The sequence below is a fragment of the Vibrio sp. 2130-1 genome (assembly GCF_033339515.1).
Window position 1 is genome coordinate 345,772 of record NZ_JAWOUT010000005.1, and the last position, 45,293, is coordinate 391,064.

The 45,293-nt window shown below is 43.2% G+C and carries 33 protein-coding genes (1 of these 33 running past the window's edge); 4 read left to right on the top strand and 29 right to left on the bottom strand.

Going from position 1 to position 45,293, the window contains the following annotated elements; translation table 11 throughout:
- From R7Q09_RS10120 to R7Q09_RS10155, 8 genes are all read right to left on the bottom strand, one after another.
- Positions 1 to 1,160 carry the 5' portion of a TonB-dependent siderophore receptor gene (locus R7Q09_RS10120; RefSeq protein WP_258639178.1) on the bottom strand. The gene continues 1,063 nt to the left of window position 1, outside the view, so only the first 1,160 of its 2,223 coding nucleotides appear in the window; the start codon lies at positions 1,158 to 1,160; its stop codon lies beyond the left edge, outside the window.
- Between the two features lie 200 nt (positions 1,161 to 1,360).
- Positions 1,361 to 3,337, bottom strand: a complete 1,977-nt coding sequence (gene fhuB / locus R7Q09_RS10125; RefSeq protein WP_318070725.1) for a Fe(3+)-hydroxamate ABC transporter permease FhuB — start codon at positions 3,335 to 3,337, stop codon at positions 1,361 to 1,363.
- Positions 3,334 to 4,218 carry an iron-siderophore ABC transporter substrate-binding protein gene (locus tag R7Q09_RS10130; RefSeq protein WP_318070724.1) on the bottom strand — a complete coding sequence of 295 codons (885 nt, stop codon included), beginning with the start codon at positions 4,216 to 4,218 and terminating at the stop codon, positions 3,334 to 3,336. Before R7Q09_RS10130 ends, fhuB begins: the two co-directional genes overlap by 4 nt.
- Positions 4,219 to 4,229: 11 nt before the next feature.
- A complete protein-coding gene (locus tag R7Q09_RS10135) occupies positions 4,230 to 4,994 on the bottom strand; it encodes an ABC transporter ATP-binding protein (protein WP_005377721.1) in 765 nt (254 codons plus the stop codon).
- Positions 4,995 to 5,318: 324 nt separating this feature from the next.
- Positions 5,319 to 5,537 (bottom strand): hypothetical protein, encoded by a 219-nt coding sequence (locus tag R7Q09_RS10140; RefSeq protein WP_005377723.1) that lies wholly within the window; start codon positions 5,535 to 5,537, stop codon positions 5,319 to 5,321.
- A gap of 87 nt (positions 5,538 to 5,624) precedes the next feature.
- A complete protein-coding gene (locus R7Q09_RS10145) occupies positions 5,625 to 6,749 on the bottom strand; it encodes an HD-GYP domain-containing protein (protein ID WP_262648564.1) in 1,125 nt (374 codons plus the stop codon).
- A 274-nt stretch (positions 6,750 to 7,023) separates the two neighbouring features.
- Entirely contained in the window at positions 7,024 to 8,229 is a 1,206-nt protein-coding gene (locus R7Q09_RS10150; protein ID WP_158156337.1) for an aromatic amino acid transport family protein, read from the bottom strand.
- Between the two features lie 161 nt (positions 8,230 to 8,390).
- The gene (locus tag R7Q09_RS10155; protein ID WP_318070723.1) at positions 8,391 to 9,584 is read right to left on the bottom strand and encodes an iron-containing alcohol dehydrogenase; all 1,194 of its coding nucleotides are present in this window, start codon (positions 9,582 to 9,584) and stop codon (positions 8,391 to 8,393) included.
- A 629-nt stretch (positions 9,585 to 10,213) separates the two neighbouring features.
- Here R7Q09_RS10155 and R7Q09_RS10160 point away from each other — a divergent pair.
- The gene (locus tag R7Q09_RS10160; RefSeq protein WP_318070722.1) at positions 10,214 to 11,479 is read left to right on the top strand and encodes an HD domain-containing phosphohydrolase; all 1,266 of its coding nucleotides are present in this window, start codon (positions 10,214 to 10,216) and stop codon (positions 11,477 to 11,479) included.
- A 54-nt stretch (positions 11,480 to 11,533) separates the two neighbouring features.
- On the opposite strand, the gene R7Q09_RS10165 is transcribed toward R7Q09_RS10160, so the two are convergent.
- Positions 11,534 to 12,136, bottom strand: a complete 603-nt coding sequence (locus R7Q09_RS10165; protein WP_005377733.1) for a 2OG-Fe(II) oxygenase — start codon at positions 12,134 to 12,136, stop codon at positions 11,534 to 11,536.
- A 160-nt stretch (positions 12,137 to 12,296) separates the two neighbouring features.
- The gene (locus R7Q09_RS10170) at positions 12,297 to 13,067 is read right to left on the bottom strand and encodes a TerC family protein (protein ID WP_017820626.1); all 771 of its coding nucleotides are present in this window, start codon (positions 13,065 to 13,067) and stop codon (positions 12,297 to 12,299) included.
- A gap of 411 nt (positions 13,068 to 13,478) precedes the next feature.
- On the opposite strand from R7Q09_RS10170, the gene R7Q09_RS10175 reads away from it, so the two are divergent.
- Positions 13,479 to 14,417, top strand: coding sequence for a LysR family transcriptional regulator (locus R7Q09_RS10175; protein WP_005377737.1), 939 nt, complete (start codon positions 13,479 to 13,481; stop codon positions 14,415 to 14,417).
- Positions 14,418 to 14,436: 19 nt separating this feature from the next.
- On the opposite strand, the gene R7Q09_RS10180 is transcribed toward R7Q09_RS10175, so the two are convergent.
- The 4 genes from R7Q09_RS10180 to R7Q09_RS10195 form a co-directional block, all read right to left on the bottom strand.
- Positions 14,437 to 15,318 carry a YjjW family glycine radical enzyme activase gene (locus R7Q09_RS10180; protein ID WP_021033867.1) on the bottom strand — a complete coding sequence of 294 codons (882 nt, stop codon included), beginning with the start codon at positions 15,316 to 15,318 and terminating at the stop codon, positions 14,437 to 14,439.
- A 22-nt stretch (positions 15,319 to 15,340) separates the two neighbouring features.
- The gene (locus tag R7Q09_RS10185; protein ID WP_318070721.1) at positions 15,341 to 16,885 is read right to left on the bottom strand and encodes a YjjI family glycine radical enzyme; all 1,545 of its coding nucleotides are present in this window, start codon (positions 16,883 to 16,885) and stop codon (positions 15,341 to 15,343) included.
- 212 nt (positions 16,886 to 17,097) lie between these two features.
- Complete coding sequence (locus tag R7Q09_RS10190; RefSeq protein WP_025766704.1) at positions 17,098 to 17,721, bottom strand: LysE family translocator; 624 nt, start codon at positions 17,719 to 17,721, stop codon at positions 17,098 to 17,100.
- Positions 17,722 to 17,923: 202 nt separating this feature from the next.
- On the bottom strand, positions 17,924 to 19,141 hold the full coding sequence (locus R7Q09_RS10195; protein WP_025766705.1) for an HD-GYP domain-containing protein: 1,218 nt from the start codon (positions 19,139 to 19,141) through the stop codon (positions 17,924 to 17,926).
- Positions 19,142 to 19,628: 487 nt separating this feature from the next.
- Here R7Q09_RS10195 and R7Q09_RS10200 point away from each other — a divergent pair, with 487 nt between their 5' ends.
- On the top strand, positions 19,629 to 21,332 hold the full coding sequence (locus R7Q09_RS10200) for a putative bifunctional diguanylate cyclase/phosphodiesterase (RefSeq protein WP_248525171.1): 1,704 nt from the start codon (positions 19,629 to 19,631) through the stop codon (positions 21,330 to 21,332).
- A 107-nt stretch (positions 21,333 to 21,439) separates the two neighbouring features.
- Here R7Q09_RS10200 and R7Q09_RS10205 read toward each other — a convergent pair whose 3' ends face one another.
- The 5 genes from R7Q09_RS10205 to R7Q09_RS10225 form a co-directional block, all read right to left on the bottom strand.
- On the bottom strand, positions 21,440 to 21,913 hold the full coding sequence (locus tag R7Q09_RS10205) for a response regulator (RefSeq protein ID WP_005377744.1): 474 nt from the start codon (positions 21,911 to 21,913) through the stop codon (positions 21,440 to 21,442).
- The gene (locus R7Q09_RS10210) at positions 21,900 to 23,237 is read right to left on the bottom strand and encodes an ATP-binding protein (RefSeq protein ID WP_005389108.1); all 1,338 of its coding nucleotides are present in this window, start codon (positions 23,235 to 23,237) and stop codon (positions 21,900 to 21,902) included. Before R7Q09_RS10210 ends, R7Q09_RS10205 begins: the two co-directional genes overlap by 14 nt.
- A gap of 3 nt (positions 23,238 to 23,240) precedes the next feature.
- The gene (locus R7Q09_RS10215; RefSeq protein ID WP_017634015.1) at positions 23,241 to 24,659 is read right to left on the bottom strand and encodes an SLC13 family permease; all 1,419 of its coding nucleotides are present in this window, start codon (positions 24,657 to 24,659) and stop codon (positions 23,241 to 23,243) included.
- Positions 24,660 to 24,907: 248 nt separating this feature from the next.
- Positions 24,908 to 25,372, bottom strand: a complete 465-nt coding sequence (locus tag R7Q09_RS10220; RefSeq protein WP_005389117.1) for a GNAT family N-acetyltransferase — start codon at positions 25,370 to 25,372, stop codon at positions 24,908 to 24,910.
- A gap of 35 nt (positions 25,373 to 25,407) precedes the next feature.
- Positions 25,408 to 25,770 (bottom strand): hypothetical protein, encoded by a 363-nt coding sequence (locus tag R7Q09_RS10225; protein ID WP_025766707.1) that lies wholly within the window; start codon positions 25,768 to 25,770, stop codon positions 25,408 to 25,410.
- A 480-nt stretch (positions 25,771 to 26,250) separates the two neighbouring features.
- On the opposite strand from R7Q09_RS10225, the gene R7Q09_RS10230 reads away from it, so the two are divergent.
- Positions 26,251 to 26,808 carry a DUF3750 domain-containing protein gene (locus tag R7Q09_RS10230; RefSeq protein ID WP_031781286.1) on the top strand — a complete coding sequence of 186 codons (558 nt, stop codon included), beginning with the start codon at positions 26,251 to 26,253 and terminating at the stop codon, positions 26,806 to 26,808.
- A gap of 51 nt (positions 26,809 to 26,859) precedes the next feature.
- Here R7Q09_RS10230 and R7Q09_RS10235 read toward each other — a convergent pair whose 3' ends face one another.
- The 10 genes from R7Q09_RS10235 to R7Q09_RS10280 all read right to left on the bottom strand — a co-directional run bounded on the left by R7Q09_RS10235 (position 26,860) and on the right by R7Q09_RS10280 (position 45,249).
- Positions 26,860 to 28,437: a sensor domain-containing diguanylate cyclase gene (locus R7Q09_RS10235; RefSeq protein WP_005389121.1), complete on the bottom strand. Its 1,578-nt coding sequence runs from the start codon at positions 28,435 to 28,437 to the stop codon at positions 26,860 to 26,862.
- A 185-nt stretch (positions 28,438 to 28,622) separates the two neighbouring features.
- Entirely contained in the window at positions 28,623 to 29,093 is a 471-nt protein-coding gene (locus tag R7Q09_RS10240) for a heme-degrading domain-containing protein (protein ID WP_151514744.1), read from the bottom strand.
- Entirely contained in the window at positions 29,090 to 30,130 is a 1,041-nt protein-coding gene (locus R7Q09_RS10245) for an oxidoreductase (protein ID WP_213901118.1), read from the bottom strand. The genes R7Q09_RS10240 and R7Q09_RS10245 overlap by 4 nt, the downstream gene beginning before the upstream one ends.
- Before the next feature lie 11 nt (positions 30,131 to 30,141).
- Positions 30,142 to 30,915: a DeoR/GlpR family DNA-binding transcription regulator gene (locus tag R7Q09_RS10250; protein ID WP_053306490.1), complete on the bottom strand. Its 774-nt coding sequence runs from the start codon at positions 30,913 to 30,915 to the stop codon at positions 30,142 to 30,144.
- 177 nt (positions 30,916 to 31,092) lie between these two features.
- The gene (locus R7Q09_RS10255; RefSeq protein ID WP_172563285.1) at positions 31,093 to 31,935 is read right to left on the bottom strand and encodes a phosphate ABC transporter substrate-binding protein; all 843 of its coding nucleotides are present in this window, start codon (positions 31,933 to 31,935) and stop codon (positions 31,093 to 31,095) included.
- On the bottom strand, positions 31,925 to 32,545 hold the full coding sequence (locus R7Q09_RS10260) for an OmpA family protein (protein WP_172563286.1): 621 nt from the start codon (positions 32,543 to 32,545) through the stop codon (positions 31,925 to 31,927). The genes R7Q09_RS10255 and R7Q09_RS10260 overlap by 11 nt, the downstream gene beginning before the upstream one ends.
- Entirely contained in the window at positions 32,538 to 33,851 is a 1,314-nt protein-coding gene (locus tag R7Q09_RS10265; protein WP_172563287.1) for a TolC family outer membrane protein, read from the bottom strand. The genes R7Q09_RS10260 and R7Q09_RS10265 overlap by 8 nt, the downstream gene beginning before the upstream one ends.
- A 15-nt stretch (positions 33,852 to 33,866) precedes the next feature.
- Entirely contained in the window at positions 33,867 to 35,180 is a 1,314-nt protein-coding gene (locus R7Q09_RS10270) for an HlyD family type I secretion periplasmic adaptor subunit (RefSeq protein ID WP_318070720.1), read from the bottom strand.
- Positions 35,177 to 37,348 (bottom strand): type I secretion system permease/ATPase, encoded by a 2,172-nt coding sequence (locus R7Q09_RS10275; protein WP_318070719.1) that lies wholly within the window; start codon positions 37,346 to 37,348, stop codon positions 35,177 to 35,179. The genes R7Q09_RS10270 and R7Q09_RS10275 overlap by 4 nt, the downstream gene beginning before the upstream one ends.
- Positions 37,345 to 45,249 carry an Ig-like domain-containing protein gene (locus R7Q09_RS10280; protein ID WP_318070718.1) on the bottom strand — a complete coding sequence of 2,635 codons (7,905 nt, stop codon included), beginning with the start codon at positions 45,247 to 45,249 and terminating at the stop codon, positions 37,345 to 37,347. Before R7Q09_RS10280 ends, R7Q09_RS10275 begins: the two co-directional genes overlap by 4 nt.
- Between the last annotated feature and the right edge of the window lie 44 nt (positions 45,250 to 45,293).

Genomic DNA, 45,293 nt, shown 5'->3' on the forward strand with positions numbered 1-45,293 from the left:
AAGTTATGCTCAACACTTCCCCAATTTACTTGGTGCATCAAACGATTATCGATATTAAAAGCATCAGATGACCCATCTTCTGTTGAAGCACCCCGAAGTATGGTTTTGCGTTCATTTGATGGGTCCAAAGCCGGCCCCAACGCAGGCACGTCAGCCGAGTAAACGTACGAATACATTTGTCTTAGCTTAACATCCATTTCGCTGTAACGAGCTGCTTGAACAAATGAAGTGGTATCATTAAATGCATGAGAAAACTCATAGCCTAAAGACACCTGCTCACGCTCAAACGTCTCCCAGTTAGGATTGCCTATCGCTAAACTATCACTGATCTTTCCATTTTTGTTTGGCGTTAACGTTCCTTCAACTGGCAAAAATTGCAGATAAGGATCTGAGTCGTCTTTTTGATAGCTCGTTAGAAAGGTAATTTCAGACGTCTCATTAAATTTGTACGTCATCGATGGAGAGAGAAGAATGCGCTCTGCTTCTACCCCACTAATTCTCGTCCCATTTTTTCTCGCTAACCCTTGAAAGCGGAAAGCTAGCTGCTCACTCACCTCAGAGTTTACGTCAAGAGAAAGTTGTTTACGGTCTTCAGAACCGTACTCCAAAGATACAAGTCCTGACCCCCCATCAAATTGAGGTCGCTTACTGACAACATTGATAACCCCACCTGGAGGGTTTTGCCCATAAAGAACAGACGCTGCACCACGTAAAACCTCAACCCTCTCTAACGCAAACGGATCTATTTGCCAACTATAGAAGCCAGAAGAATATAAACGGGTACCATCTTGATACAACCCGCTGTTCGCCTGTTTAAAACCACGAATAATAAACCAATCTTGCTTGTTATCTTCGCCAAAATAGTTAGTTTGAATGCTTGGTGTGTACTGTAGCGCGTCAGAAATGCTAATAGAGGCACGATCATCCATTTGCTCTCGCGTAACAACAGACACCGCTCTTGGAGTCTCATTGATGGCAATATCAGTTTTCGTCGCTGCCCGACTCTTCGCTCCAAGATAACTAAAATCAGGACCAACTGCACTGTCTTGCTGCTGTCCAATCACAACTATATTTTCATCTTCCTGAGCCAAGACATTTGGCGTTGATAAAGCTAATACAACCGCCATCGACGTTGGTGTCAGCATAAACTGCCGAGTCATATTCTTCTCCTTTTTGTCGGCAGCCAAACCAACCCTTCATGACTTCAGCGACCGCTGAAAGAAAAGCGAGTTACGGCATCGCCAGTTGTTTCCGTAAAAGACAAACCAGAGGTTTTGCATAAAGCACTCGCATAGGTTACGAATGCCACTACGAGTGCTTATTTGTATAAGTACTTTCTTGGTTGAGGCTTAACTCATCTCTATAAGCGGCGTAAACCCCACATTAAATACAAACCGCCAATGAGAGACGCCATAAGCCCTGTTGGTATTTCTTGCGGGTAAAGGACCTGTCGTCCCAACCAATCAGCCAACAACATCACCCCTGCCCCCAGTATCGCGGCGCATAACATGTGTTGTGACGCTTTGTTAAAACCAAATAAGCGAGCTAAATGCGGAGCCAACAACCCAACAAAGCTAATCGGACCAACAACCAATGTCGCACTGACCGTGAGACAAGCAACTAAAAGAAGCAGTATTGCGCGTGAGCGATCAACTCGAACTCCAAGTGCTTTAGAGGAAGCGGCACCGACAGGAAGAATATCTAGCCATCTTACGCAGAGAAAACTCAACCCTATAAAGACAAGCGCAGATAAAGACAATGGGAGTAACGTTTCAACCGAGACATAGTAGGTAGACCCAGACAACCAAGCTAATGCTTGATAACTTCTTGGGTCACCAGTGGCTAGAATAAAGCTCTGTATTGCATTCATCAGTGCGGTAATCGCAATACCAGTCAACAAAATACGCTCCGGCTGAAAGCCTGACTTAAGGTTTAGCAGCACAATGACTGATACCGTCGCTAATGCGCCTACGAGCCCGCCTAGAGAAAGAGTGAAAATTGACGAACCAAACCCAGTAAACATCGCGATGATCAATCCCATCGCTGTCCCTGAACTGATACCGATCACTTCAGGACTTGCCATTGGGTTTCCACTTAGGCGTTGAATCATGGTTCCAGCAATCGCCAACATTGCCCCCGCAATTGCTGCTGCAAATAACCTAGGTGCGCGCCATTCCAAAAAAATCCAATTTTGGCTAGCAAATAAGTTTGTCCACCCTTCATTTTGCACAGCAACCGTGGCAAAAAGAACAACAGAGATTAACGTGCCGATCAACGCCAATGAGATCGCTTTAGGGTTTAGCTTGTAAACATGTTGACGGTGTCGAGTTAACACTGTTTGAGTATGGCCCTGCGTCTTTTGTGATAAACGAGGTAACAGCCATAACAGTAGCGGAGCGCCCAATGCAGCCGTTGCTGCTCCCGTTGGTATAAAACTCGCCATTAGCCCTGGCAGTTGCTGAATAACCAAATCGGTTAAAGTCAATAACATGGCACCAATCAGCATTGATACCCAAAGCTTATGCTGGACTTTATTGATACCTATCAATCGAGTAATCGCTGGCGCCGCTAACCCGATGAAACCGATGATTCCTACGGCAGAAACCACCCAAGAAGTGATTAACACCGCAAGCCCAAGACAGACAAAACGCAACTTAGCTAACGAGACACCTAAACTCTTGGCACCTTGCTCGGAGAGTTCCAACAGACTTAACGGCTTTGCAATCACAAATGCAATGATCGTAGCAAGTGCGATTCGAGGGGCAAGATACGAGAAATCTCCCCATCCACTCTGAACAAGCGAACCCGCTCCCCATATCATTAACCCATTCAGCTTTTCGGTATTCATCATCAGAATAACCGTACTTAATGATGCAAAGTACAGGTTTATCACTAACCCAGAAACGACGACAACCGTTGGAGATAACGCTCGTCGCCATGACAACAGCATCACCAACCCCATCGATATCACACCGCCGATGAGAGCAACCAAATTAGGCGCGATATCCAACATCCAAGGTGCGAATAGCGTAGCTAACATCAAAGCAAAACTTGAACCGCTCGCCACACCAAGTGTCGTGGGTGAAGCGAGAGGGTTACGCAGCACTTGCTGCATCAATACCCCAGCAACCGCTAATCCAGCACCAGATATAATCGTGGTGAAGACTCGAGGCCACCAGCTAAAGTGAAGTAAAACAGAATCGATAGATTGAAAGTTAGGCTCCCATAAACTGATTAGAGCCAACGAAAATGAGCTTACTTGGTACAATTGGAAAGCACCAATAGAAAAGGTAAATGCCGAAAGTAACACCACAAAGCTTAAAGGCATCGTTTTCATTGTGTTAACTCCTCGGCCTTACTCGCCGTAACTAACTCTGCGAAACGGAGAGCTGAAGGCATAGAACCAAAACTCCAAACGGGTGCGACTTGCATGACCTTTTCACCAGATTGTTGAACAACATATTGCCAAAATGGGTCTTGAGAGAGCTGCTCCGCTCCACCGTAAGGTAATGGCTCTACGATAACAATTTGAGCTTTTATGCCAGCTAACTTGTCGATGCCAACTAGGCTAAAGCCCCAGCTATTCGTCTTTTCATTCCATGCATTACTCAGCCCAATCTTTTCGATAGCCTGAGAGTAAAGACTATTTTGACCAAAAACACGAACGTGCTTCGTATCCATAAACTGAATAATTAAAAGCTGCGGCTGGTCTTTGTTTATGCGCTGTTTTAATAAAGAGAAACGTTTTTCATATTGTTGGATAAGCGCCTCTGCTTCCGCTTCTCTTCCCAGCTCTTCACCAAACCTCCGAGTGAAACGAGTAAGTACCGACCAATCTGTGATCCCGCTTTCATATAAGTCAATCGTGGTAACGGGGGCAATATCGACTAAACGATGCTTCATTGAGGAGAAGTACGGGGCAATAAAAATACGGTCAGGTCTGAGCTCGTAAATACGCTCTATATTGGGTTGAGTTCTTAACCCTACATCCTTAGTTTGAGGTGGTAACGGTGGCGATTTTACCCAAGCATCGTAATCTTGCCCTTGAGCGACGCCTACGGGCACAACCCCTAACGCCAACATCGTTTCAGTTTGTGTCCAATCAACCGACATCACCCGAGGTGATGCGTCAGCTAGTGCTTGAAAAGAACTGACCAAAAGCGCACTAAGTGAGAGAGCGAAAGAGAAATGTTTAAGTCGAGTGTTTGTACTGCTCATTATTCCAACCTTTAGCTTGGCATCGCCACCGGGTAACCCGCAGGGTGGTCAGAGATCATCATCTCTATCCCATATATGTCCCTCAACTTAGGTTCAGTAAACACCTGTTCAACATTGCCTTGTGCAATCAAATCACCTTGATGTAATGCAACGATGTAGTCGCAAAATCGTGCAGCCAAGTTGATGTCGTGTAATACGATAATAACGCCCAAGCCCAGTTCTTGACTGAGTTTAGAGATAAGCTTCAACATATCGACTTGATGGCTGATATCTAGCGCAGACAAAGGCTCATCAAGAAGCAAATACTCGGTTTTTTGGGCTAACAGCATAGCTAGCCACACACGTTGACGCTCTCCTCCAGATAACGTGTCCACTAAGCGATCTGCGTATTTTAGTGTGCCTGTCATCGCCATTGCTTCTTCAACAATGTCGTGATCTTTCTTACTCAAACGTCCAAGTAAACCATGCCATGGATAACGACCAAAACCGACTAAATCTCGACCTAAAATACTGTCGGTCACTGGAAGATGCTGAGGCAAGTAGGCAATGTGTTGGGCGAATTTTTTCGCTGAGAGATCGTTAATGCTCGTTCCATGCAGAACCACGTCACCAGCGGTGTATGGCTGTTGCTGTGCCAGCAACTTTAACAATGTGGATTTTCCTGAACCATTGTGTCCAACAAGAGCGTATGTTTTTCCGGGTTCAAATGTCACATCAAACGCTTTTAGCAATGACTTGCCTTCAATCTCAAACTGGAGTGCTTTAGCTTCCAACATCCCTACTTCACCTAATAGCCATTTACGAATAACAGTTATTCAGAGCTCTCATTCGTTGATCACGTTTGCCGTTCTTATTCAACAGAACGATTAATAAGGGAGGTTTTATATAACAACAAAGATACAAATGCAAACCGTTGTCATTATCATTACATCAACAAGATCATTGAGAGAATTGCTAAGTGTTAGTGATAATTTGCTCTGCTGAACTTCATTAGTAAATTATAGGCAGGTCAACGAGAGCAGCGGTCTCCCACTGCTCTCGCATAAATTTGAACGAATACTGCAGCGTATGAAGAAATGAAAAATGCCGCAGTGAATACATTAATGACGAGCGTCAGCGCCAAACTCTACTTCTTTATAGATATCGGCCAGCGACTTTTTACCTTGTTTGTCTTTGGCTGAACGCTTTTTCTTAGTTTGATAATGGTATTCTTGCTCCTGAAGTGCTTGTTCGTGCTCTTTTGCTGACTCAACAAACTCAGGATTTGCAAGTGCTTGTTGGCGTAAGCGGTTTACTCTTTCAAGGGTTTCCCACAACATACTTCACCTCCAAACTTATTACTGTATATAAAAACAGTATTGTTTAAATATTCCTCCTCGTCAACATTTCAACTTTGTTACTGCTCTTCACATTAACCCCAAGCCTGTATAGTGCTCGGGATATTTGTGGATGATTTGCTTTATATAACCTTGATGCTCTCGCAGAGCATCAACACATTCTCGAGATAACCATCCCTGATATACCCATTTTTCAAGTTCTAACAATGCGTATGGGATGGACCACGCTTGTCTATACGGATGGTGCGTTGTCATAAAATCAAAGGCATTTGCGGCAGCCGTAATTTGGGCGGCTATTGGTATATCATCACTGGTTAAACCATACGGATAACCAGTGCCATTTAAATTTTCGTACTGATAAATAATCATCTGCAAAAACAAAGTCACACTCGGGTGAACCGGATTTCCGATACGGGCAACTATGTCATCCGCTGAATCGATACAACGCTCAATATGTTGAATCAATATCGCCTCTTGTTCTTGAGAGTAATTTGTTCGGCGGCTAGCAATTTCAACTGGCAGCTGACTATCACCGAGCGCATGGAACTGAGCAAAAATACCAATATCTTCGACCATTTCGTCATTCAGGTGATAACGATCCGCTAACTGCGTTGCGATAATTTGACTGTAGTACTTCATGCGTTTGGTATGCGCGTAATACTCAGGTGAATAGCCTGGCATCATACATTGCATTCGGTTCGCTAGCGTTTCTATCGCATTGACTACTTGAGTTTCTGATTCAACCGCAAATCGAATCATTTCGAAATAAGGTTTAAGACCATTCAGCGCTTCTAAACTAAACGCATCACGTTGAGTGGAGTTCAAAAATACAAAACCAGTAAAAGCTTTATTGTCATAACAAGGAATAGCAGCCGACGACTGATATCCGTGTTTGAGTAAAATTTGAACCCGAGGACAGTGATTAATATCATGAAGGTCTTCGACGATACGAGGAACCGCGTTTTTAGAGGCAATATTGAGGTGGTGGAGTTTACGGAATGCTGATTCGTGATGGGCTAGACACCAAGTGTCGAACTCACTTTCTGCAAATGATTTGAGCACATCTTGGTCTGGGTGATATTTTGCAAATGACACCCTATCAATACATGGCAAGTGCGCCTGCATCCTGCCTTTTAGCGTTTGCAGTTGCTCGTTAAGCGGTTTTGCAAACGGGTAAAAACTCCGGTGCGCCATGCTTCACCTCCACACCAAAGCAGAGAAACAAGAAAAGCTCATTGTGTTGCAAATTCAATGGTATTTTGAGCGGTTTTCTCCACTTAAACTATCGATATACCACAACTTAAGTGTACGAAATAAAAGCACATTTCTACCAATTTTTTCACCGGATATCTTACGGTAATTTGATCCAGATTAAAAAAGCCAACGAGCAAAACTCGTTGGCTTAACAATACTGATTGATTACGATGGATTCAGTAACTAGAGGTTATTCAAAGAACGTTCTGAACAACTAGCCTAGAGCAGGAAGCACACCCAGCGTAATTAACACCTGAGCGAATACGATGCCAGTGCCAGCGATGCCCGTTATCACTAGCGCACCATGACCACCTGCGACGCGGTACTCCCCAGTAAAATCATCCGATTTACGAACCTTGATCACCATAACCAAAGGCAAAAAGATGGCTAAAATCGCTAAGGCAATCGCTGCATAGCCCAAAGCCATAATAAAGCCTTGAGGATAGAAAAGTGCGAAGCCTAGCGGTGGAGTAAACGTCACTAGTGCCGCAATCAAACGATTAGGCTTATCGTTACTTCCTTTGATGGTATCACCCAAAAATTCGAATAGACCCAAACTCACGCCAAGGAACGATGTCAACAATGCCAAGTCAGCAAACACACCAACAATGCTACCCAAATTTGATTGGTGTACTGTCTGAGATAGTTGACCAATCAGTGCGCTCAACCCTCCGTTCTCAACAAGCGTACTTTGGCTAACCACACCCAACGTCACGATTTGCCAAAAGATATAAATAACGAGTGGAATCGTCGAACCAATAATAACGGCTTTGCGTAAAGAAGAAGTGTCACCGTCTAAGTAATTCACAATTGCAGGTATACTTCCGTGGAAACCAAACGAAGTAAAGATCACCGGAATCGCCGCTACAACAAGGCCTTGTTCGATTGGCATACTTAACAAGTAAGATTCCGTAACGTTTGGAGCAAGAAAAGAAAGCACCGCAACCATCGCAATGAGCTTCATCGCGAACAGTACTCGGTTTACTTTATCGACCGTACCGGTACCCACTGTCACAACTAAAGTCACAATCAAGGTAAAGATTATCGTTGATGTAGGCCCTGAAATATCGAGGTCAAACCATTGTGCAAGGCGGTCTCCGAACTGAGCACCACCGCCAGCGATATACGCTGCACATAATGAGTAGAAAAGAAACAACATCGCAAAACTTGCCACCCACTTGCCTTTTTGACCTAGGATCTGTTTCGCCAAAGTATGAAGTGTAGCACTACTCTCCGCATGTTGATGAAGCTCAAGCATAAGCAAGGCAGTGAAAGCCATCAGAGCCCATAAGCCTAGCATGATGATAATAGAAGTTGAAAAACCAATGCCGGCAGAGGCAAGTGGAAGCGCTAGCATACCAGCGCCTATTGTAGTGCCCGCAATAATTAGCGTACTACCGAATACTTTAGAACGACTCATTGTATATTAATCTTTACACTTTATTAGAAATTATCAGTATTAGATCGGGCAACGGCGTACCGAAACCAACACCATATTTGTAATGCTGTCGATATTGTAGGATCTTCAGCAGAAGATCAAGCAAAGTGTAAGGATAAAAAACCATAAGTGTAAACAATAATTTACACACTACTAATTTCCAACAATAGCTGAGTACATTCTTCCCTGCTCATGAACTTAGGGACAGGGTAATTCCAGTGCGCCTCTTTCAGAATTAAATCTACAAGCGCATCAGCATCTTCGCGCTGAATGAGTGCACTTTTCTGCTTAATATCAATGCTTGCAAACAAAGACTCCACATGCGTCAAAAAGTGTTGAGCACTCGCCTCACCTGACTGCCCTTCGGCCGTCAACGCATCGAGTTTTCTTAGTTGAGGCTCTATCTCTGATAATGAAAAGCGCAGCACAGGTAACAAGGCTAATCCGTTTGCCATGCCATGAGGTATTCCATATTTCGCACCGAATGTGTGAGCAAAGGCATGAACATAACCCAAACTCGCTTTGGTAAATGCTAAACCCGCGTAATAGGATGCCATAGCCATTTTATGACGAGCTTCGACATCATCCCCTTGCATCACAGCCCTAGGAAGATATTTAAAAATGAGTTTAATAGCGGCAACCGAATAAGCCATCGTTTCTTGAGTAGCGTTTTTCGATACATAGGCCTCAATAGCGTGGGTTAATGCATCAACGCCAGTATCAGCCGTGATCTTAGGAGGTAAACCAATCATTAAATTCGCATCTAAAGCTGCCATTAGTGGCACCAACTTTGGATCCATTAAAGGGGTTTTAATGTGTGAGGAGGGATCTGACACGACCGCAGCGATAGTAACTTCACTTCCGGTTCCAGCCGTTGTTGGAATAGCAAAAAGCGGCGCTGGCATTCGCCATACCTTCAATAGTCCAGCTAATTTTTTTATTGGCCGTTTATTGGTAACTTTCGCAGCGATGACTTTTGCACAATCCATTGCAGAGCCGCCACCCAAAGCTAATATGCCCTCACAATGAAAACGATGATAAGCCTCTAGACCGCTCTCTACCTGATCATAGGTAGGATCGGGCTTAACTTGCGAGAAAACATCTAACTGTAAATCGAGTTGTGCTGCAGCCTCAAGCACCTTATCTACAATACCAACTTGGACTAACCCTTCGTCGGTAACTAACAAAACGCGTTTAAATCCCAGCTCGGTCATCGATTCTAATAGCTCATTCATCGAACCAGGGCCGGAAAACAAGGTTGGTCTCGGCATAGGAAGGATAAGGGCTGCTATTTTTAACCCAGCGGTGTAACTCCGATATAAACGATGCTTCAACATACGAAATCCTTTTCATTTAGAGCTATCATTCTAGCTACTTTTACTACCTATGCTTACTTTGCAATCACACATTTTCAATAAACTTATCTCACTAAAAGGGCTAGCATCGCTGGGAAACCGTACCATTTTATTATCTTCCCTCAACGACATGAGCTACAGAGAAAATGTTTTCAACGACGCTCTATTGTCATGTAGTTAACAAGCTGCTTTCCCTATTACTCTGTTAGTTACAGAGCAAGCCTCGAAGAAGTCTTCTTATTTTTTGCCTTCAAAAGCAACAATATGAATTCTGTTAATCAGACATCAATACCGTGTGTCTCTGGTTGAGCCCGAACACGATCTACAAAAATAAAAATAAGAATGCGTTACATCATGATTTATTGTCGTTTTCAAATAAGTCAACAAGAGCAACAATAATCTTTCAAAACTTATACTTAGTTCAAATATCTGACTCTTAACCATGAGCTTCAGGTGATATTATTATGCAACTAGGATTATTATCCCGCCCATAATCAAAACTATGTCTAAACGCCCACCTTTTTGGGGTCTATTCGCTGTCGTACCCAATTTTTCCTATCACCTTCTGATTTGGGTTTAGCGTGGGCTAATTAGCAATGTCGGTATAAACCATGAATCATTCTTGCCATTCCCATACGGACATGGGCTTTGAAGTCGATCTGAAACAAGCACTTATCTGGGTTGCTCGAGCACTCGACTATGTCGGTGTTGATGATACGCACCATAGCCATCGTGTCGCTTACATAGCTTACCAATGTGCTCGGGTCATGAACTGGGAACCAGAAAAAGCGGAGTTTTGCTACTTCGCAGGGATGATCCACGATTGTGGGGTCTCCGAAACACAAGAACATAAAATGTTACTTGAGGAGTTGGTGCCACAAGATGTAAAAACACATTGCTTAAGAGGATACCGAAGCCTCAAGCAGTGTCGTTTGTTACGTCAGTTTGCTACACCTGTTCTTTACCACCATACACATTGGAGTGAACTAAAATATCTTGATTTACCGCCTTTTGAAAAAGAGGTCGCTGCCCTACTCTATTTAGCCGATCGTCTCGATTTTATGCGTTCCAAATACGTCATGAACTGCCACTGTGACATTGTCACACTTCATGAAGAACTAATTGCAGAATGCATCATGGCAAACGCTGGAACTTTGTTTAATCCAGACATGGCTAAGGCAATGGTTAAGCTCGTTATGACCGACGCATTTTGGTTCGCGATGGAGTCTGAAAATATAGAAACCATCGGATTAAACTTTAAAAGCATTGATTGGCTTCAAAAACAGCTCACCATCCAAGATATGAATAGTTTGGGAATGTTTATCGCTCGAATTGTTGACGCAAAAAGCCCATTTACTTATCAACATTCGCAAAAAGTGGCGGAGTTATCTCGGTATCTAGCCATCAAGCTTGGGTTCTGTGAGCACGACCAAGAGATGTTATTTATTGCTGGGTTGGTGCATGATATCGGAAAGTTAAAAACACCAGATGAGATTCTTCATAAAGAAGGCTCTCTTAATAAACAAGAGTATACGCGTATGAAACGCCATACAATTGATACTCAGCTCGCATTACACAAAGTGTTTCCCAACGCTAAAATAGCGGAGTGGGCCTCTAATCATCACGAGCGTTTGGACGGTTCAGGCTATCCTTATCATAAAACAGGAGACGAACTCGATGTACCATCGCGTATTGTCGCGGTTGCCGATGTTTTTCAAGCTCTGTCTCAGGACCGTCCCTACCGCGGACGAATGGCTCAAGCACAAATCGCCGCGATTATGGGTGCGCAAGTCGCTAAACAAGAACTTTGTCCTGATGTCTATGCAGTACTAGAGCGAAACATGACCGAGTGTTACAAGCTATCAACTAATGTTTAATCGATAAAGGGCGTATCTACGCCCTTTGCTGATTTTATGCTGGTTGCAAACCAATCATTTTGCAATATCAAGTACATTGTCTCGCACACCATTGATTCTGAACCAACCTGCAATGCTGAACCGCTCTGCGTTGGTCGGTAAAACCTCATGCGGGAATTGCTCAGATAAGAATAAAAGTAAGCGTCCTGATTGAGGAGGGATGGTAGCTATCTTATTATCATTTAGATCGTAAACCACCAATTCACCTGCATCCTTTTCCGTCCAAGATTCGTTCATGTAAAAAACGGTTGTCAATCGACGGTTTTCATTGCCCTTAAAACAATCTAGATGCTTTTGGTAGAAATCCCCTTCCTCGTACTTGGCAAAGTGAGCTTCATACTCAAAAAGTCCCAGAAACAAGTGACGGTTCACTTCTTGGCGTATTTCTTCCATCTTATCTAAGTAAGAAGTAACCGCGTGCCCCATATTGGGCGATAACCATTGAATTTTGTCACTTCGAATTGACTCAATACGAGTCACATCGTCATTACGACCAATACGCGCTTTTTTCCAGTTACTTGGAATGCAGTCTCGTAATTGAGCCACTTCTTGTTCAGAAAGAAAATCATCCCAGATGTAGTAGCCATGGGTTGCTAACGCATCGATCATTTTATCCATTATTGCCGTTCACTCATATTAGTTGGGCGGTCTATATAAAAAATCTTCAACCCCACAACAAATGCGATTTTTTGTCGAAACGACAACAAAATAAAAAGAGAGTAAAAATAGGTGATGACGAATACAAAAATGCCGCTCATATGAGCGGCAATATCTTTTATTATTGACGAGCTTCTAATCTGGTTGGATGAACTCGCAACGGACTAAGACGTTTAATAGTCGGGCGTTGTTTGTTTTTTAACTGGATATGACAAAGTTCCAGAATTAAGCCGAATGCCATCGCAAAGTACACATAACCTTTGTTGATATGAATTTCGAAGCCTTCTGCCATCAATAAACCACCTAACAAAACAAGGAATAACAAAGCAAGTGTCTTAAAACCAGGGTAACACGACACCAGGTTATTGATTTTTTCGGCTGTCATGACCATCACGATAGCTGACGAAACTATCGCTGCGACCATAAGTGGGACATCACTTGTCAAACCAACGGCGGTTATCACCGAGTCCATCGAGAATACAGCATCCACGGCAACAATCTGCAACAGAACTACCGCTAAACCAGTGCGGGCGTGAGTTGAGTGAGCCGACTCGTTGTGATTTAACCAACTCCACAACTCTTTCAGGCTTTTAGCCAAGAGGAATGCACCACCCGCAATCATGATGACGTCTCTTCCGGTAAACGCATGGTTCGCCAAAGAAAATAGCGGTTGAGTCAGTTGCATGATCCAAGAGATTGAAAACACTAAACCAATACGAGCAATAACAGCAAGACCAATACCAAGGTTTCTTGCCAGCTTACGTTGGTGCAGCGGCAGTCTTTCACATAAGACAGAGATAAAAACGACGTTATCAACGCCTAAGACAACTTCAAGCGCAAACAAAGTGGCGAAAATAGCCCAAGCTTCTGGTTGCATAAAAAGTTCTAGCATGAGCATGTCTCCAATAATAAGAAGACATATGGTGAAGGGTTTTGTCGACTAAAGGGGTCGTCCATTAATTATTTATACCTTTGTTACTGAGGGATCATGAGTAAATCACCAAACAATCAACAAAACAATATCTATTTTAATTAACAAGGAACAAGTTTAATTCGTGTACAAATCAATCAACTCCTCCAAATTGATTAAAATTACATAGAAGCTTTAGAATTGAATAAATGAAAGCATTAAAGTCCAACAAAACTAAGATAAATTTCTAGACTTATAAGCACCATCAACCCTTATGCAACCCATTAAATGCATTGAGCTCAAAGAGAAACAGGCGTGTTTCCGAGATAAACAATAGTAAAAATTTGTTTCATGCTGATATACTGCCAAAAATCATAAGAAACCATGCTATTTATGGACTACATTGCTCTTTCGCGTATAAGCCTTAAACATCTAACTGTTTTACATATGTTGTTAACCACTCACAGCGTCACACTTGCGGCAGAACGCTTGTGTGTAACACCATCGAGCGTCAGTAAAACGCTCGGACAGTTGCGCGAAACGCTAAAGGATGACCTTTTTTACCGTGATGGCACTCGCTTAGTGCCGACAGCATTTGCGCTGCATATAGGCCCATCAATCCATGGCATACTCTCCAGTATGAATGGGTTATTACATCAAGGCTCTTTTAATCCGGCTTACTATCAAGGTAGTTTTTCATTAGCAATGCGTGAAAGTTCGTTTGAGCTCTTTGCGCCAGTTCTACAGCACTTGTCCCAACAACTGAGCAATCACGCGCACTTGAATGTCCATGCGAAAGAGGAAATGAGCTTCGATGCATTAGCAAGAGGTCAAGTGGATTTTTTGTTGCTTCCTCACGATCTCAGCCAACCACCCACACAAAATAAAGACTTGGTATGGAAAACCATTTTGAAAGACGAAATGGTTTGCTTAATGAGAGCATCGAACCCACTCGCTGAGCAACCCTTATCTGTTGAAAGTTACCTTTGTGCAAGACACATCGGTATTCATGATAAAGATCTGTCACAACCTTATTTTGAGCAAAATCTCACCCAAAGGCATTCAAAGCGAAACTTGGCCATGCGTGTAGCCGACTTTGGTTCAGCTGCGGTGATGTGTCAGCACTCGGATTACTTGTTCACATGCTCCAAGCTTTGGGCAAGAGCGGCAATGCAAGCAAAAGGTTTGGTTGAGCAAGCTCTTCCATTCGATTACGGGCAAGTAGCCTACAGCCTCGTTTGGAACAAAGCGAGCTTAAACGATCCCGCTTTAAAATGGTTACAGCAACAATTACTCGACGCTTGCGCCATGTTAGATGCCTGTGATGCGTAAGCATAGATAAACAACAGTACTACGTGAGTACTGTCGGCACGGTGATAGGGTTACTCACGTAGCATCGAAGCTCTGATTTTAAGCGTTCGATATCATGATGAGAGCACATATCCCAAGTTAACGCCTCCCCCACTACTCCATGATGCTGAAAGGCATTTAAACGGATAAGCACCGATTCAGGAAGAGTACTCAAGTAACGTCCAATTGCTACGATTTCTATATCTAAATCACTTTTTTGGGGAATATGCAGTAAGCGGACCTCGTACAATTTTTCGTGCTCAACAAGGTACTGAAGGGTTTTAAATACACGATGATTATCACGCCCAGTTAGCCACTGATGCGTCTCCGTCTGCCACGCTTTCAAATCGATCATTGCGCCATCCAGAAAAGGTAGAATACGCTGCCAACCAGCAACCGCTAAAGAACCGTTACTGTCGATGAAACAAGAGAGGTGCCGTAATTCAGGATCTTGTTTTATCCCTTTAAACAGCTCAATAATGAAAGGAAGTTGTAAGGTAGATTCCCCACCGGATACAGTAACACCACTGATGAAAAAGCGATGTTTGCGTATCAAATCGAGCATTGTTACTACAGAGTAGTCAGTAATTTTTGGATTAGATTGGTTCTGACATATCTCTATACAATGATCGCAGTGGGTGCACTCCTCTTTAAGCCAAACAACGTTGTTGTTTTCGTCGAACTTCAATGCGCCTGCTGAACATTCACTCACACACTCACCACAATGATTACAATGGTTTATCGTGTGAGGATTGTGGCAGTTCAAACACTGATAGTTACAACCCTGTAGAAAGATGACTAGACGATTTCCTGGCCCATCAACACAAGAGAAAGGAAGGATACGAGTGACTTTTGCCAAAAGGCTTCCACTTCGTCTAGACATCTTGTTCTTTCCTAAACCGAACTTATGCCTGCGTGTAAGTCGGTGTTACTTCATGACTCACCACACGTGGCGAGCGTTCTAAAATTTTGGTATTTTTTGCTGCTTCTGCACCTAGAAACGTCGTGTTGGTTCTCGAACCTTCTTTATCATATTTCGCGACATCTGAAAGTTTGATCATGTAGCCTGTCACGCGAATTAAGTCATTTGAAGTGACATTCGCGGTAAACTCACGATAACCAGCATTTAGTGCCCCTTTACATAAATTGAACATCGCTTCTGGGTTAGATTTCACCGTTTCATCAATCGTCAAAATATCGCTGATACCCGCACGATAATACTGATGATGCTTCGCCGTTGCTTGTACATAAGTGACAGGGTCTGGCTCTGCACCATAAGGCAGACGTACACCTGGCGTAACATCATGATCTAAGCTAATGCCGCCTTGTGCATGTAAGAGCGCTTTGCCATCTAAACCATATTTCACCGGGGTTGAGTCCACCAGTTTAGCCAGTGTTGCTGAAACATCATGAGCAAAAGTATTTGCTCGATCATTTTTTCCGTATCGCCCTATTTGCCCTTCTTTTTCAAATAGAAGGTTTACCGCTTCGGCCATGCCGTAAACGCCATACATTGGCGCGAAATAGGACTCTTTTATCAACCCTTCTTGCGTCAAAAAGCCTTGAAAGAAGTTCGATTTTTCATGCAAGTGCGTGCTTCTTGCGTTTATGAGCTCGACCATTAATCGATGGTAAGAAGGCAACGCACTGTTTAAGAAGTCGTTACAGTCTGATGCTCGTTTTGCAACTTCTTTTAAATTCATTCGCACCAATGTGTTCGAGCCACCTGCTAATGGAAGCGAGTTGTAGCAACTTACAATACCAAAGCGTGAGCCGTTGTAGGCTTTCGTGTGCATTGGGTAATTGGCGATATGCGGTTTACTGCATTCACAAATGTTCTGTGTCGCTTGACGAAGTAAATCATCAGGTGTAACTGTCTCGTCGTACATAAAGGTGAGATTCGGTGCGATCTGCTTGAGCTCCGCATCTACTTTTAAAACAGTGCGACAAATAATGTTGTCTGTCGGTCCGACATTCACATGCATAAACGCATCTGGCAAAGTGCGATCCAGCATGATCCAAAAATGTTTTAACTTTTTGTAAATCTGGCTCTCTGTTAGGTCGCCTATGTAAGGCAACAAGACATCATCTAACTGGCCTAAGTAAACCGGAATGTTCGTTACCGAAGGAACATGATGGTAAATGATGGTCAGCATGTTCAACGCATCATCGAAATCATCAGCCGGAGACAACTCTAAATAGTCTGAGCCTTGCGATAGAAATTTAGCGTAATCAGGCAACACATAGCGAGGTTTAAACTGTGCATGACCTTCAAACATATCGCAGATGATGCCTTCATCCATTGCTTGTCTCAGTGATGGAGATACGGTCATGTAAGGAATGCACGCTTCAGCCTCTAAAGCTAAAAAACTCGACTTCTGTTTTGGAGAAAGACGGACGTCGGTCGCGATATCTAGAAAACGTTGTTGTAGTTTAGAAAGGCTTGTCATCTAAGATATTCCTACAAAGTAACCACAAGTCCACAAGACAAAATACGAGCTCTACCCCTAAAGAGTAACGTGATTTTACTCCTGCTTGGCTGTTGCCACTAATGAAAATAAACAAAACGTCTATTTCCATTCTGGAAATAAGACAAAGCTAAATTAGCGCATTCCAACTTACTATATGGGAAAACCTAACTGCGTACCGAAGTCTGTCTTATTTATCGGTTTGCCGTCGACAACATCACGCCTGCACCAATAAATACTCCCCCAGTCAAACGATTAAACAACTTCGCTCTTCCAGCGACAAACAACCAATCGGAGGCTTTTACCCCTAACAATGCATAAAATGTTAGCCAGCTAAGCTCAAAAACCACAAATGTAGACGCGAAAATCGCGTATTGAGACAGTAGCGGTGCGGAAGGTTCTATGAATTGAGGAAACAAAGCGGTGAAAAAGACTATCGCTTTGGGATTACTAGCGCCAACAATGAAACCACTAGTGAACGCGCTAAACGCTGTCGCGGAACTTTGAGTCGTTGCCGTTTTATTAAAATCTGTCTGAGATGAGCGCAACGCTTGAATACCTAACCAGATTAAATAAGCGGCGCCACACCATTTGATAATATTAAAAACTAACTCAGATGAAGCAATGACAACTCCCAGCCCGGTAAATGAGAGCGTAAGGATGATCGTAATCGCAGACAAACTGCCAAGCGCAGTCATGAAAGCAATACGAAACCCACTACTCACTCCTTTACTTAAACACAACAGTGAGCTTGGTCCTGGTGAAGCTGTGAGCACGAGAATGGCAAGAGTGTAAAAAATCCATGTATCTATTTGCATTGGCATCCCTTCCAGCAAAATGAGGTTTATAGCCCATTGTGTATAGAACTATTTTATCGCCCGGTTTCTATCCATGAAGCCGAGGTCTTAATAACCATCTTGCATCTAAACAACTTAGAAAAAATTAATAGATAGTTATGCAAATAAAATACGATCTACATGCAAGGATGTAAAGCCTGTTGTATAAGCTTATCTATTTCTCTTAATCATAAAAAGGCTTAGGATCGATCTCTAACGATGAAGGCGCGATCGCTCTTTCAATTTTGTACGCACTCGTTTTTAAATCCACCATCGTGACATCAATGTATCGTTTATACTTGCGGGAGTAGAAACATTTCACTTCTGGCTTTAATGCTTGAGATTCATTTGAAGACCAAACAATACCAACACGCCCATCGTTCAACTCGACAATGGAGCCGACGGGGTACATCCCAATGCAATTAATGAATTTGTAAACTAAGTCGGCGTCTAAATGAAATGGCGTTAGACTCAACAAGATTTTAAACGCTTCCGCAGAACTCATGCCTTTTTTGTAACAGCGATCAGCCGTTAGCGCATCGTAGATATCTACAATACAGCTCATACGGCCGTGAATTGGAATCTCCTCCCCCTTCAAGCCTCTAGGATAACCATTGCCATCTAACTTCTCGTGGTGCATCAAACAAACATCACGGCTTACGTCACTAAGTCCTTTTACGTGAAGGATTATCTCACCTGCGAACACTTGATGTAGCTTCATATGTTCAAATTCTTCAGGCGTTAGCTTCGCTGGCTTGTGCAAGATCTTATCATCGACTTTAATTTTACCTACATCATGAATAATGCCACCTACAGCAAGCTGTTTTAGCGTTGGCTTATCCAAGCCCAAGTACTTACCGAATGACACTAAAAGACAAGCGACATTGACGGAGTGTTCCAATAAGTAAGAGTCTTTTTTTCGGAGTGCAGAGACACACTGCAACGCATCTGAGTCAATCAAAACACTTTCAATGACATCGTCAGCCCAAGCTTCTACTTCATCAACTTCAATGATTTTTCCTTCAAAAGTTTGATTCAATAGTTTCTGCGCCAAATCTTTTGCTTCGGCGATCAGCTTTTTGGCTCGCTTGTGTTGGATGTCTCTCGAACGATAAGTTCGTTGACCCCTCTTAAAATCGGAGTGTTTCTGCTCTCGCGTCTCTTTAGTGGCATCAGTTGATTCATCTACAGGCTTGAAGACACACTGCTGCGAAGATAATGTTTGATCTACCCAAACATACTTTACGCCACTTGTAGCAAGCTTCTTAATGCCTTCAGGGCTAGATATCCGCCCTGCATTGGCTAAATTGACGCGCTTGTTGTGCTCTATCGCGGTAACAAACATACCAACGCCGATATCAGCGAGCGCAATTTTGATTGAATTTTTCGGATCGTACTGCATATAAAGAAGGCTTACTCGATATTAACGTCCGCATTATAAGAGATTTGATTACTTGGCGTGATAATAAATTTGAATTGATTACAATTAATGAGCATCCTGTCAATTAATAATCGGTCGCGCTCATTAAGTCCTTTTTGTTATTATGGTTTTATCCAAGATAACATATATACAAATGACGTTAGAAAACAGCACATTGATACCGACACAACTGAAAATAACTTTAGGATAATTATTCATAAATATTTATAGATTGCGGACGGCATCAATAACTGTATTTTATAAATGATTTTTACTGTTGACTATTTTTTATAAATGTCGATGATTAGCCGCCTAATCTTAGTATGTTATTAACCTAGTAGCGCATAAAATGATAGCCAAACAATTTGAACTGACACTTTTGTGATTGTAATGTACGCCAGCAGATCAACTCTATGTTATCAACCCCAACACTCATCTCTGATGCTAAAAGGCTCGAGGAGGAAATATCTTGACCACCATATTTGACCAACAAGTCTCAGATAGTGACCGAGAGTTCCTAAAAATCGTCGAAGAACGATTCATTCATATCTTCGATGTATTTAACGAAGGCCTCTTTTACATGGATGAGTTTGGCACCATGGTATTTTATAACAAGGGCTTTTATGAGCAGCTTGGTATCAACGCTGGTCGAATCAGCTTAGAGCAATGGTTAGACCTTGTTCACCCTCTCGATCGAGAAAGACTCTCCACTCGGGTCGATGCTCACATCATTACCAACAACACGAGGGTCACAACGACCTACCGCGTGCGTAAACCCAATGGACAGTACGTCTGGATTGAAGGCGTAGCCATGACCAAAGAAACAGAACATGGTCATTATATGGTTGGTAGCCACCGTGATATTTCTGAACGCAAGCTGATGGAAAGCTACATTCATCAAGTCGCATTTCATGACAATGCGTCAGGTATGGCTAATCGCGCCCATCTCTTGCTGGATATTGAAGATAGTGTGCGAGCCACTGATTCTTGTGCATCTATCTGTTACATTCAGATAGAAGAGATTAAATCTTACTTAAATCAATATGGCAGCGAGTTGGTCGATGGGTTAGTGGAAAAATTGCTACAAACTCTCAGTCACCTACCTTCTCCAAATAGTTCTGTATATCGCGTACATGATGATGACTTTGCGATTTTGATTCACGATGAATGCTCGGTAGAAACGCTGCAAAGTTATGCCGAAAGTTTAAAGGAAACCTACCACGAGGCAGTGATTGAAGAGGGCCAATACTTAGGAAGTAACATTAGTATTGGTTTGTATCCTTGCATAGATCCAAGTCACTCAGCAGAGGAAATATTACGTAAAGCAGCACGAACTTGTCAGTACGCAAGCGAGCAGAATAAAGACCGTGTTGCGGTTTACAGTGAGAAAACTCAGCATGCCGTAGACCGTTATTTCTTTATTGAGCAAGGTCTAAAAAGTGCACTTGAAAAACAGACATTAAGCGTTAAGTTTCAGCCAATTATTGACGCCAAAAGCTCAAAAGTAGTGAGCTTCGAATCTCTGGTTCGCTGGCGTAGCAAAGAGTTTGGCGAAATTTATCCAGACGAATTCATCCCCGTCGCAGAAAACAAAGGTTTGATTGTCGAACTCGGATATCAAGTCTTTGCCAAAGCGTGTGAATTTATCAAAAACTACCGTGAGCGTTACCAAAACCAAGTTCGTGTCAACGTGAATGTTTCTGTACTCCAGTTAATGAATAGTGAATTCCCTGCGCGAATTAAAGCCATGTCGGATGAGGTTGGTGTCGATCCTGAGTCTATTGTGTTGGAACTAACAGAAACGTTTATTTTGGATAATAATCAGACAGCCATTGCCCCTCTGAATACCCTCAGGGAACTAGGATTTGCACTCTCTCTGGATGACTTTGGATCTGGTTACAGTTCATTAAATAGCTTCTTCGACCTCCCGATGACACAAATCAAAATTGATAGGTCGATGGCGTGGAAAACACTAACCAACCGCTCTTCACAAGAATATCTGAAGTTTCTTATCACTATGTGCCAGGAAAATAATATTGAAGTAGTGATTGAGGGAATTGAAGACGCCAAAATGTGTGAATTTTTTACCGAAATGGGCGTCGATTATCTGCAAGGTTATTGGTTCTCTAAGCCACTTTCTGTTGCCAGTGCAAGCCGCTATTCGTTGAGTTAAGCATACTAGAGCAATATTCCGCACGGCCACGTTAAACATGCTGAACTATTCACTATAGATTTCAGACACTAACTGGCCGTGACGAAAACAAGCTTAATGTCTCCCGATTAACGTAGACGTTCAAACACCACACTCTGATCTAAATGTTCGTGATACTGAGTGTAATCTAAGCCAACATCAAAGATATATTGGGTCACCAAGTTTCTAACGCACTCAATCAATTGGCTCGCTTGCCATGGCTTCTCAAAGTAGCGATCAATACCTGCGGAGTTGATCGCATTAATCGTATCGGTGTGCGTCGCTTGCCCGGTAAGAAGCACTTTCCTCGTAAAGCCAAAACGACCGTCTTTTGATACATCGGTCAGCAGTTCTACTCCCGTTTTACCTGGCATCACATGATCGGAAATAATCAATGCGATCATCTCGCCTTCTGCATCAAATTCATCCATCAGTTCTAGAGCCTCACCTGCTGATTCGCAGTCTTCGACATTCAACCATTGATTTAACGGCTCTAAATCTTGTAGAACCGCGCTTAGTACCTCTCGTTGGTCATCAACGCAAATTACATTAAGCTTCTCCATGTTCACCCTCTACTGGTAACTTGATTCTAAAAATCGTTTTTTCACTGTCGCTCTTTACCACAATAGAGCCGTTATATCCGGCGATAATGCGCTTCACAATCGACAGACCTAACCCTAAACCAAACGACAATCCCCCCTTTTTAGTGGTGAAGTTTGGCCGGAAAATTTTTCTACGTGTCGCTTCATCAATTTCTGGTCCATTGTTAGCAATCGTGACCAAAATTTTACCCTTACTCTCCCGAGTATGTATTTCGATACCGGGTTTCTCCGTTTCACCAAGTGCATCGCACGCATTCTTTAATATATTTACCCAAACTTGGACGAGTTCGGTTTGAGAACCAATAAAAGCAGGTAAATCCGCAGGGCTAAAACGAACACTCACTCGTCTTAAGTCACTTTGCAATAGAGCCAAGGCGCGATTGATGGAATCATTGATGTTAATCGCTTCATCCAAGTCGATATCCGTGCGCCCCAATTGTTTTACGGATCGCACAATGCCAACGGTATGTTTAGAAGCGATGCGTAAGTCATGGAGATCTCGCCCCATTTGCCAGAAACGTATCGCTTCTTCTGGTCTTTTTAGCCAATGTTCCGAAAGGAAATTATTTGGAACGGCACGTGCAAGATCACGAGCAACCTCCTTGGTTAAACCGTAGTATTTTTCGAAGTGGCGCCCCCGCTTTCTCGCTTCGCTAGAAGAGACTTTCTGCCCTTGCATTAAACCAAAATCAAAAAATTGACTCGCTTCCGGATGAACTTCTTCAAGCAGTTCCATGATAACTGTCTCTAGCCGTTCTGATTTACTGCTTACAACGCCTATCGCATTGTTCAACTCATGAGCAATACCCGCTGCAAGCTGCCCCAACGTTGTCATTTGCTCTGCGGTATGAAGCTTTTGTAGTGCTTTTTCTTTAGCCAATGCCTCTTGCATTGCGCGCCGTTGACGACGAGATAATTCGTTAACCATCACAGGCATAAATTGTGTCGTCAATGGTCCGTATGTCGCCTCTTCCACGGCGGGCGTATCGCGCTGTATCCAAGCCAATTCAACATCGGTTTGAGCAATCACTGTCGAAGAGGCAGTCCACGTACCAGAAAAGAAACTGTGTACGCCAATAAACGCACCTTGAGACGCAGAAAATACCTGGATCGGTTTCTTGTCATCTTCCGCGTAATAGCCCGCCAGCTCTCCCGAAAGCACATAGTACAAGCGATCGTTGTAGCCTGCTTGCTCAATAAGCACCGACCCGGATAAAACCGTTAATCGGCGTTCAAGGTGATTAAAGTAGCGTTGTACTAACGCGTCTAACTTCGTTTCGTACATGGGTTATCCAATATGCCCAACAGTATGTAAAATCCACACCATCACAAAACTGAGTAATACGCCAATCACGCCTAGCACGGCACCGATACGAGCCATTTGGCCGCTCTCGACATGCCCTGTTGCATGAGCTAACGCGTTTGGTGGCGTACTGATTGGTAACGACATACCGAGTGAAGCGGCAAATGTCACGACCAAGATTAGAGTAACTTCACCGCCGAGAGGCGTTAGCGAAGCCATAGAAGTACCCAGCGCAGCCATAATCGGCATCAGCAAGTTTGCGGTGGCTGTATGCGACATAAAGTTTGCCATTAACAAGCACAAGAAAGCCGCACCAAACAAGACAACATATGGCGAGAACTGATCAAACGGTATGCTGTGTACCACCAGCTTCGCAAGCCCGGTTTTATCTAGAGCAAGGCCCAGAGCAATACCGCCTGACACCAACCAAAGCACATCCCAAGAGATTTTCTTCAAGTCTTCTTTGTTGATGATGCCCGTCAAAGAGAACACTGCGACCGGAATTAATGCTACTGTGTAAGAATTCATTCCATGTGCAGAACCCATCAACCAAAGAATAATCGTGCCGGCAAAGGTGACGTAAACCATTATTGCTTTGGGTGTTTTCAAAAACTTGCTTTTAATGTTCAGATCGATGGTGGTTTGTTCGGCTTTATACAAAAAGCCAATCAGAAACCAGGCTAACGCCATCATCACAATAACGAATGGCACACCAAATACCATCCATTCACCAAACGTAATTAAGTTGTCACCAACCAAATATTTTAGGGCGATGGCATTCGGTGGCGTGCCGATTGGAGTACCAATGCCACCAATGTTGGCTGCAACAGGAATACACAAGGCGAATGCAATTCGACCTGGGTCTTTAGGCCCGAAAACCGCTATCACAGGGGTTAAAATGGACAACATCATCGCTGTTGTTGCGGTGTTTGACATAAACATAGAAAAAACAGCGGTGATCAGCATCAACCCCAGCATAACGAACTTTGGTTTTTGTCCAAATGGTTTGAGTAACACTCGGGCTAAGTTGACATCTAACCTGTACTTTGTCGCCGCCATAGCCAAAAAGAAACCGCCGAGGAAGAGCATGATAATCGGACTAGCGAAGGTCGCCATTATCTCGTTGTATTGTAATAGCTCACCAAAATGTGGCTGCCCTTCTTGCAAACGAAAGAGCACAATACCTTTATTTGATACAAGCAATAGCTCTAGGACAATGATCACAACCGAAGTGGCGTAGATTGGAATGGGCTCGAATACCCAGCAAAGTGCGGCAAGCAAGAAGATTGCAATCACTCTTTGCTGGACGATAGTAATGCCATCAAATGGGAACGCAGAGAGAGGCATCAACCAAACAAGCAATGGTATCAATGTTGGAACAACGTATTTGAGATAAGGGCGCATAGTACTACTTCTCTTCCTGAGATGGTTAGCCAGACACATTTGGCGTTTGGAACGCTATTACCCGCCGCAAAACCAAAACTTTCAGACTGTTTTTAAGCCTTCAGAGACGAAATGCGGTAATGGCGTTCCAGAGAAGATTATGTACACTGTTTTCAAACAAAACGTTGGTGCGAGATCAATGAACTCGTTTTCACATTGGAAAACATTTTATATCTGTGTTCAAGCTCACTAAATGCTCACTATTTAAGTTAAATATACTTTTCCATCATAAAGTTAGTTAAGGTTTCTCCCCTAACCTCAACATGTTGTCGAGACTTAACTGTGAAACCCATTTTCTCGTAAAAAGGTCGGGCGGTAATACTCACTTCAGAATACAGTCGTTTTATCCCCTGTACTTTCGCCTGTGAAAAAAGAAAAGACATCAAATCACGACCAACACCTTGTCCTTGGTATTCATGATGGCAAAAGAAATGATCAATCAAGCCGTCACCTTGCAAATCACAATAGCCAACGACCTGCCCTTCTATCTCCGCGACGTATGGTTGAATATCGTCCATTTTTCGTTGCCACACATCGAGGTCAAAATCTGATGGTGCCCAAGCGGAAACTTGTGATTCCGTATAATCGCGACGATTAATGATTCGCACAGTATGGTAAAAGAGTGCCCACAGTGTTGGGGCATCCTCGGTGCGATAGCAGCGTATTGAGAGCATCAATTTCCTCATTCTTATTCAATAAATACTAAGCATTAACGCAAAGTGATACTAGTGAACTCATCATTTTCAATGCCAATCACTAAAGGCTTCCCAATCTGATCACTGTTCATCAGTACGGTTGTATTCAGCTCTCGGCTTGATCTGCGTATTTTGCTTTTTCTTATGATATGAACATTCACAATATAATCGGAATACTCCTTTATGATTCCTCCGGAAAATTCTACGTGCTCACTTTCATTGTCTCGGACAACATGAAATTTTCGATTGGCTTGAATATCAGTACTGATGGAGGAGTCACCATAGTTCAGCACAACGGACGTTGGTTCGCTATCTTGATTGGCAAAACAGCCAAATGCGAACATGCTTAATGCGAGTATACTTTTTGATTTAAACATTAATTATTCTATTTCTAGTTATTTTTCTGCTATTTGCATGACCAAACAGCACTTGTTCTGTGAGCGCCTATTGTGCCATAGCTGAGCGCTGACTCTAAACGCGCAAAAAGATGAGCGATGAAAATTCCGCCCAAAACAAGCAAATGCGAGACAATGTGAGGGTCCCAAACTCACTCAATCAGTCAAAATCCACTGTAAACCTCTGTTTTTTCAATGTTTTTAATTCATGTGGCCGTGTAAGGAATACATACAACCTCTTACTTTTTCATACGCAACTAGACGAATCGTTCGAGAAATACGGCATCGTCTATGCCACATGTTACAAATCGGCTTACCTTATTATTACGTATGAACTGGAATTATGGCACTAACTTCCCTCTCTCTTTTAATAAGGAGAGGATTTCAACTATCAGACTTGCCACGTTTTTATAGCTAAAATCAATAGAGCGTTACCAGCATCGGTTGGTCTAGGAGCAATAAATGAAAGACCCTCTCAACTTTACTCACCTTGTAAAAATTTGGCTCATGTCAATCGCGGTTATGCTGGGTGGATGCACTCAAGGAGATTGGCGTACCGCAAGCAGAGAACCTGCGGGTATCGCACCCGATCCTTCCAATGTCAAGCATGCTGTGATTGAGTTTTACGCCGCAGACGCGTTTGGTTGGCGAGGCTGGTTTGCCGTTCATACATGGTTTGCAATAAAGCCTGAAAATGCGAACGAATATACAGTGTATGAAGTAGTCGGCTGGAGAGTGAATCGCGGACAACCCGCTCTATATCAGTACCAAACTGGGACGCCAGATCGATATTGGTATGGTGCAAAACCAGAAAAGATCCTCTCCATACAAGGTGAAAAGGCCCACCAGCTTATCCCTAAAATACAAAGTGTTATTAACCAATACCCTTGGGCTGAAGAATATACGCTGTTTCCAGGGCCAAATAGCAATACATTTCCGGCTTGGGTGGGTAAACAAATACCAGAATTAGAGCTGAACTTGCCGTTTCGCGCAATTGGTAGCGGTTACGCCAGCGATTAACAGCAAAGATTAGTCACTGGCTCGTTTTATGTTCAGCATAAAGCACAATATCTATTGTGCGTCGTCACCCAACTCCGTTCTATTTCTTCCATTATGTTTCGCTTTATACAGTGCATTATCGGCGTCTTTCATTACCGCTTCAATTGGTGTGTCATTGCCTTTCCAATGAGAAACACCCAACGAAACCGTGACCTTACCAACCACCTGAAAGTCATGTTGTTCCACGTTGTGTCTAATACGCTCTGCAACATCCATAGCGTGGTTTACGTCTGTTTTTTCCAAAAACATCATAAATTCTTCACCGCCAGAACGACACAGGTGATCATTAGAGCGAGCTTGGTCTTTCATTAACTGCGCAAACTCTCTAAGTAAATTGTCACCCACGTCATGGCCATAGTTATCGTTTACGCTCTTAAAGTGGTCAATATCTAGCGCCAAAACAGAGAACGCGGTATTTTCCTGCTTAAACAAACCAAGAACTTTATCTAATCCACGTCGATTCAATAATCCAGTCATCGAATCTGTTAATGTATCCAGTTGCAGCTTATCAATGGTTTTTGACACGATACCAAATGCTTTAAGAAAGCTAAGCTTCAAATGTGAGACCTCAAAATACCAAGACTTAACCAGTTTGAGATCATCGATAGAGGATGAATGTTCTTCGACACCTCGCACAGCACCCGCTAACTGCCAAAGTGGTCTAGAAATAAGAAGGGACAAGAACCAAATTAGCAACAAAGTTAATAAACCAATTGGAATCGACTTAAGGAAAACATTCCACATCTGTTCATCTAGCACAGATAACGTCATCGATTTCGGGCGCTGAGCAACAATTCCCCATCCTGATGACTTTACTGGTGCATAACCAGCAAGCATTTCGACGCCGCGAGAGTTAACAATTTCTTTGTTACCGCTCTGCCCCATCGTCACCGCTTTGATTGCCTCATTATCGTCGATTACTTCACCAACTCTCGATTGATCTGGGTGATAAATCAGAGTGTTACTCTCATCGACAACGTAAAGGAAAGAACCATCTTTGTATGCGTGCTGGCTGAGTAACTCTGCGAGAATATTTTCTTTTTCTAGATAAATAGTGCCGCCGATATAACCTAAATATTCATTAGATTGAGAAAATATAGGGTATGAGATGGTTAACAAGTAATTTCCAGCGGGCGATATAAATGGTTCAGTAACAACTGGTGCTTGAGCGTTTAAAGATTGGCGTTTTCTTTCACCCACTAACCTTACACCTTTCACCTGAAGTGTTTCAGGTGATACGGAAATAATAACCCCTTTTGCATTAACGACAACCACAGAGTTAAATGATTTGGTTTGCGTTCTTAATCTCTCAGCCTCTTTATCAAGAAGCTGAGCGTCATGCATCTTGTCTTTTAGCACGTTCGCACTGTATTTTAGCTGCGACATTGAGCTTTCTATGAAAGAGTCTGTCATTTCAGACATTTTTTGGGCGTAAACACGGTTTGATTCTAACGTGTTATTGATGATGAGATCCCTTTGAACACGATAAATCGAGTAGAATGCGTTGATCAAAGTGACAAGCACACTGAACACACATAGGGTGACAATAAGATTTCTAAGATTGAGTTTTTCTTTTCTTCTAAAAGACATTGCCAATGGCCAACTTTGAAGGCTTTCTATATGAATGAGCGTATAGGTTATATGAAATTGATTTGATTTTCAGGTAGTAAGTTGGGATCAATGTTAATATTTGCTCACATTAAAGAACACTTTATGAGCTAAAAAGAGAATTCAGTAGCACGATAAAGAAACCGTGCTACTTTCATATTTGGCGTTTAAGAGGGTTTTGTCTCTGTCATCGTTTTTAATATATCCACAACTAGCTGATGATCATCTAACTGCGGTAAACCCGATACCGTCACAACCCCAACCAAACCAGACCCAGAAAGCCGAATTGGGAACGCGCCACCATGAGCGCAGTACTCACGAGCATCGAGATGAGGCTGATTTTCGAAATCACGTTGCTTTTGCTTGTTGTACATAGAAAGATAGTAAGAGCTGTGGCCATACCTTAATACTGAGTTTCGCTTCCTACGGACCCAATCTAAATGATCAGCACAGGTTCCTGCCATCGCGTATTGAAATAGCGTTTGTCCAAAGCCGTAAACCTCAATAGCAACAGCCGCGCCGCGAGCTTCAGCCTCTTCTTTTAGAGCGAGGCCGATAGACCACGCAATATGGTGATTAAATTCCGCCAACTGAAGTTCATGCTCTTGCAGGGCCACGAGTTCAAGCGTCAAACTCATGGTTTCACCTGAATCGTTTTACCCGTTTTACTGCTTTCCAATGCCATCTCAATCAGAGCGATATTCTGTACTGCCTGAGCGGCAGGAACTGGGTTATCAGTGCCCAAACGAATGGCATCTGCCACACCAACAAAGTAAGCTTGGTACGCGCCTCTCTCCGTTTTGATAGTTTGCGCACCGTCTTCGTCGTAACGGACGCCGTATAACGCCTCATCTTCTTCCGACCAAGCATCGTTTTCCGGCAAACGGCCTTCTTTTAAGTAGCCCTCTTGAGGATCTAATCCGAACTTTTCATATTTAGCTTCCGTACCCAATACTTTGTAGCGGAGATTCGGCTCTGGGCTATACAAGTTTGAATGCAAGTGCACAATATGCTCAGGGTAATGAAGTATCAAGTTGTAATAATCAATCGTTGTCGCACCCGGGCGCATCATTCGACATTGTGCGTCTATCGCATCTGGCAAGCCAAACAACACCAATGCTTGATCGAGAAGATGAGGAGCAAGGTCGAATAGAATACCACCACCATCTTGGGCTAGCTCTCGCCAGCGTTGACGAACTTCAGGGCGGTAACGGTCAAAGTGTGACTCGAATAGCTTTATATCACCTAACTTACCTTGTTCGATAAGAGATTTAACCGTGAGAAAATCTCCATCCCAACGTCTATTGTGAAAAACGCTCAGCACCAGACCTTTCTCTTCCGCCAAGGCGATAAGTTCATTACCGTCTTCTATACGAGTAACAAACGGTTTCTCGACGATGACGTGTTTCCCATTGTTCAACGCACGCTTTGCAAGTTCGTAATGTACGTCATTTGGCGCAGTAATGATTACGAGTTCTGCATCACTATCATCGAGTAAAGTATTCGCATCAGAAAACCACTTAGAATCTGGCCAATCATTTTGAACCGCCTCCTGTTGACGAGAGCTTATCGCGCTCAGCGTTAAATTTGGTAGCGCTTTAATGAAGGGTAAATGAAACGTTTTTGCTGAATATCCGTAACCAATCACAGCGGTTTTTACGGGATCGTAAGCCATTCTAAGATTCCTTATTTCGGTGACACAACAATACATTCAATATCATTGTGATCGAGGAGTTGTTGAAAATCTGATTGAGGAGGATGATCGGTAATAATGATGTCGATCTTTGACAAATCACATACGTGGTGGAAATTGTCGCTACCAATTTTTCGTGATTCACAAACGACGATGACCTGCTGAGCTTGAGCAATCATCGCTTGTTTCATTGTTGCTTCTAACAAACTATTTGTTGTCAGCCCTCGGGATGACAATGCACACACGCCAATGAACGCTTTGTTCACGTGATAATGCTGCATTTGCTGCTCTGCTTGCGCCCCTAAAACTGCTCTGGCATAAGGGTCAAAGTGTCCGCCTAAGAAATAAACGTCCATTGTGTCGTTTGTCTCAGCAGCGGTCAGCACATCAATGCTGTTAGTAACGACGTTGAGCTTGTTTTCTCCACAACGCGCTTTTCCTGCATAGAGTGGGAGCAGAGATAAAATGGTGCTGGTATCAATAACAAGATGGTCGCGCTCATCCAACAACGCTGCGGCAGATTGAGCCAGTCGATGTTTAACGTCACTCACGGGTCGACTCGCGTATGCCTCGGTATGGGAAGAGATCGGCGCAAGCATGACACCACCTCGTATTCTTTGTAACCCAGGTTGCTGACTCAACTTAACTAAGTCTCGGCGAGCTGAATCTCGCGAGATACCAAAGTACTCACAAACTTCAGACAACGTTACTTTGTTTTGCTGCTCCAGCTTCGCTCTGAGCGCTACGAGTCTTTCTTCTTGTGTCATAACTTAAATTCACTTAAGTAGTTTTAAGTAAACTTGCCACAATGATAGAAAAATTGCCAACAAAACCACTTACAACCAACTCAATTGACCAAAGGTTAACCAAAGATAAATGAGCAGCAAGGCAAACTTCCTAGAGCGGTACGTTCACTCAAGCCCACATAGTTAGGCGTATGAAGTTTATTTATACCCGTTTAAAACAACTGGCTCATCTAGCCCTAACTTCACCCTATTTATTTTAATAAGCGCTTTTGGTAGTGGAATAAACCCAGCATTTCGTACCTGTTGTGTATTGTTGTCGGTTGTAAGGAGTTCAAATAGCTTTGATTTTTTGATCTTCTGATTAGTGTCGAATTGTTTATTTATATAAACGTAATAGACCACGGAAAATGGATAGCGAAGAGAATAGATGCAATCTGTGCTCAAAGAGCATGAGTCATCGTTATGATGAACAGAGAGAGCCTTGTAGCTCGACCACTGTTCTGAGTATTTAAAATCGGAGTATCGCATATAAGCTTTGGCTGACAAGTCGTCGCTTAAAGCCCGTTTCAATCGGTCTTCATCAAGCATTTGAATCGATGATTGACAACCATTAGAGCTCACATCTGGGTTACTTAAACGCATGTCCCCGAAAGCATACGTATTTGCATCACAGCGTTTCAATTCACTAACGGAAAAACTATCTACCGTACTCTTTTGACTATTGATTACGACAATAGTGTTTGCCATTAAAAACAAACGTGTAGGCCTGTGGCCTCTTTCTCGTTGAAATCGGGAGATGTTTTCATCTGACCATTTCTTAGATGTGATCGCAATAGAGGTTCCGTCATTTAGCATGTCGTTAAAACCACCAGACTGAGATGCAAGCGCTACATTTACACTTGGCTCATCTATCAATGTTTCTATCGTTTCTAGTATCTCTGGCTCGACAAAAATCGATGTTCGAGCCTCAGAGTCAGAAAATGCCAGCGGTGAAATCAAACATGAAGTTAGAGCAAGGAAAGGCAAGACTTTAATTTTCATAATTCAGCTCCAACTTCGAATTAGGTGTCAACTCGCTGTCCGAACTAAATATAGTCCACGCTTGTTCCGTACTTTCAGCTTTCGTGTTTACAACAGCAATTGTGCGCCTTTCCCGTTTTTTTAGTTGTACCGTCAATGCCGTATTCTGATAAAACTCTTGCTCTTCAATTCGATTATCTTGAATGCCGTTTCTCACTAGCAATTCTCGTATAGCTGCCGTCCTTTTCTTTGCCAACGCTTTGTTGTATTCGAGTGACGCTTCAGGGCTTGTGTCTCCTATCAGTATGACTTGCGCATTTGGGTTACTCTGAAGCAATGCTTTCAACTCGCTTAGCGGCATATCATGAGATGACGTTACCTGATGCTCATCCATCGCAAAGAAAAAACTGATCAGGTGTGTCTGCGAGTCGTTGACCCAATTCGCACAGCCCTCACTGTCAACAACCACACCTTTGGGCGTATCTGCGCAGTTATCTCGTTGGTTTATCACGCCATCACTATCATTGTCTTTAAGGTCGTTGTACTGGTAAGTGGTCAACATCGTATTCGGTGATTCAGCACAGCCTGCTAACATGAAAACTAGAAGACTCGTCACTGCGAATTTATCCATTATTGTTCTCCTTCCAGTTCTCTGGATACTCAACTCGCAACGCATAAGTCAGAATCCCCATCGAGTTGAATAAACGGTAAGTGGCAACCAAATGATCGTACTTTGTTCGGGTATAGTTCCGTCTCGCAACAAACGTTTCAACTTTGGCATCTAATACATCTAACAAACTGCGTCGCCCTACATTGAACTGCTGGATGTACCCTAATTCAGTTACTTTCGCCGCATCAACGTTGACTTTTAAATACTCCATTTGCTGTTGAAGCAATGTATGTGCGTCCCATGCTAGCCTTACACCTTCATTCGCATCTAGTTCTGCATTTGCTCGAATAGCCCTCGCCTCCTCAACTCTCCAGGCGGATGACTCCACTCGGGAGTCTGTAGAAAAGCCGTTAAAAAGATCGTAGTTGACCGTCAGCATAACCTTTGCATCTTCGTTAATGCCTTCAATATTATCCACGTTGTCTGTTTTGTTGGCTGACAGCTCAAGCTTGAGCTCTGGATAGTAATCCCCCTTTTCTCTTTTTACTTCATGTCGAGCCGCCTCTAAATCTTTCATCGCCGACTGTATGGATGGGTGCAACCTAACCGCTTGTTTGAGTGCTTCGTCAAGCTTATTCGGAAGCAATTCCTGCGGGTAAACAGGCTCAACTAAGTTTTGCGGCGCTCGACCAACTAAACGTACAAATCTTGTTCTAGCATCGGAAAGATTGTTTTGGGCGGCAATCAATGAGGACTGTGTTGTCGCGACACGCGAAGAAACCTGTGCTAAATCGGAGTTGCTGGTTAAACCTTTTTCTTTTTTATCTAGAATGAAACGGTAGATCTCTTGGTGTTCACTTAGGTTTCTTTCTGTCAGTTTCATCAACTCTCGGGCATGTAAAACATCCACATACGCTCTGACAGTATCTAATGCAACATTTTCCGCAGATGCCAATAAGTCCAAGCGTTCAGCTTCAGCCTCGTAAGATAGGCGATCAACATCAGCACTTGTTTTAAATCCATCAAATAACAGTTGGGAGATTCTTACGCCCATCTCCGTTCTTTCTAATGTTCTATCTTCACTGTCGATGTAGTTTCCGTTGTTATATCGAGTACCTTCGTACCCTGCTGCTGCATACAAATTAACCTGAGGAAGAAATGAACCATTTATGGCATTTCGGTCTCGTACCATCGACTCATAGCGAGAATAGCGAGCAAGCAAACTGGGGGAGCTATCGAGAGATAACGTAACTGACTCTTCTAAAGTCAAAGCGTTTGGCGACGATGATACTGCAAACAAGACCAATAACGTTGATTTAAGCCGCATCTTATATCCTTATGTCTATCTTTCTCTGAGCGAATTCTCTTTCGCACGTAATATAGGTTTTAACCAATAATTCAGTACTGTTTTTTCTCCTGTAAGAATGTCTACCACAACCTGCATTCCCGGGATGATCGTAAACTTATCATCAACCTTGAAAGTAACGTTGGCACGGTAGTAGGCATTGCCCTCTTCATTTTGAAGTGCATCGGCGCTTACGTAGGTCACTTCTCCTTCTAGGCCTCCGTAAATGACAAAGTCATAGGCAGACAACTTTACCGTTGCCGGCAGGCCAGGCCTTATGAAGGCGATATTCTGAGGAGAAATTCTCGCTTCAACGATTAACGTGCTATTACGAGGGACTATTTCTAAAATAGGCTCACCCGGCTTAACCACACCTCCGATGGTTCTGACAAAAACATCTTTGATGGTTCCATCGACCGGAGAAAGTAACTGCGTTCGATTCAACTGATCCGCAATCGCCTGACGACTTTCATTGAGCTGCGCTAGTTGCGTCACAACTTCATTGAGCTGCCCTTGTGCCTCTGCCCTAAAAGCAAGCGCAGTACCACGATAATCTGCGATGGATTCAGAATACACAGCCCTTTGCTTTTGGGCAGCAGCTTGTGAACTCGCGATGTCTCCTTTGAGCTTTATAACGTCTCTATTCAGTTTTAATAATTCCACTTCAGCCACCGCGCCACTAGAAACCACCTCTCTCAACATATCTCGCTCTTTCGAGACAATAACCAGACTGCTTTTTAGTGTTTGAATGGTATTCAAGGTATCTAGATAAGCTTGCGATTGTTGCTCAATTCGCAATTTAGCCTCTTCCAGCTCAGACTCCAGTTGGCTCAACCGCTCAAGATAGTTTGCTTTGGCATTCAGATAGGCAGAGTGGCCGGTCATCGAAATATCAAATGGCTGAGGCTCGATACTCACTTGTTGTTTCCAATCCAGTTGGAGGCTATTCACTTTTACCGTTTCTAATTCAATTTGAAGCCTCTGCTTTCTGGCGAGCAAAGATTCAAGTTGTTCAGAGGTCTCCGAATAGGTCGACTTAAACCTTGTATCATCCAGAATGGCGATGGTTTGCCCCTTAGTGACGCTTTCACCAGGCATGACAAGTAACTCCTTTAGAATGCCTCCCTCTAAGCTCTGAATCGTCTGAACAGACAAAGTAGGAACAACTTTTCCTTCGCCGACAACCACTTCGTCTAACCTCGCCCACGAGGCCCAAATAATCACACTCAGCACTAACGCGGCAGACAACCAAATCAACGTTCTCGAACGGTTTGCTAAATGAGCATTACTCCAACGAACTGTGCTCATCATTGACCTCCTTCGCGTACAATTGATACTGCGCGTACTCTGTTCGTCTTCGCGTTAGACTGTTGTTTAGCAAAAATTTCTTGGGGCGCTCCTTCCCTCAAAATTGTGCCTTTATCAAGCACAACAATTCGATCACAAAGCGATAATAAGGAATGTTTATGAGAGCTAATAATCATCGTCGTCGAGTGCGGCAACGATTTGAGAGCATTAAACAATGCATTCTCAGCAGGCTGGTCTAAGGAACTGGTTGGCTCGTCTAAAATTAATGCTGCTGGGTTTCGATAAAAAGCTCTTGAAATCGCTACAGCTTGCCTTTGCCCCCCCGACAAATAACGCCCTCCTTCTCCGACTTGCGTTTCTAGACCATGAGGAAGGCGACTCATGTACTGGTTCAAACCCGATAATTCTATCGCACGGCGTAAACGTTCTTGATCAATAACATGATGTCCTAATACTATGTTTTCCATAATGCTGCCGTATATAAGATGCGAATCTTGGCCAACCCAACCCGTTTTCTCTCTTATCAATTCGGCGGGCCAAAGCTGACTGTCAATGTCATCAAAATAAACGCTACCCTGTAAGGCACTGAGTTGATTGGTAATAATAGAAAGGAGTGTAGACTTTCCTGCTCCTGCACTACCAATAACGCCAACGCGTTCGCCTTGCTTGATAGTAAGATTAATATCTCTCAAACATGGCATATCAACATCTGGGTATTGGAAGCTCACGTTTTCTAAACGTATATTCCCTGTAAATTCGGCAGACGTGATGACCTGACTGCGTTGCGCCTCCTGAGGTAAAGACATGATAGAATTTAAGCCTTCAACCGCTGTTTTTGTCTGTTGATAGCGAAGTAACAGCATAGCTAACTGGTTAATCGCCCCTGCAGCACGACCGCTAAGCATGACAATAGCAATGAGCCCCCCCATGCTGAGCAATCCCTCAGAAATTCTGTACACGCCTATTACAAGTAACATTACGGTAATTATCTGCTGGCTAGATTGAATGGAGTAAGCAACGATATTCGAATAGTTTCGCGATTGATTTTGCCAATCAGAAAGCATGGATACCGTTTGCTCCCAACGCTTTTGTGCTTCTCCCGTAGCGTTATTTTGCTTAATCTCTTTTAAAGAGGACAATGAATCAAACAAGTGAGCTTGTCGCTTCATGGATAGTGCAGCACTTTCCGTATGTGATTGTTCTATTTTTGCTTTTACCGCAAAGCCAAGGATCAGCAGGGTAAACATGACGGCAATAGGTATGAACATCATTGCCCCACCTAGCCAACCTATTAAGACTAAAAATAACAACGTAAATGGGAGATCAACTAAGGTCACAAGAGATGCAGAAGTAAAAAAATCGCGAACACTATCAAAATCTTGTAGTTGTCGAGCGAATGCACCGACTGATGCAGGACGGTGTTCAAGTTTCATCCCCATAACTTTAGAAAAAAGTATCGAAGAAAGCTTGTTATCGATGTACTTACCCGCGGTATCAGTGACAACTCCCCTTGCTTTACGCAATAGCCAATCAAAAATAATGATGACGGAGACACCAGCGACCAAAACCCATAATGTACTGAAAGCTTGATTAGGCACTACACGATCGTAAACGTTCATAGTGAAAAGCGGAATAACTAGCGCTAGCGTATTGATAAGGAAAGAGGCAATCAAAAGATCTCGATACCACGGAGACATTTCTTTCACTACGGCGAAAAGCCAATGTTCATTATAATCCGCTTGAATAGAACTTATCCGTTTGTCCAGCTCTGGACGCATAGAAACTTGCCATGCTTGAGGCTGGAATTGATTATGCAGTTCCTCGCTCGTGACGTATTGCGTTTCACCTTGATCTTCACTAAATAACGTGACTTGATAATCGCTGTTATGTCGCTCAGATATAATAGCGGGTTGTAACGTCTTCCTATTGATTACCACCAATGGAAAGCTCAACATTGCGGTGGATTTTAAATCGATTAATGTGAGTTCAAGATCGGCTCGCTCAGCGGCTCTGATGAATAAGTCACTATCCAATCTACCCTCAACAAGAGGTAATCCAGAAAGCACCTTTTTTGTATGGTGTCTAACCTCAAAATAACGCATCAACCAAGTTAACGATTGCCCCCAAGGATCGTTAGTCAGCTCACTTGATGAGGATGAGTGATGCTTCATGACATACCACCTACTAGCAAGTTGTTGTCATCAATCATCTTCTGTAAGACATTTTCTTCGGCTACGCCAGTCGAGTCACCTTTGTAAAGCTGATCGAGAGTGACGCCCTGCATAAGAATCTGTTGTTTTGTCCCCGTCTCTTCTGGTTTTATGTGAAGCGTTACGCCATCATCATTCTCTGTTAAATCGAGCTTATTATCGACTTCTGTTATCGAGGTAGCGGTGATTATCGAGGCGATGTCAATTGTGTCATTATCATCACCAATAACGGATATTTGGAAATCGTTGATCACATCGTACGAGGGCTTTAACTCGTTACCGAGCCCTGAACTGTCAAACTGGAATACATCGCTGCCACTTCCTCCAATAAGCAAATCATTAGCATCTGTCGCAAGTAATGTTTGGTCACCCTCTTCCACTAAGGCAACATTGACTGTCTGAGCAGCACCTTCTGCGACTGTAGCACCCAGTGTTGCAATCGGTTTTATCGACAACGCAAAATCACTTGCACCGCTAAACCCGCCAACGATGGAAAGATCAGCGACATCCTCTTGATCAACAGTATAAAAGCCGTTCAATCTTTCACCATGACTCAACTCTAGATCTGTTGGTAATCCGCGAATCTCCACACTTCCAAACTCTTCGGGTGCAGGGTTGACTAAATTCATGCTCAACCCTAAAGGAATACTCCCAGACGCTTCAGACACAATAGATTGATAATCGGCCGTTAGTGTTGGCTCATCAGCTTCAGGGGTAACAACAATAGTTAGATCGGTGCTTTGCACATCTCCAAAATCGGTTTCGAGTTTCCCTGACACTATCGCTTGATCAAACGTTCTAACATTGAGAGCAACATCCATCGTTCCAAATGCATCCTTCGGAACGAACTCCAAACCTGACACTTCATTTGCTCGCACTAATACCGTCGCCACGGCATTGCCCGCGTCATCGAAGGTAAAGGATGAGAATTGAGTTCCAATACGAATCCTACCTAAGCCTTCCAATGCAGAGGGTTCAGAGCTTGCTTTGATCAACATCGACACTTCTATATATTCGTTGCTATTTGTTTCAAAACCGCTCGCTAAAAAGTCAATCGAAATGGAATCACCTTCATCTCCAGTGAACGTGTTAGAGGTTGTATTCAACGATACATCGTCGCCAATCGGTTTTACGCCGACGTTGAACTGAGAAGTGGTATAGTTATAGTCGTTTGATCCAGACTCTTGGGTAATAGCTTGCAGTGTTAATGAAATATCCCCACTAAAATCTAGTGGCGGTAGAAAGTAAACCTTATCAAGTTGTGCTTGAGTTAGCTGCCACTCTTTGCTCTCACCATCCGTTGAACCGTTATCAGGGAGTAATTCGAACGTCCCGTTATTGTCCCAAACCAACACGGCTCCGTCTGGCACTCCTGTCATGACCAAAGACATCGACTCAGAACCATCTTGATCGATTAATGATGCAGATAAGTTTCCTAAATAAATATAATTATCTTCATTACCAACTACGTCTTCTGTTTCCAGAACCGCTTTATCAACCACTGGGGCAATGGTAACGGTAACTTCTGTTGATTTAGTTTGAGTATCTTTCGCACTGTCAGTACTTAAACAACTTCCCGTGACTTCATCAGTAATGTTTGCGTCAACGGAAATAACAAGCTCTCCACTGTAGTTTTCAGGTGGGATTAACTGAATTTTGTTTAGACGCGTAACATCTGTCACTACCCATGTTCCATCACCATTGTCAATGAGTAGGCTCGGGTCCACGGCAGTAAACCGCGCATTCTCGTCAGACACCGATAAAGAAACCCAATTGACACTTTCAAGGCCAGTCGCTGCGTCACCTTCTCCAGTAATGGACTGCATTGGCCCTTCGCTATCGCCCAATACAAGAGCAAGATTCAGGTTGGTTATAGTATCTTCTTGAACCGTAACTTCGCTTGGTGCTATCGCGATATCATCGACAACAGGAGAGATTTGTACCGTAATGGTCTGAGAGGTTGTTTTCGAGTCACCATCGCATGGGGCCGTTTCTGTCACTTCTAAATTGAAAGTAATGCAACCAGCAAAGTCCTCATCCACGCCAGTAAGCGTCAAGGAAGACAATCCAGCGCTAGAAATTGAATAACCTAACAGATTGCCCGCATTATCATAAGCAGGTATCACACCTTCGCCAGTAAGCTCGACTCCTTCAGGTAAAGAATCTGCGGCGACAAAGAAGGAAACTAAGTTACCATCACTACTCGCTACATCAGGGTTTAAAAACGCCCCAATTGAGACATCTTCACCTTCTTTACCTACAATATCCCCACTTTGAACGCTTCCTGGTTCACCAGGATCAGCACACTGGTCTCCATCTCCTTCATGGCCAGTAATTTGAATTTGGAACTGACCTGTGATGTATTGAGCATCCGTTCCATCTCGAACATACGCTAACACATTCACATCAAGTATCTCTGTATTAGATGGGCTATAAATCGATGCGCCAGCAAGCAAATCTTGAGCGGTTTCCAACACGCTATCACTTGTGATTCCTTCCATTGGAATCAGCCAGTTCCCATCGGCATCTTGAGAAGCACCGTTCGGATGAGTAACAATGAGGTCTTGACCCTGCGGTATCTGTAAAACGATGTAATCGAGATACTCTGAACCATCAATATCCGCTTCTGTAAATGTAATGCCTCCACTCACGTCAACAGCAGACCCATCCGTACTTGTGAATACTTCAGTCGCGCCTTCTAAACGTGTTTTGTCAATATCTTCATTACCAATATCCACTTTTCCAGAAACCACGACGCTCAAAGAGCCATTGATTGCCTTTACATCAGTCTCCATCGTAGGAGACGTGTCTGTCACTTCGTACTGAACTTCCAGGCTAAATGTCCCACTTAGGTCTTCATTAGCTTTTACAGTGATTCGTCCACTGTTTAACAACTCAGATAATGTTGCCGAGCTACCATCGAGTAGTTCATTGAGTTCTAACGGTAAATTACTTTCCTCTACTGCATTACCATCAAAGTAAAGTGTTAAGCCATCTGGAATGGATACAATGGTGTATCCTGTCAAGGACTCACTAGAATCTATATCTTGATTAACGACAGGCTCAAGATTTAGTGTGATGAAATTGTCCTCAATACCATTGCTTTGTAATTCTTGGCCGTCAGTTTGATCAACAATAGGTAAGATTTCCATTTCCACTTTAAGAGGGGTTTCAGCAGAATCACCATCCGGCTCTGTTGAAACGACGATAACATCCATGCTCAGTGTTCCACTAAAATCTTGCTCTGTTTTGAGGTAAGTGTTTTCAAGAACAGCGTTTGAGACCTGATAAACTGGCCCCGTTATTGGGTCCACGTAAGCAATTGGAAGAACAATAGGGTCACCATTTACATCTGTCAGTTGTGTTCCCAAAGGGATGTTCTGAAGCAAGATATTAATTTCTTCTGATAGATCGTCATCTGATGTCTGGATGATAAAATCCAGTTGTATCAGGTTATCTTCGTCTAACGTAGAGAGATTACTAATTACTTTAGTCGCTTGATCATATTGCCAATTCCCCTGTCCACCATCTAGGACAATTGGTTCATCGACCACGCCTTTTAGCTTAATATCAATGGTTGCAAATTGGCTCTCGGCGGTTTCATTAATAGGTGCTAAGCCATCAATAGTCGACTCTGTTGAAATGGCGGTTACTTGAAGGGATAGAGATTCAGTAAATGAGCTGATATCCGATTTTGGTTGAAGTAACGCTTCCGAATTGGCTAGAGCATTGGAGGTCACTAGGTAGGTATTAATACCGATAAGCGTAATCCCAGCTCCGACAGGCAATGTCCAACCATCTTGAACTTCTATGCGATAAGACAGAGACTCCGAGCCATCTGTGTCAGTGAGCCGCCCTAGGATGTAATCTTTTAAGTCAATCGCTTGGTCTTCAAGCCCCTGAATGTTTTTAACGGTCAGCGTAGGCACATCGGCATCTGGAGATATATCGATAACAACTTGCTCAGTGATCTCCGCTGTTTTATCTTGCTCATCGGCAAACACACTACCCGATTCAGTCGTTACTGCCGTTACATCAAAAGTAAATCTTCCGGCTAAGTTTTCGTTAGATGTGATTTCAATTTGATCTAACTCGGATTGGCTATACGCTTTCCCTTCCTCAATAGCACTTCCGTTAAGTGTTAATATAAGTCCATCTGGAATATTCGAAATTTGGTAGTGGAGCGTTTCAGAACCGTCTTGGTCAAACTTTTCAGCGACAATATTGAGCGAAAGTGATTCAGCGGAATCTTCAACACTTTGATAAGAAAAGTCCGAATCATTAGACCACTCTGGCAAATCTGCAACCGGTAAAACGTTAACATTTAACGTGTTATTGCCTTGTAATACAAAACCATCTGGTTCGACATCAGATACGATTAATGCAGACACTGCTAACGAAACTTTGATAGTGTTGCCCGACAGGTTTAGTGCTGGTTGATAAGTGAGATCACCATTTGGAACGGTGAATATACCCACCCCCATTAGCTCTGTACCAGAAAGACTAATAAATCCGTCATTATCATCATCTTCAAGGCGCGCTCCGTCTAAAAACAGAGCCCCTCCTTGTAGAGATTCAACAGAGATCCTTATCGCTTCAACACGCTCATTATTCTCCGTATCCCCAGGAGAAACTCTAATCGGTAACGCGACTGGCGTAGGGTCTCCACTATTATTCGCGCCATTATCTTCTAACGTATCTACATTAACGGTTCGAATAAAGCCCCTAGCATCATCAAGAATTAATTGAGCTTCACTGCTTGCTTGGTCACCGTCTGCATCCGTCACAGTTATCGTTAGATCATCAAGCAAACCACCTACAGGCGTATTAACAATAAGCTCGGTAGTTAGCGTAAATGTCCCATCTTGAGCAATAGTCAGCGTTCCATATTTTAAGTTACCATCACTACTATTGATTAAATCGATGGTCCAAGCATCATTGCTAAATACCGAACTCGCCGTATCGTATGTTTCACCTGCATAGGTCAAACTTGAAATCAACGTGCCATCTGAACTGATTAAGTCGGCATTATTGCTAAACCAGTTTCCCGAAAACTCATCCCCCTCGGTAAGTTCAATTTCTATTGGTGAGCTTGTGTCTTCAGGGATATCATCCACTACACTAACGGTATATGTCTCAGCTTCAGACTGGTCGCCATCCTTATCAACAGCATAAATTGAAAAACTGAGTTCTAATGTGTTCTCGTCCGCTGGAACACCGTCAGGTTCATCGTGTTCAAGTGCACGGTATAGATCAAACTCGACAGTCCCATCGGTATTAAATCTAATTCTAAAGACGTCTTGCTCGCTTTCATCTCTTGCATATAACCAACCATTCGAGTCCGGTGAATCAAGCGAAACCAGGCTACCACTACTTGTTTTATAGCCGAGCGCATTGAACATATCGATATTCACGCTCACACTGGCGATAGAGTCTGAACCTTGTAATAGCGTAATGGATGGTGACGAGCCCTCGATGCCAGAATCAAGCGAATCATCATTCAACCCGCTTTCATTGACTGTGATTCCCTCTGTAATTACTAGTTCCGGAAACAAGCCATCATAGACCAGTATGTTGGACTCCGTAGAGATCTCGCTTCCATCAGAATCTCTCGCCACGATGGGCATAGAGATCGACAATTGCGTCCCATCACCTAAAACATGGTCAAGCGAGTGATAAAGCTCTACAGTTACATTAACGGTAGACGTATCATTTGATGGCAAAGAGAAGTCACTAGGTAACGTGACCCTAAATACAACGTCTCCAGTGTCTGAAATTGCGTCAAAGCTTCCATCATTGTTATCGTACCAAGTGACAGCCTCTCCGTTATAAGTAACAGCATCACCAAGCGTAGTTTTGACAGTATCTCCATCATTTATGTCAACACCCAGATACACAATCGGATCGAATGATGACGTAACTATCACATCCGTATTCGCTATGGCTGAAACCCCATCAGGAGCAATGTTTGTATCGACAGGTGTTTCGGTTAACTCGACATTGCCGCTATTGATTAGCGCTTGTCCATTGTCGTTATCTATCACATTAATGTCTAAAACGACCGACGTGTTATCTTGGTCTGAGTCCATTGCAGTAACAACGAGAGGTACGTTTGGATCAGTATTTTCTTGTTGGTCGAGAGCCTGAAAAAGCTCAAAGGAGTAGGTAATGTCGCTATTTGCATCAATAGGTAATGAAGCATTGAGGGTAGCTTGAAAGATGGGAATCTGAGTTTGCCCATCTTCGTCAAGAATATAACCATCAAGTGTTTTGCCATCCGCAGAGACTTGATAAAGCACAACTTGTTCACCACTCGTCAACAAGGGTTGTTCAGAGACGATGAACGACAAAGATTCGAGGTAATCACTGCCAACCTCAACTTGAAAATTCCCTGAGCTCAACACACTTCCATTTGCGAGATCAGATTCTTTTACTTCTACCCCATTCAAATTATTTAAAGTTGGGTCTGCGCCATCCTTTAGAACATAGTCAATTTCATTCTCTACAAGCGGTGTGGCATCTAAATCTACGCCACCAATGGTCAACGGGAAAGTGACCGTATCACTGCTATTGAATTGATCGATAGGGTGCTCAACAGTAAGCGAAATTGAAGCTAATACATCGTTACCCGACTCAACGCCACTCAACGTTAACGTAAATACAGTGACACCATTGGCAAATGCTGTAATTTGCTTTCCACTGGAACTTAACGTGTAGCTAAGCTCATTATCAGAGACTGAGCTTGTAAGCCCTAATGCTTCTAACTTAGTAATGGATGCCCCACCGAAATACAAACTACTCGGATCAGGGTTGTCAGATCCCGCGACAATATTGACAGTTCCTTCAAAGTTCAATATCGGGCCATCCAAAGGGACTTCTGTTACGTCTATAGTCGCATTGCCTACGTAACCTGCTTGTCCATCAGTAATGTCAATGGTCGCGTTAGCCAAGCCATAGTCTTGGGAGTCATCTGCAGCTAAATAGCTGAAAGAAACACTTTGCTCGACCGAATGATCTAGGTTTCGACCTGCATCAAACTGCCAAGAGCCATCAGAGAATACGGTTAATTCGCCTTTTTCTAAACTAAAACTTACGGATCCCCCCTCTAGAATTGACTTCTGCTCCCCGCCAGCCTCTACAAATTTCACATAAAGTGTTCCATCAAGATCAATATCATTTTCAAGTAGATTGCCCGTAATTGTTTGATCTTCTACGACTGAGTATGTGTCATCTCTAATCACCGGATCAGAGTCATAAATAGTAATCGTTAACGGTGCCACAACCGTCTCTTGTGTGCCGTCAGCATCACTTTGAGTGCTTTCAACCAATACGTTAGTCACCAGCTCATCTTGACCTACATCATGATCAATCGCTTCATAAAAAGTAATTTGAACCGTACCATCATCATTGACTTCTGCTGAGAAAACTAATCGGTCGTCGGTCGATGTTCCTTGTAAGCTCAACCCATCTTCTGCAACAACAACATTAATAGATTGACCGACCGATGTAAGCGCGCTCAAACTTGGCTGCTCTGCATGCAGTGCTGGCACACCATTTTCTATGTTGATGGCTGCCGAGCTGCTTTGCTCACCAAAAAATCCAACGATGTTTTCAGAAAATACCGTTGAACCGGGTAGCACTATTGTCGGCATGGTATCGACCGCATGGTTGCCGGCGGCATCCAACACTTCTGCTTCAATGGTCCACGTGTTGTTTAGATTGAGAGTGTTTACGTCAATTGCGGTTACTGTCCACGAACCTGATGCATCAACAAGGCCAGTAAAATTCAGCGTGCTGTCTCCGTCACTTACCCGAATCGTCACTGCCAGACCTTGCTCTACACCACTGGTTGTCCCTCTCATTTCCGTGACTATACCCTCACGGAAATCATCAATGGCAAGACCAC

Excerpts from the sequence above, each read along its gene's own strand:
- R7Q09_RS10215 (WP_017634015.1), bottom strand. The coding sequence starts at position 24,659 with ATGCGCCCTTATCTCAAATACGTTGTTCCAACATTGATACCATTGCTT.
- R7Q09_RS10225 (WP_025766707.1), bottom strand. The coding sequence starts at position 25,770 with ATGTTTAAATCAAAAAGTATACTCGCATTAAGCATGTTCGCATTTGGC.
- R7Q09_RS10250 (WP_053306490.1), bottom strand. The coding sequence starts at position 30,915 with ATGACACAAGAAGAAAGACTCGTAGCGCTCAGAGCGAAGCTGGAGCAG.
- R7Q09_RS10240 (WP_151514744.1), bottom strand. The coding sequence starts at position 29,093 with ATGAGTTTGACGCTTGAACTCGTGGCCCTGCAAGAGCATGAACTTCAG.
- R7Q09_RS10190 (WP_025766704.1), bottom strand. The coding sequence starts at position 17,721 with ATGCAAATAGATACATGGATTTTTTACACTCTTGCCATTCTCGTGCTC.
- R7Q09_RS10230 (WP_031781286.1), top strand. The coding sequence starts at position 26,251 with ATGAAAGACCCTCTCAACTTTACTCACCTTGTAAAAATTTGGCTCATG.
- R7Q09_RS10170 (WP_017820626.1), bottom strand. The coding sequence starts at position 13,067 with ATGCTAGAACTTTTTATGCAACCAGAAGCTTGGGCTATTTTCGCCACT.
- R7Q09_RS10220 (WP_005389117.1), bottom strand. The coding sequence starts at position 25,372 with ATGCTCTCAATACGCTGCTATCGCACCGAGGATGCCCCAACACTGTGG.
- R7Q09_RS10275 (WP_318070719.1), bottom strand. The coding sequence starts at position 37,348 with ATGAAGCATCACTCATCCTCATCAAGTGAGCTGACTAACGATCCTTGG.
- R7Q09_RS10245 (WP_213901118.1), bottom strand. The coding sequence starts at position 30,130 with ATGGCTTACGATCCCGTAAAAACCGCTGTGATTGGTTACGGATATTCA.
- R7Q09_RS10160 (WP_318070722.1), top strand. The coding sequence starts at position 10,214 with ATGAATCATTCTTGCCATTCCCATACGGACATGGGCTTTGAAGTCGAT.
- R7Q09_RS10235 (WP_005389121.1), bottom strand. The coding sequence starts at position 28,437 with ATGTCTTTTAGAAGAAAAGAAAAACTCAATCTTAGAAATCTTATTGTC.
- R7Q09_RS10260 (WP_172563286.1), bottom strand. The coding sequence starts at position 32,545 with ATGGATAAATTCGCAGTGACGAGTCTTCTAGTTTTCATGTTAGCAGGC.
- R7Q09_RS10280 (WP_318070718.1), bottom strand. The coding sequence starts at position 45,249 with ATGAGAGGGACAACCAGTGGTGTAGAGCAAGGTCTGGCAGTGACGATT.
- R7Q09_RS10130 (WP_318070724.1), bottom strand. The coding sequence starts at position 4,218 with ATGAGCAGTACAAACACTCGACTTAAACATTTCTCTTTCGCTCTCTCA.
- R7Q09_RS10140 (WP_005377723.1), bottom strand. The coding sequence starts at position 5,537 with ATGTTGTGGGAAACCCTTGAAAGAGTAAACCGCTTACGCCAACAAGCA.
- fhuB (WP_318070725.1), bottom strand. The coding sequence starts at position 3,337 with ATGAAAACGATGCCTTTAAGCTTTGTGGTGTTACTTTCGGCATTTACC.
- R7Q09_RS10255 (WP_172563285.1), bottom strand. The coding sequence starts at position 31,935 with ATGAAAATTAAAGTCTTGCCTTTCCTTGCTCTAACTTCATGTTTGATT.
- R7Q09_RS10145 (WP_262648564.1), bottom strand. The coding sequence starts at position 6,749 with ATGGCGCACCGGAGTTTTTACCCGTTTGCAAAACCGCTTAACGAGCAA.
- R7Q09_RS10165 (WP_005377733.1), bottom strand. The coding sequence starts at position 12,136 with ATGGATAAAATGATCGATGCGTTAGCAACCCATGGCTACTACATCTGG.
- R7Q09_RS10150 (WP_158156337.1), bottom strand. The coding sequence starts at position 8,229 with ATGAGTCGTTCTAAAGTATTCGGTAGTACGCTAATTATTGCGGGCACT.
- R7Q09_RS10205 (WP_005377744.1), bottom strand. The coding sequence starts at position 21,913 with ATGGAGAAGCTTAATGTAATTTGCGTTGATGACCAACGAGAGGTACTA.
- R7Q09_RS10210 (WP_005389108.1), bottom strand. The coding sequence starts at position 23,237 with ATGTACGAAACGAAGTTAGACGCGTTAGTACAACGCTACTTTAATCAC.
- R7Q09_RS10195 (WP_025766705.1), bottom strand. The coding sequence starts at position 19,141 with ATGCAGTACGATCCGAAAAATTCAATCAAAATTGCGCTCGCTGATATC.
- R7Q09_RS10270 (WP_318070720.1), bottom strand. The coding sequence starts at position 35,180 with ATGATGAGCACAGTTCGTTGGAGTAATGCTCATTTAGCAAACCGTTCG.
- R7Q09_RS10180 (WP_021033867.1), bottom strand. The coding sequence starts at position 15,318 with ATGTCTAGACGAAGTGGAAGCCTTTTGGCAAAAGTCACTCGTATCCTT.
- R7Q09_RS10135 (WP_005377721.1), bottom strand. The coding sequence starts at position 4,994 with ATGTTGGAAGCTAAAGCACTCCAGTTTGAGATTGAAGGCAAGTCATTG.
- R7Q09_RS10155 (WP_318070723.1), bottom strand. The coding sequence starts at position 9,584 with ATGTTGAAGCATCGTTTATATCGGAGTTACACCGCTGGGTTAAAAATA.
- R7Q09_RS10175 (WP_005377737.1), top strand. The coding sequence starts at position 13,479 with ATGGACTACATTGCTCTTTCGCGTATAAGCCTTAAACATCTAACTGTT.
- R7Q09_RS10185 (WP_318070721.1), bottom strand. The coding sequence starts at position 16,885 with ATGACAAGCCTTTCTAAACTACAACAACGTTTTCTAGATATCGCGACC.
- R7Q09_RS10265 (WP_172563287.1), bottom strand. The coding sequence starts at position 33,851 with ATGCGGCTTAAATCAACGTTATTGGTCTTGTTTGCAGTATCATCGTCG.